This is a genomic window from Nocardia sp. NPDC006044, assembly GCF_042871115.1.
GTDB lineage: Bacteria > Actinomycetota > Actinomycetes > Mycobacteriales > Mycobacteriaceae > Nocardia.
The window spans coordinates 938,027-994,205 of the sequence record NZ_JBIAID010000002.1; the positions used below are offsets into that span (position 1 = coordinate 938,027).

The 56,179-nt window shown below is 67.8% G+C and carries 54 protein-coding genes and 1 riboswitch (2 of these 55 cut by a window edge); of the genes, 34 read left to right on the plus strand and 20 right to left on the minus strand.

Features of this window, described 5'->3' with window-relative positions; genetic code table 11:
- The 6 genes in view from ACFYO1_RS21860 to mnhG are tightly spaced (at most 46 nt apart) and all read left to right on the plus strand, a layout consistent with a single transcriptional unit that may run on beyond the window.
- A protein-coding gene (locus tag ACFYO1_RS21860) for a Na+/H+ antiporter subunit A (RefSeq protein WP_387233790.1) crosses the window boundary here: on the plus strand, positions 1-2,560 show its 3' portion. The gene continues 365 nt to the left of window position 1, outside the view; 2,560 of the gene's 2,925 nt are visible here — the last part of the coding sequence; its start codon lies off the left edge, out of view; it ends in the stop codon at positions 2,558-2,560.
- Positions 2,557-2,940 carry a Na(+)/H(+) antiporter subunit C gene (locus tag ACFYO1_RS21865; RefSeq protein WP_387233793.1) on the plus strand — a complete coding sequence of 128 codons (384 nt, stop codon included), beginning with the start codon at positions 2,557-2,559 and terminating at the stop codon, positions 2,938-2,940. The genes ACFYO1_RS21860 and ACFYO1_RS21865 overlap by 4 nt, the downstream gene beginning before the upstream one ends.
- Positions 2,937-4,550 carry a Na+/H+ antiporter subunit D gene (locus ACFYO1_RS21870; protein ID WP_387233795.1) on the plus strand — a complete coding sequence of 538 codons (1,614 nt, stop codon included), beginning with the start codon at positions 2,937-2,939 and terminating at the stop codon, positions 4,548-4,550. The genes ACFYO1_RS21865 and ACFYO1_RS21870 overlap by 4 nt, the downstream gene beginning before the upstream one ends.
- 5 nt (positions 4,551-4,555) lie before the next feature.
- Positions 4,556-5,101 (plus strand): Na+/H+ antiporter subunit E, encoded by a 546-nt coding sequence (locus tag ACFYO1_RS21875; protein ID WP_387235300.1) that lies wholly within the window; start codon positions 4,556-4,558, stop codon positions 5,099-5,101.
- A complete protein-coding gene (locus ACFYO1_RS21880; RefSeq protein WP_378718547.1) occupies positions 5,098-5,361 on the plus strand; it encodes a monovalent cation/H+ antiporter complex subunit F in 264 nt (87 codons plus the stop codon). Before ACFYO1_RS21875 ends, ACFYO1_RS21880 begins: the two co-directional genes overlap by 4 nt.
- 46 nt (positions 5,362-5,407) lie before the next feature.
- Positions 5,408-5,740, plus strand: a complete 333-nt coding sequence (mnhG, locus tag ACFYO1_RS21885) for a monovalent cation/H(+) antiporter subunit G (RefSeq protein WP_387233798.1) — start codon at positions 5,408-5,410, stop codon at positions 5,738-5,740.
- A gap of 3 nt (positions 5,741-5,743) precedes the next feature.
- On the opposite strand, the gene ACFYO1_RS21890 is transcribed toward mnhG, so the two are convergent.
- The 5 genes from ACFYO1_RS21890 to ACFYO1_RS21910 form a co-directional block, all read right to left on the minus strand.
- Positions 5,744-7,048 (minus strand): DUF5933 domain-containing protein, encoded by a 1,305-nt coding sequence (locus ACFYO1_RS21890; protein ID WP_387235303.1) that lies wholly within the window; start codon positions 7,046-7,048, stop codon positions 5,744-5,746.
- Positions 7,049-7,211: 163 nt separating this feature from the next.
- The gene (locus ACFYO1_RS21895) at positions 7,212-8,357 is read right to left on the minus strand and encodes a glutamate--cysteine ligase (RefSeq protein ID WP_150399987.1); all 1,146 of its coding nucleotides are present in this window, start codon (positions 8,355-8,357) and stop codon (positions 7,212-7,214) included.
- A 13-nt stretch (positions 8,358-8,370) separates the two neighbouring features.
- Entirely contained in the window at positions 8,371-9,057 is a 687-nt protein-coding gene (locus ACFYO1_RS21900) for a superoxide dismutase family protein (protein WP_378718542.1), read from the minus strand.
- Between the two features lie 160 nt (positions 9,058-9,217).
- Positions 9,218-9,793: a LytR C-terminal domain-containing protein gene (locus ACFYO1_RS21905; RefSeq protein WP_387233801.1), complete on the minus strand. Its 576-nt coding sequence runs from the start codon at positions 9,791-9,793 to the stop codon at positions 9,218-9,220.
- A gap of 19 nt (positions 9,794-9,812) precedes the next feature.
- The gene (locus tag ACFYO1_RS21910) at positions 9,813-10,157 is read right to left on the minus strand and encodes a DUF3263 domain-containing protein (RefSeq protein ID WP_357385121.1); all 345 of its coding nucleotides are present in this window, start codon (positions 10,155-10,157) and stop codon (positions 9,813-9,815) included.
- Positions 10,158-10,345: 188 nt separating this feature from the next.
- Between ACFYO1_RS21910 and ACFYO1_RS21915 the strand changes: the two genes are divergently transcribed.
- From ACFYO1_RS21915 to ACFYO1_RS21935, 5 genes are all read left to right on the plus strand, one after another.
- Positions 10,346-10,936 (plus strand): peptide deformylase, encoded by a 591-nt coding sequence (locus ACFYO1_RS21915; protein WP_387233805.1) that lies wholly within the window; start codon positions 10,346-10,348, stop codon positions 10,934-10,936.
- Positions 10,926-11,927, plus strand: a complete 1,002-nt coding sequence (locus tag ACFYO1_RS21920; protein ID WP_387233807.1) for a GNAT family N-acetyltransferase — start codon at positions 10,926-10,928, stop codon at positions 11,925-11,927. Before ACFYO1_RS21915 ends, ACFYO1_RS21920 begins: the two co-directional genes overlap by 11 nt.
- Positions 11,928-11,960: 33 nt before the next feature.
- Entirely contained in the window at positions 11,961-12,776 is an 816-nt protein-coding gene (locus tag ACFYO1_RS21925; RefSeq protein WP_387233810.1) for an exodeoxyribonuclease III, read from the plus strand.
- Positions 12,777-12,898: 122 nt separating this feature from the next.
- Entirely contained in the window at positions 12,899-13,312 is a 414-nt protein-coding gene (locus ACFYO1_RS21930; RefSeq protein WP_387233813.1) for a hypothetical protein, read from the plus strand.
- 158 nt (positions 13,313-13,470) lie between these two features.
- Positions 13,471-14,889, plus strand: a complete 1,419-nt coding sequence (locus ACFYO1_RS21935; RefSeq protein ID WP_387233816.1) for an Abi family protein — start codon at positions 13,471-13,473, stop codon at positions 14,887-14,889.
- Positions 14,890-14,961: 72 nt separating this feature from the next.
- Here the strand turns inward: ACFYO1_RS21935 and ACFYO1_RS21940 are convergent, their stop codons facing one another.
- The gene (locus ACFYO1_RS21940) at positions 14,962-15,924 is read right to left on the minus strand and encodes an oxygenase MpaB family protein (protein WP_387233819.1); all 963 of its coding nucleotides are present in this window, start codon (positions 15,922-15,924) and stop codon (positions 14,962-14,964) included.
- A 94-nt stretch (positions 15,925-16,018) separates the two neighbouring features.
- The gene (locus ACFYO1_RS21945) at positions 16,019-17,941 is read right to left on the minus strand and encodes an acyl-CoA dehydrogenase family protein (protein ID WP_387233821.1); all 1,923 of its coding nucleotides are present in this window, start codon (positions 17,939-17,941) and stop codon (positions 16,019-16,021) included.
- Between the two features lie 183 nt (positions 17,942-18,124).
- Between ACFYO1_RS21945 and ACFYO1_RS21950 the strand changes: the two genes are divergently transcribed.
- From ACFYO1_RS21950 to fahA, 3 genes are all read left to right on the plus strand, one after another.
- Complete coding sequence (locus ACFYO1_RS21950) at positions 18,125-18,751, plus strand: TetR/AcrR family transcriptional regulator (RefSeq protein ID WP_387233824.1); 627 nt, start codon at positions 18,125-18,127, stop codon at positions 18,749-18,751.
- A 178-nt stretch (positions 18,752-18,929) separates the two neighbouring features.
- The gene (locus ACFYO1_RS21955; RefSeq protein WP_364724273.1) at positions 18,930-20,126 is read left to right on the plus strand and encodes a cupin domain-containing protein; all 1,197 of its coding nucleotides are present in this window, start codon (positions 18,930-18,932) and stop codon (positions 20,124-20,126) included.
- Complete coding sequence (gene fahA / locus ACFYO1_RS21960; protein WP_387233827.1) at positions 20,096-21,304, plus strand: fumarylacetoacetase; 1,209 nt, start codon at positions 20,096-20,098, stop codon at positions 21,302-21,304. Before ACFYO1_RS21955 ends, fahA begins: the two co-directional genes overlap by 31 nt.
- 66 nt (positions 21,305-21,370) lie before the next feature.
- Here fahA and ACFYO1_RS21965 read toward each other — a convergent pair whose 3' ends face one another.
- On the minus strand, positions 21,371-22,060 hold the full coding sequence (locus ACFYO1_RS21965; RefSeq protein WP_387233830.1) for a TetR/AcrR family transcriptional regulator: 690 nt from the start codon (positions 22,058-22,060) through the stop codon (positions 21,371-21,373).
- 98 nt (positions 22,061-22,158) lie between these two features.
- On the opposite strand from ACFYO1_RS21965, the gene ACFYO1_RS21970 reads away from it, so the two are divergent.
- From ACFYO1_RS21970 to thiC, 3 genes are all read left to right on the plus strand, one after another.
- Positions 22,159-23,562 carry a lipase family protein gene (locus ACFYO1_RS21970; RefSeq protein ID WP_387233832.1) on the plus strand — a complete coding sequence of 468 codons (1,404 nt, stop codon included), beginning with the start codon at positions 22,159-22,161 and terminating at the stop codon, positions 23,560-23,562.
- Positions 23,563-23,689: 127 nt separating this feature from the next.
- Complete coding sequence (locus tag ACFYO1_RS21975; RefSeq protein ID WP_387233835.1) at positions 23,690-24,166, plus strand: VOC family protein; 477 nt, start codon at positions 23,690-23,692, stop codon at positions 24,164-24,166.
- 66 nt (positions 24,167-24,232) lie between these two features.
- Positions 24,233-24,342: riboswitch (TPP riboswitch) on the plus strand.
- Positions 24,334-25,983, plus strand: coding sequence for a phosphomethylpyrimidine synthase ThiC (thiC, locus tag ACFYO1_RS21980; RefSeq protein ID WP_387233838.1), 1,650 nt, complete (start codon positions 24,334-24,336; stop codon positions 25,981-25,983). It overlaps the preceding riboswitch by 9 nt.
- Positions 25,984-26,049: 66 nt before the next feature.
- Here thiC and ACFYO1_RS21985 read toward each other — a convergent pair whose 3' ends face one another.
- The 4 genes from ACFYO1_RS21985 to ACFYO1_RS22000 form a co-directional block, all read right to left on the minus strand.
- The gene (locus tag ACFYO1_RS21985) at positions 26,050-26,916 is read right to left on the minus strand and encodes a hypothetical protein (protein ID WP_387233841.1); all 867 of its coding nucleotides are present in this window, start codon (positions 26,914-26,916) and stop codon (positions 26,050-26,052) included.
- 113 nt (positions 26,917-27,029) lie between these two features.
- A complete protein-coding gene (locus tag ACFYO1_RS21990) occupies positions 27,030-28,469 on the minus strand; it encodes a short-chain fatty acid transporter (protein ID WP_387233844.1) in 1,440 nt (479 codons plus the stop codon).
- 90 nt (positions 28,470-28,559) lie between these two features.
- On the minus strand, positions 28,560-29,513 hold the full coding sequence (locus tag ACFYO1_RS21995; protein ID WP_387233846.1) for a pyridoxal-phosphate dependent enzyme: 954 nt from the start codon (positions 29,511-29,513) through the stop codon (positions 28,560-28,562).
- 56 nt (positions 29,514-29,569) lie between these two features.
- Positions 29,570-30,148 carry a carboxymuconolactone decarboxylase family protein gene (locus ACFYO1_RS22000; protein ID WP_387233849.1) on the minus strand — a complete coding sequence of 193 codons (579 nt, stop codon included), beginning with the start codon at positions 30,146-30,148 and terminating at the stop codon, positions 29,570-29,572.
- Positions 30,149-30,219: 71 nt separating this feature from the next.
- On the opposite strand from ACFYO1_RS22000, the gene ACFYO1_RS22005 reads away from it, so the two are divergent.
- From ACFYO1_RS22005 to ACFYO1_RS22015, 3 genes are all read left to right on the plus strand, one after another.
- Entirely contained in the window at positions 30,220-33,198 is a 2,979-nt protein-coding gene (locus ACFYO1_RS22005) for a tetratricopeptide repeat protein (RefSeq protein ID WP_387233852.1), read from the plus strand.
- 176 nt (positions 33,199-33,374) lie between these two features.
- Positions 33,375-33,722, plus strand: a complete 348-nt coding sequence (locus tag ACFYO1_RS22010; RefSeq protein ID WP_387233855.1) for a DoxX family protein — start codon at positions 33,375-33,377, stop codon at positions 33,720-33,722.
- 39 nt (positions 33,723-33,761) lie between these two features.
- Positions 33,762-34,928: an FAD-dependent monooxygenase gene (locus ACFYO1_RS22015; protein ID WP_387233858.1), complete on the plus strand. Its 1,167-nt coding sequence runs from the start codon at positions 33,762-33,764 to the stop codon at positions 34,926-34,928.
- On the opposite strand, the gene ACFYO1_RS22020 is transcribed toward ACFYO1_RS22015, so the two are convergent.
- A complete protein-coding gene (locus tag ACFYO1_RS22020; protein ID WP_387233861.1) occupies positions 34,874-35,311 on the minus strand; it encodes a VOC family protein in 438 nt (145 codons plus the stop codon). The two genes, ACFYO1_RS22015 and ACFYO1_RS22020, sit on opposite strands and share 55 nt — an antisense overlap.
- Positions 35,312-35,874: 563 nt before the next feature.
- Between ACFYO1_RS22020 and ACFYO1_RS22025 the strand changes: the two genes are divergently transcribed.
- The 3 genes from ACFYO1_RS22025 to ACFYO1_RS22035 all read left to right on the plus strand — a co-directional run bounded on the left by ACFYO1_RS22025 (position 35,875) and on the right by ACFYO1_RS22035 (position 37,402).
- On the plus strand, positions 35,875-36,537 hold the full coding sequence (locus ACFYO1_RS22025; RefSeq protein WP_387233864.1) for a dioxygenase: 663 nt from the start codon (positions 35,875-35,877) through the stop codon (positions 36,535-36,537).
- A gap of 130 nt (positions 36,538-36,667) precedes the next feature.
- Complete coding sequence (locus ACFYO1_RS22030) at positions 36,668-37,060, plus strand: hypothetical protein (protein ID WP_387233867.1); 393 nt, start codon at positions 36,668-36,670, stop codon at positions 37,058-37,060.
- A gap of 111 nt (positions 37,061-37,171) precedes the next feature.
- Positions 37,172-37,402, plus strand: coding sequence for a DUF2510 domain-containing protein (locus ACFYO1_RS22035; RefSeq protein ID WP_387233870.1), 231 nt, complete (start codon positions 37,172-37,174; stop codon positions 37,400-37,402).
- A gap of 62 nt (positions 37,403-37,464) precedes the next feature.
- Here ACFYO1_RS22035 and ACFYO1_RS22040 read toward each other — a convergent pair whose 3' ends face one another.
- On the minus strand, positions 37,465-37,872 hold the full coding sequence (locus tag ACFYO1_RS22040) for a VOC family protein (protein ID WP_387233873.1): 408 nt from the start codon (positions 37,870-37,872) through the stop codon (positions 37,465-37,467).
- Between the two features lie 55 nt (positions 37,873-37,927).
- On the opposite strand from ACFYO1_RS22040, the gene ACFYO1_RS22045 reads away from it, so the two are divergent.
- Entirely contained in the window at positions 37,928-38,380 is a 453-nt protein-coding gene (locus ACFYO1_RS22045) for a MarR family winged helix-turn-helix transcriptional regulator (RefSeq protein ID WP_387233876.1), read from the plus strand.
- A 12-nt stretch (positions 38,381-38,392) separates the two neighbouring features.
- Here ACFYO1_RS22045 and ACFYO1_RS22050 read toward each other — a convergent pair whose 3' ends face one another.
- On the minus strand, positions 38,393-39,931 hold the full coding sequence (locus ACFYO1_RS22050; RefSeq protein ID WP_387233879.1) for an MFS transporter: 1,539 nt from the start codon (positions 39,929-39,931) through the stop codon (positions 38,393-38,395).
- Positions 39,932-40,037: 106 nt separating this feature from the next.
- A complete protein-coding gene (locus tag ACFYO1_RS22055) occupies positions 40,038-40,595 on the minus strand; it encodes a TetR/AcrR family transcriptional regulator (RefSeq protein ID WP_387233882.1) in 558 nt (185 codons plus the stop codon).
- A gap of 39 nt (positions 40,596-40,634) precedes the next feature.
- Between ACFYO1_RS22055 and ACFYO1_RS22060 the strand changes: the two genes are divergently transcribed.
- Entirely contained in the window at positions 40,635-41,879 is a 1,245-nt protein-coding gene (locus ACFYO1_RS22060; protein WP_387233885.1) for a KasA/KasB family beta-ketoacyl-ACP synthase, read from the plus strand.
- Positions 41,880-42,353: 474 nt separating this feature from the next.
- Here ACFYO1_RS22060 and ACFYO1_RS22065 read toward each other — a convergent pair whose 3' ends face one another.
- Entirely contained in the window at positions 42,354-43,001 is a 648-nt protein-coding gene (locus ACFYO1_RS22065; protein WP_387233888.1) for a TetR/AcrR family transcriptional regulator, read from the minus strand.
- An 85-nt stretch (positions 43,002-43,086) separates the two neighbouring features.
- Between ACFYO1_RS22065 and ACFYO1_RS22070 the strand changes: the two genes are divergently transcribed.
- The 3 genes from ACFYO1_RS22070 (at position 43,087) to ACFYO1_RS22080 (ending at position 46,131) form a co-directional block, all read left to right on the plus strand.
- Positions 43,087-44,172, plus strand: coding sequence for an epoxide hydrolase family protein (locus ACFYO1_RS22070; RefSeq protein ID WP_387233891.1), 1,086 nt, complete (start codon positions 43,087-43,089; stop codon positions 44,170-44,172).
- A gap of 86 nt (positions 44,173-44,258) precedes the next feature.
- The gene (locus ACFYO1_RS22075; protein WP_387233894.1) at positions 44,259-45,395 is read left to right on the plus strand and encodes an epoxide hydrolase family protein; all 1,137 of its coding nucleotides are present in this window, start codon (positions 44,259-44,261) and stop codon (positions 45,393-45,395) included.
- A gap of 112 nt (positions 45,396-45,507) precedes the next feature.
- A complete protein-coding gene (locus ACFYO1_RS22080; RefSeq protein WP_387233897.1) occupies positions 45,508-46,131 on the plus strand; it encodes an NAD(P)-dependent oxidoreductase in 624 nt (207 codons plus the stop codon).
- Positions 46,132-46,202: 71 nt separating this feature from the next.
- Here ACFYO1_RS22080 and ACFYO1_RS22085 read toward each other — a convergent pair whose 3' ends face one another.
- Positions 46,203-47,342, minus strand: a complete 1,140-nt coding sequence (locus ACFYO1_RS22085) for a GTP-binding protein (RefSeq protein WP_387233900.1) — start codon at positions 47,340-47,342, stop codon at positions 46,203-46,205.
- Positions 47,343-47,433: 91 nt separating this feature from the next.
- Here ACFYO1_RS22085 and thiD point away from each other — a divergent pair, with 91 nt between their 5' ends.
- The gene (thiD, locus tag ACFYO1_RS22090) at positions 47,434-48,279 is read left to right on the plus strand and encodes a bifunctional hydroxymethylpyrimidine kinase/phosphomethylpyrimidine kinase (protein ID WP_387233903.1); all 846 of its coding nucleotides are present in this window, start codon (positions 47,434-47,436) and stop codon (positions 48,277-48,279) included.
- Positions 48,280-48,475: 196 nt separating this feature from the next.
- Here thiD and ACFYO1_RS22095 read toward each other — a convergent pair whose 3' ends face one another.
- Positions 48,476-49,198, minus strand: a complete 723-nt coding sequence (locus ACFYO1_RS22095; RefSeq protein WP_387233906.1) for a TetR/AcrR family transcriptional regulator — start codon at positions 49,196-49,198, stop codon at positions 48,476-48,478.
- A 141-nt stretch (positions 49,199-49,339) separates the two neighbouring features.
- On the opposite strand from ACFYO1_RS22095, the gene ACFYO1_RS22100 reads away from it, so the two are divergent.
- Together ACFYO1_RS22100 and ACFYO1_RS22105 are read left to right on the plus strand one after the other, a co-directional pair.
- Positions 49,340-50,929 (plus strand): flavin-containing monooxygenase, encoded by a 1,590-nt coding sequence (locus ACFYO1_RS22100; protein WP_387233909.1) that lies wholly within the window; start codon positions 49,340-49,342, stop codon positions 50,927-50,929.
- Positions 50,926-51,774: an SDR family NAD(P)-dependent oxidoreductase gene (locus ACFYO1_RS22105; RefSeq protein ID WP_387233911.1), complete on the plus strand. Its 849-nt coding sequence runs from the start codon at positions 50,926-50,928 to the stop codon at positions 51,772-51,774. The genes ACFYO1_RS22100 and ACFYO1_RS22105 overlap by 4 nt, the downstream gene beginning before the upstream one ends.
- A 2-nt stretch (positions 51,775-51,776) precedes the next feature.
- Here ACFYO1_RS22105 and ACFYO1_RS22110 read toward each other — a convergent pair whose 3' ends face one another.
- A complete protein-coding gene (locus ACFYO1_RS22110; RefSeq protein WP_387233914.1) occupies positions 51,777-52,814 on the minus strand; it encodes an Lrp/AsnC family transcriptional regulator in 1,038 nt (345 codons plus the stop codon).
- A gap of 106 nt (positions 52,815-52,920) precedes the next feature.
- Between ACFYO1_RS22110 and ACFYO1_RS22115 the strand changes: the two genes are divergently transcribed.
- The 3 genes from ACFYO1_RS22115 to ACFYO1_RS22125 all read left to right on the plus strand — a co-directional run.
- Positions 52,921-54,438, plus strand: a complete 1,518-nt coding sequence (locus ACFYO1_RS22115) for an MFS transporter (RefSeq protein WP_387233917.1) — start codon at positions 52,921-52,923, stop codon at positions 54,436-54,438.
- 138 nt (positions 54,439-54,576) lie between these two features.
- Positions 54,577-55,881 carry a glycosyltransferase gene (locus ACFYO1_RS22120; RefSeq protein WP_387233919.1) on the plus strand — a complete coding sequence of 435 codons (1,305 nt, stop codon included), beginning with the start codon at positions 54,577-54,579 and terminating at the stop codon, positions 55,879-55,881.
- Positions 55,878-56,179, plus strand: partial view of a glycosyltransferase family 39 protein gene (locus ACFYO1_RS22125; RefSeq protein ID WP_387233922.1) — the start only. Its footprint extends 1,735 nt past the window's final position; the window shows 302 of its 2,037 coding nt (coding positions 1-302); it begins with the start codon at positions 55,878-55,880; its stop codon lies beyond the right edge, outside the window. The genes ACFYO1_RS22120 and ACFYO1_RS22125 overlap by 4 nt, the downstream gene beginning before the upstream one ends.

Below are 56,179 nucleotides of genomic sequence, written 5' to 3' on the forward strand. Positions count from 1 at the left end.
CATGCTGTTGCTCTTCGTTTTCTGGGAGGTGACGACAGTCCTGTCGTTCCTGCTCGTCGGGCACAACGCCGAGCAGGCGAACAGCCGGCGCGCGGCCATCCAGGCGCTGCTGGTGACCGCCGCGGGCGGGCTGGCGATGCTGGTCGGCCTGATCATCCTCGGCGAGACCAACCACAGCTACCTGCTCTCCGACCTGCTGGCCCGCGCGCAGCCGCCGAGCGGGCTCGCGGTGAACGTGGCGGTGGTGCTGATCCTGGTCGGCGCGCTGAGCAAGTCCGCCGTGGTGCCGCTGCACTTCTGGCTGCCCGGCGCGATGGCGGCGCCGACCCCGGTCAGCGCGTATCTGCACGCCGCGGCCATGGTGAAGGCCGGTGTGTACCTGATCGCGCGGCTGGCGCCGGTGTTCGCGGAGAATCCGGTCTGGCATCCACTCGTGCTCACCCTCGGCGTGGCGTCGATGCTGCTGGCCGGGTTGCGCGCGCTCGAGGTGGTCGATCTGAAGCTGGTGCTCGCCTTCGGCACGGTGAGCCAGCTGGGCTTTCTGGTCGTGCTGGTCGGCATCGGCACACCGGACGCGGCGCTGGCCGGGGTGGCGATGATCGTGGCGCACGCGTTGTTCAAGGCGTGCCTGTTCATGGTGGTCGGGATCGTCGATCACGGCGCGGGCACCCGGGATCTGCGGCGACTATCCGGGCTCGGCCGCCGCGCGCCGGTGCTGTGCGGCATCGCGATCCTGGCCGCGCTGAGCATGGCCGGGCTTCCGCCGCTGGTCGGGTTCCTCGGCAAGGAGAGCGCGCTCGGCGCCATCCTGGACGCGGACACCCTGAACGGGCCCGCGCGGGTGGCGCTCGCGGTCGGCGTGGTGTTCGGGTCGATGCTCACCGTCGGGTACAGCATTCGCTTCGTCTGGGGCGCGTTCGCGGACAAACCGGGCCTCGCGCGGCCGGCCGCACACGGTGCGCATCGGGTTCGCCGCGTCTCCGACTACGCCGAAAGTCCCGGCCCGGTCATGGAATTCGGCGACGAGCACGCGTCCGAGGACCGCGGCTGGCATGCGCCGGGGAGGTTGTTCCTGGCCGCGCCCGCGATCCTCGCGGTGGCCGGCCTGGCCGCGGGATTGGCGGCGCCGGGGACCGATCGCCTGCTGAGCCCTTACGCCGAAACGTTTTCCGAAGATCTGCTCTCTTCTCTTGCGCTTTGGCACGGCTTTACCGTCCCGCTGGCGCTGACGGTCCTGATCATCGCGGGCGGCATCGCGCTGTTCCAGCTGCGCGATCGCCTCCGGGATCCGGCCCGGCCGCGCCTCGGCAACGCCGACCGGGCCTACGACGCGACCCTGCGCGGCATGGACCGGCTTTCGCTGCGGATGACCGGCGCGGTGCAGCGCGGGTCGCTGCCGCTGAGCCAGGCGACCATCCTCGGCACGCTGATCATCCTGCCGACCGCGCTGCTCGCCCTCGGCACCCGCACCGGAGTCCAACTGCGCCTGTGGGATTCGCCGTTGCAGGCGGTGATCGGCGCGATCATGGTGGCGATGGCGCTCGGTGCGACGGTGCTGCGCAACCGGCTGGCCAGCGTGCTCGTCGTCGGCGTCACCGGTTACGGCTGCGGCGTGATCTTCGCGCTGCACGGCGCGCCCGACCTGGCGTTGACCCAATTCCTGGTCGAGACCCTGACGCTGGTGATCTTCGTGCTGGTGCTGCGGGCCTTCCCGGCGGAGATCGAGGCCGGCCGCGCGACCCCGTTCAAGGCCCGCCGGGCGGTGCTGGCCGCGCTGGTCGGCGCGGCCGTCACGGTACTCGGCGCGTTCGCCGTCGCCGCCCGCACCGCCGAACCGATCTGGCGCCGGATCCCCGATGCCGCTTATCAATTCGGCGGCGGCAAGAACGCGGTCAACGTGCTGCTGGTCGACGTCCGCGCCTGGGACACCCTCGGCGAGATCTCGGTGCTGGTGGTCGCCGCGACCGGCGTCGCCTCGCTGGTGTTCCGCAGCCGCCGCTTCGGCAGCGCGCCGCGCGCGGCGGATTCGCCCCACTACGATCCGGACCTGGTGAGCTGGCTGCCCGCCGGACGCCTGGTCGATCGCGCGGACCGCTCGATGGTCATGCAGATCACCACCCGGCTGGTGTTCCCGACCATCATGGTGCTGTCGGTGTATTTCTTCTTCTCCGGGCACAACGCGCCGGGCGGCGGTTTCGCCGGCGGGCTCACCGCCGGACTCGCGCTGACCCTGCGCTATCTCGCCGGCGGCCGGTACGAACTCGGCGAGGCGCTGCCGGTCGACGCGGGCCATCTGCTCGGCGCCGGGCTGGCCCTGGCCGCCGGAACCGCCGTCGGCTCACTGTTTTTCGGCGTCCCGCCGCTGTCCTCGGCCATCTTCGAGGTGACCCTGCCGCTGCTCGGCCACGTCAAGCTGGTGACCGCGCTGATCTTCGATCTCGGCGTCTATCTGATCGTCGTCGGCCTGGTGCTCGACGTCCTGCGCAGTCTCGGCGCACGCCTGGACAGCGAGCTGGCCACCAGCGAAACCGCCTCGACGACAGGAGGTTCCGCGCGATGACCGCCAACCTGACGCTGCTGATCGTGATCGGCATCCTGGTCGCGTGCGGGGTCTATCTGATCCTCGAGCGCGCGGTGTCGAAGATGCTGCTCGGCCTGATCCTGTTCGGCAACGCGGTGAACTTGCTGATCATCACCCTGGCCGGCCCGGACGGGCGCGCGCCGATCCAGGGCCAGACCGACACCACGCACCGCGACACCGCCGACCCGCTCGCCCAGGCCATGGTGCTCACCGCGATCGTGATCACCATGGGCCTCGCGGCCTTCGTGCTCGCTCTCGCCTATCGCTCCTTCACCCTCACCACCACCGACGATGTCGAGAACGACCAGGAAGACGTCGACGTCGCCCGCAGGCGCGAGCGAGAGGACCCGGAAGAGTGAACCTCTCCCCCGGCCTGCTGCCGGTCCTCATGCCGCTGCCCGTGCTGGTGCCGCTGCTCGCGGCCGCGGGCACCTTGATCTTCGGGCGCAGGCCGCGCACCCAGCGCACGTTCATGCTCGGCGCGCTCGCCGCGGTCGTCGTCATCTGCGGGCTGCTGCTGTTCCTGGCCGACCGCGACGGCACCACCGCGTTGCAGATCGGCAACTGGGAGACGCCGATCGGCATCACGCTGGTGGTGGACCGGCTGTCCGCGGCGATGCTGCTCGTCTCCTCGATCGTGCTGCTGGCCGTGGCGCTCTACGGTTCCGGGCAGAACATTCGCGACGGCGACGAACGCCAGCCGACCTCGATCTACCGGCCCACCTATCTGGTGCTGACCGGCGGCGTCGCGGCCGCGTTCCTGGCCGGTGACCTGTTCAACCTGTTCGTCGGCTTCGAGATCTTGCTCGCCGCCTCGTTCGTGTTGCTGACCGTCGGCGGCACCGAGGAGCGGATCCGCGCGGGGGTGTCGTACGTGATGGTCTCGATGCTGTCGTCGCTGATCTTCCTGACCGGCATCGGCATGACCTACGCGGCCACCGGCACGCTGAACCTGGCGCAGCTGGCCCAGCGGATCGGCGCGGTGCCGGAGGGCACCCGCACGGCCATCTACGCGGTCCTGCTGGTGGCGTTCGGCATCAAGGCCGCGGTGTTCCCGCTGTCGAACTGGCTGCCCGACTCCTACCCCACCGCGCCCGCGCCGGTGACCGCGGTGTTCGCCGGCCTGCTCACGAAAGTCGGTGTGTACGCGATCATCCGGACGCACTCGCTGCTGTTCCCCGGTGGCGAGTTCGATTCGATCCTGCTGGTCTGCGGTTTGCTCACCATGCTGGTCGGCATCTTCGGCGCGATCGCGCAGAGCGACATCCGGCGGCTGCTGTCGTTCACCCTGGTCAGCCACATCGGGTACATGATCTTCGGCGTCGGGCTGGCCAGCACCGCCGGGCTGGCCGGCGCGGTTTTCTATGTGGCACACCACATTCTGGTGCAGACCGCGTTGTTCCTGGTGGTCGGCCTGATCGAGCGGCAGGCGGGCTCGACCTCGCTGCGCCGGCTCGGTGGGCTGGCCACCGCGAGCCCGATACTGGCCGTGCTGTTCCTGATTCCCGCGCTGAATCTCGGTGGTATTCCGCCGTTTTCGGGGTTCATCGGCAAGGTCGCGCTGTTGCAGGCGGGGGTGGACGACGGCAGCGTGCTGGCCTGGACGCTGGTGGCGGGTTCGGTGCTCACCAGCCTGCTCACCCTGTACGCCGTCGCGCGGGTGTGGAGCAAGGCGTTCTGGCGGCCGCGGGTGGAGGCGCCGGAGGGGCATCTCACCGCCGCGAGAACGCCGTCGCTGATCGAGGATTCGACCGATGTGCTCTACGACGAGCGCACCCATCCGGGCCGGATGCCGGTGCTGATGGTCGGTTCTACGGCGGCGCTGGTCGCGGTCGGACTCAGCCTGACCGTGCTCGCCGGGCCGATCCTGCGCATCGCCGACCGCGCCGCCGATGACCTTCGCGATCCAGGCGTGTATATCACTGCGGTGCTGGGTGATTCGCCCGCCGAACCGGGAGCGCCACGATGAGCGGGATCAGTCGCGAGACGGCGGTGCGGGTCGGCGTGCTGAGCTGGCTCACCGTGGTGTGGATCGCGCTGTGGGGCGACCTCAGCATCGCCAATCTGCTGGCCGGACTGGCGGTCGGCGCGCTGATCATGGTGGCGCTGCCGCTGCCCCGGGTGCCGGTGAACGGGCGGCTGCATCCGCTGTCGATGCTCGAATTGGCCGTGGTGGCCTCGTATTACGCGATCGAGTCCAGCCTGCAGGTGGCCTGGTTCGCCGTCCGGCCCGCGCCGCCGCCGGTCTCCGGGGTGCTGCGCGTCTACCTGAGCACCAAGTCCGACATGGTGCTCGTGCTGTGCACCGACCTGTTGAACCTGATCCCGGGCACCATGGTGCTGGAGATCGATCGGCGGCGCTGCGTCGTCTACGTGCACGTGCTGGACGTGAGCAGCGACGCGGCGGTGGACAAGTTCTACCGGACGACCCGCCGCCTGGAGAAGCTGCTCATCTCGTCGTTCGAACGCCACTCCGAATGGCGCTCGACGCCATCGAGGCCACCGGAGGTGGAGACGTGACCGTCGTCGCCGTCATCGCCGGCGTGCTGCTGACCGCGGCCGCCGTGATCACCAGCTATCGCATCCTGGCCGGGCCGAGCACCCTGGACCGGATCGTCGGCATCGACTCGCTGATGGCCATCGCCGCCTCCGGGCTGGCCGTCTGGGCGGCCTACAGCCAGGACACCACGATCATCCCGGCGATCATCGCGCTGGCCCTGGTCGGCTTCCTGGGCTCGGCCGCCGTCACCCGGTTCCGCGTGAAGGACGAGCAGCGGTGACCCCGAACCCGCTGGGCCGACCGGCATTCCGTGACGGAGGCGACCGATGACCGTGTGGCAGTGGATCTCCGGCGCGCTCATCCTGTTCGGCGCCACCCTCGCGCTGACCGCCTCCATCGCGATCGTGCGCTTCCCCGACACCCTCACCCGCATGCACGCCGCCACCAAACCCCAGGTGATCGGCCTGATCCTGGTGCTGGACGGCGCCGGCATCGAACTACTCGGCCACGGCAACGTCTGGGCCCTCGTCCTGGTCGGCCTGTTCACCCTCCTGACCGCCCCCGTCATCGCCCACCTGATCAGCCGCACCGCCTACCGCGAACAAAGCCACCGCGACGGCCTGCTCACCGTCAACGAACTCGGCAACACCATCGACTGACGTTCAGTGCGCGGCGGTTTCGACCTCGCGCTGTGACGCCGCGGTCTGGCGGTGGCCGGCGAACCAGGTGGCGTGGAAGCCTGCGGCTAGGCCGGCGAGCAGCGCGAGTACGACCGTGCCTGCGAGGACGGGGTATTCGGCCATTTGCACCGGTAGGAAGCGGTAGGCGAGCAGTAGGACGGCGAGCACCAGCGTGCCGCAGGCGACCAGCCGGACGCGGAACCAGCCCCAGCCGCGTTCCGGGTCGCGCAGCGCCGACTCGACGGTCAGGCACAACACCGCGCCCGCGACCAGGTCGACGCCGTAGTGGTAGCCGAAGCCGAGGGTCGCGGCCACCGTGGCGAGCAGCCAGAACGCGCCGCCCCAGCGCGCCAGGCTCGGCGCGGGGCCACCGTCGGTATCGCGGCGGGTATGCAGGAACACCGACAACGCCCAAGCCGTGTGCATGGACGGCATGCAGTTGCGCGGCGTTGCGGAGTCGAACGGCATCGGCATCGGGTTGCGGTCCAGCGGTGGCACCACGCTCGGCCAATAGTTGCCCAGTTGCAGGCCGTGCCCGTCCGCGCCGAACGCGAACATCGGACCGACCACGGGGAAGATCACATAGACGATCGGGCCGACCAGCCCGAGCACCAGAAACGTGCGCACCAGATAGTGGCTCGGCCAGCGACCACTCGACACCACCCGGCGCAGCTGCCACACCGCCACCACGATCGCCGCGACCGGCAATTCGATGTAGACCCAGTGCAGCACCCCGTAGACGACCGGCCCGAGCACGTCGAGCACCCGGCCCATCACCCAGGACGGATCGCCCAGCGCGTGGTCGGCGAGCAGCACGTATTCGTCGAGCACCGTCGGCCTGCTCAGGATGGTGACATGCAGCCACACATCACCGACCTTGGTGGCGAGGATGAGCAGCGCGCCGAGCGCGGCGGCGTGCAGCGCGTTGCGGCGTTCGGTCCCGTCCCAGCGCAGCCAGGCGTAGGCCGCGAGGCCCGTGAGCACGATCACCGGACCGTTGCCGATCGCGAACGACGCACCGGCCAGCAGCCGGATCCCCGCCCAGACCACGTCGATGGCCACCGCCGCACTCAGCGCGATGATCCGCCGCCGGGTCGAAATGCCGACCAGCGCGAGGACCAGGCCGGCCCACGGCACCGACATCGACTTGGGTGTGCCCACGTAGTCCTGCCACAGACTGCCCAGCGGACCCTGGAACCCTTCGCGCATCGCCACGATCTGCAGCGCGATCAGCAGCACCGGCACCGCGGCGACGCCCGCCGCGACCCGGACCCGGGTCGGCGGCACGCGCAACCGAGGAGCGGCACTTCCTACTCTGGGTCCCGGGTCTTCGACAAGCACTCGACCATAGTAAACGGGGGGTGAACGCCATCCCACTGGCCGACTGAACACTTGGGGACGGCAGCCGGCGGGGTGGTGCGATACCGCGCGACCGCACCCGCCGAGACCGTTACTGCTCGAGCTCCTTGACCAGCGCGTCTACCACCGCGACCAGATCGCCCTGGGCCGCGGCGGCCACCTTGCGCTGCCGCTGGTATGACGCACCTCGCTCCGGTATCTCCGCGACGAAGGCCAATTCGTCCGCGCAGCCGAGCCGTTTCGCGGTCGGCTCCAACCGGTTCAGCAGATCGGTCACGTCGTCGGTGACCAGCCGCTCGTTGCTCTTGTCGTCCACGATGACGATCGCGTCCAGCCCGTAGCGGGCGGCCCGCCACTTGTTCTCCTGCACGTGCCACGGCGGCAGCGAGGGCAGCGTCTCGCCCTCCTCCAGCCTGCGGTCCAGGTCGACGATCAGGCAGTGGATCAGCGCGGCCATCGCGGCCAGCTCGGCGCGGGTGGACACCCCGTCACACACCCGGACTTCGATCGTCCCCCACTTCGGCGCCGGGCGGATGTCCCAGTGCATCCCGCCGAGCTGCTCGAACACCCCCGTCTTGAACTGGTCGTGCACGAAATGCTCGAAGCCACGCCAGTTTTCGAACTGGAACGGCAGACCGGCCGTGGGTAGCTGCTGGAACATCAGCGTCCGGTTGCTCGCGTAACCGGTATCCGAGCCGGCCCACATCGGCGAGGACGCCGATAGCGACAGCAGGTGCGGATAGTGGATCAGCAGTGCGTTCAGGATCGGAAAGACCTTGTCCCGATGCGAGACTCCGACGTGCACGTGCACGCCCCAGATCATCATCTGCCGGCCCCACCACTGGGTGCGCTCGATCAGCTCGTCGTAGTGCTCCGAGCGGGTCAGCTGCTGCGCCGACCACTGCGCGAACGGATGGGTGCCCGCGCAGAACAGGTCGACGCCGAGCGGGTCGGCGGCCCGCCGGACCGCGGTCATGGTGCCGTGCAGGTCCTCGACCGCGTCGCCGACGGTCTCGTGCACCCCCGTGACCAGCTCGACGGTATTGCGCAACAACTCCTTGGTCACCTGTGGGGTGCCGTCGTGCGCGTGTAGATCGCCCAGTGAATCGAACACCGCCGCAGCGGTATTCGATAGATCGCGGCTCACCTTGTCGACGAGTGCGATTTCCCACTCGATCCCTATGGTGGGCCGGGGCGATCCATGGAAGGGAACGTGTTCTCTGCCTGCCCCGGCCATATCGGCTCCTGCGCTACTGGATCACACCGCAGGCAACGCGGCCGCCCGCGTCGCCTGTCGCTAGCGTCGTATCGTCCGGGCCGGCAACGCCGTCGGCTCGGAGGTACCGGTTCGGGATGTTGCCGAAATTGTCGGCATCGGCGTGGATCATCAACGCCTTGTTCTTCAGATCGTCGAGGGTCACCGCGTCGGTGGTGGTGACCAGTTTGGCCGAGCCGTCCGAGCGGACCTCGAGCGAGGTCAGGTCGCCACTGGCCGGGTGCGTGTTGGCGCTGCCGACCTGCAGATGGCCACCGGCGGAAAGGAAGTCGCCGGACGGGCCGCCGGTCGGCGCGACCGAGTTGGCCTCGCACTTGCCGATCGAGTGCACGTGCAGGCCGTGGAAGCCGGGCCGCAGGCCGTGCGCCTCGACGGTGAACTGCAGGTGGTTGCCGTCCTTGACGATGTTGGCGGTGGCGACCGAGGCGCCCGCGGCGTCCTTCAGGTCGACCTTCACACCCGCGTTCGACTCCGCGCTGCCGGTCTCCTTGCCGGATTCGCTGGCCGGCGGGGCGGCCGCGCCGCTCCACACGGGCGGGGTCGTTCCCTTGACGTCACTCGACTCCTGGCTGTTGGTGCAGCCTGCGAGGCCGAGGACCGCGACCGCGAGCACCGGGGTCACAGTCCGCCAGGACGGGCGACGAGTTGTGGACGGGGCCATCGGGGAACTCCTTTATGAGTACCGAGTTTCAAAAGCTTACGAGTAAAGCTGGGTGGACAGGTTCGTTACCGGACAAGATGATGCCACGTCCGCCGTGTCGCGCCGTGACAGGCCCGTTCAGCGGCAGGTCGCCAGTTGACCCGGCCGCGGTCGCCAGTTGTCAGTTACCCGTCACGATGACGGTTACACCGGGCGAGGACTCGCCCAATCCACTCGACTTCGATTCCGCGGTGATGCCGAGCTCCTGCGCGATGGCCTGCCCGGCCTCCTTGTCGCCCGGCGAATTGCCGTAGTACACCGTCGTTTTCGGGATATTGACGCCGGGGTAGTTGCCCGTCTCCACGACATTCCAGCCTTCGGCGGTGAGCTGATTCGCGGTCTTGCCGGCCAGCCCGGCGATCATGCTGTTGTTCAGCACGCGCACCGGAACCGCCTTGGCGGCGGCCGCCGAACCGGTGGTGGTGGCCGGCGGGGTGGTGGTCGTCGTGGACGGCGCGGCGGAGCTGGACGGCACGGCGTCCGAGGTCTTCGCGACGGTGGTGCTCGCGGGCACCTGCGGCGCGGCGGTGGCGGTGGTCGAGGTGGCCGATTCCGACGGTCCGGAGCTCGACGAATCGGCATCGGACTTCGACAGCGACATCGCTCCGAGGCCACCGAATACGATGGCCAGTGCGATCAACACCATCGCCAACGCTCGCAATGGCGGCCCACCGGAGGTGGGATTCGGGTAGCTCACCTAGTCGAGCCTAGCCCGGTCATACCTGGAAACCGAGCCGTCGCGCGGCCCTGGCTTTTTGCCTGCTCGCCCGTAACCGGCGCAACCGCTTGACCAGCATGGGGTCGGCGGCGAGCGCCTCCTGCCGATCCACCACGGCGTTGAGCACCTGGTAGTACCGAGTGGGCGACATGCCGAACAGCTCCCGGATGGCTTCTTCCTTGGCCCCCGCGTACTTCCACCACTGGCGTTCGAAGGCCAGGATGTCGTGTTCGCGACGGCTCAATCCGTCACCGTCGCCGGTCGTTTCCGCTGCCGTGACATCGTCGCTCGCGGAAGGGTCGCCCTGGATCGCGGAAAAATTCCGTGCCGCTGCGCCGTCCATCTTGCTCCCTCGCCGAGTTACCACCAGACGAAAAATGGTGCTTGTACGTCGCGGATCATTCAACCACGAGACCGCGGGATCGCCGGGGCTACGGCGCGGCGTGTTCCCTACCTGCCGGTAGGCGTGTCGCGGGAAAGTTGCCGCCCCCGCACGGCCGGCGACCGGACGGCGCGGCAATAATTGGTCCCATGGCTATCCTCCCGATCGTGATCGTCGGCGACCCGGTTCTGCACAACCCGACCGAACAGGTCACCCAGTCACCGGAGGAATTGGCCGAGCTCATCGCGGACATGTACGACACGCTCGACGCCGCCCACGGTGTCGGCCTCGCGGCCAACCAGGTGGGAGTGCCGCTGCGGCTGTTCGTCTACGACTGCCCGGACGTCGCCCCCGACGGCACCGCCACCCGTCGCCGCGGCGCGGTGATCAACCCCGTGCTGGAGACCTCGGCCATCCCCGAGACGATGCCGGACCCGGACGACGACGAAGAGGGTTGCCTGTCGGTGCCCGGCGAGCAGTATCCGACCGGCCGGGCCGAGTGGGCCAAGGTCACCGGCACCGACGAGCACGGCAAGCCGGTGGAGCTCGAGGGCAAGGACTTCTTCGCCCGGATGTTGCAGCACGAGGTCGGGCATCTGGACGGGTTCCTCTACGTCGACGTGCTGATCGGGCGCAACGCCCGCGCGGCGAAGAAGGCGATCAAGCGCAACGGCTGGGGCACACCGGGACTCAGCTGGATCCCCGGCACGGTCGCGGACCCGTTCGGCCATGACGACTGACGGAGCCGACAGCGGCGCGTCCATTCCGCTCGGCCGCCGGGTAGTCCTGCGTTATCGACTGCCCGCGGGTTACCCCCAACCGCTCACCGACGTGATCGGCGAATTGCTCTCGCTGGACCCGCCGACCGTGCGCGGGGCTGACGGACAGGTCGTCTCGGTGACGCCGGACCGGGTGGTCGCGCTGAAAGCGGTGGGGCCCAGGCCGATTCGGACCAGGGAGATCCGGTCGCTGGAGGCGGCCGCGGCGGACGCCTGGCCCGGTATCGAGCACACCTGGATCGACGGGTGGCTGGTACGGGCCGGGCACGGGTACACCGGCCGCGCCAATTCCGCTGTGCCGCTGGGCGGTTCCGACGGGCCCGCGGTGGTGACACCGGACGCGATCCACCGCATCGGCGAGTGGTACACCGCGCGCGGGCTGCCGCTGCTGCTCGCGCTGCCCGACCGGCTGGCACCCATCCCGCCGGGCTGGGACAGCTGGCGGGAGACCGTCGTGCTGGCCATCGATATCGAGAATTTCGTGCTCCCGCAAGGACCTTCGATGGTGCGCGTCGCGGCCGCGCCGGACCGCGCCTGGCTGGAATTGAATCGCTACGAAGGGGAACCGCCTACCCCGCAACGACCTTCGTCGCGGGAACCGGATGTCGAGGTGCTGACCGCCGTGCGCTCCGGTGAGCTGGGGTTCGCCTCGCTCGGGGTGCCGACGCCGATCGCGATCGGGCGCGGCGCGGTCACCACCGCGCCGGACGGGCGGCGCTGGGTCGGTCTCACCTGCGTGGCGGTCGGCGCGGAGCATCGGCGCAAGGGGCTCGGTTCACTGGTGTGCGCGGAGTTGATCCGATGGGGTCACGGGCGCGGCGCGACACACGCGTACCTTCAGGTCGAGGCCGGAAACAGTGGCGCGCTGGCGCTGTATCGCGAACTGGGTTTCGTCGAGCACCACATGTACCGGTACGCGTCCCAGCCCCACGGGTCCGCCGGCCTCCGGTAAAACGGAGTCATAGCCCAACGAAGGAAGGCAGCTGTGCGCCTCGCCACCTGGAACGTCAATTCGATCCGCTCCCGGCTCGACCGGGTCGCGGAATTTCTGGATCGCCAGGATATCGACGTGCTGGCCTTCCAGGAGACGAAGTGCCGGGACGACCAGTTCCCGTTCGAGCGGTTCGACGAACTCGGTTACGAGGTCGCCCATCTCGGCATCAACCAGTGGAACGGGGTCGCCATCGCGTCCCGGGTCGGACTGAAGGATGTGGAGTTCGCCTTCCCCGGCCAGCCCGGCTTCGACAAGGAGGCCGGCGAGTCGCTGATCAGCGCGCCGGTCGTCGAGTCCCGCGCGCTCGGCGCGACCTGCGGCGGGGTCCGGGTCTGGAGCCTGTACGTGCCCAACGGCCGGGCGCTGGACGATCCGCACTACGCGTACAAGCTGGAATGGCTTGCCGCCCTGCGCGATAACGGCGCCCGATGGCTCGCCGAGGACCCCGCGGCGAAGATCGCCCTGGTCGGTGACTGGAACATCGCGCCCACCGACGACGACGTCTGGTCCGTCGATTTCTTCGAAAACAAAACCCACACTTCCCAACCCGAGCGCGACGCCTTCCAGTCCTTCCTCGACACCGGCTTCGCCGACGTCATGCGCCCCTTCGCCCCCGGCCCCGGCGTCTACACCTACTGGGACTACACCCAACTCCGCTTCCCCCGCAAAGAGGGCATGCGCATCGACTTCATCCTCGCCTCCCCCGCCCTGTCCACCACCGCCACCGACGCCGTAGTCGACCGCGAAGAACGAAAAGGCAAGGGCGCCAGCGACCACGCCCCGGTAATCGCCGACTTCGCCCTCTAGGCGGGCAGCGGCCGATTTCTGCATCGGACGCGGAGACGACTATCTTTGACTTTGCTCTAGCGCCTTGTTATCGTCCATTCGTGGGTCGTCCATAAAGTGCAGAGTGAAGCCAGGAGATGGCCATGGAGCATGAGCTCGTTGTCGACAATGAAGTGTTCGAAGCTCTCGTAGCAGCAAGACGAGGCTTCGAAAGCCCCAATGACGTGCTCCGACGTCTGCTTCTAGACAGCAGCCGCAGCCAGGGAGCCGCTAAAGGCGTGACGAAGCAGGGAGAGCCGCGCACCGGCCAACTGGCGGCGCTACTGGAGCGGGGTTTGATCGAAAGTGGAGATGAGCTTAGCCATGAACGAGTCCGCCGCGGCCAAGTCTTTGTAGCCGAAGTCCTCGAAGACGGACTGCTCCGGACCACCGAGGGCGTCTACGAGGCGCCGTCTCCAGCACTGAAAGCACTGGTCGGATCAGATATCAACGGTTGGAAGAACTGGATACACACCAGGTCCGGCAAGACGCTGAGCCAACTACGAGACTTGCTCTAGTCTTTTAGACTTTACCCAACGGCAGATAAGAGATAAAGAGAACCGACCGCCCCTCCCTGGTGCGGGAGCGGACGATCGGCCATGTCCATCAACCTTACCAAAGGTGCTTCGATGAGTAACCCGCAACGCGCGTGTCCTCGATCTCGCCGGGGCCACCGATGACGTCCTACGACAAGCCGTTCAAGACCCACGCGCAGCAGTTGGACCTGCTGCGCGAGCGCGGCATGCACATCGCCGACGAGGCGACAGCCCTGCGAGCGCTGCGAAATATCGGCTACTACCGGTTGAGCGGCTACTGGTACATCTACCGCGTCTCGACGAAGTTCGTGTGTGCACTCGGAGCGGAACCAGATATCGAGGTAGGTGACCAGTTCAAGCCGGGAACCACTTTTGATCGGGTCTTGGATCTCTATGACTTCGACCGACGCCTCCGATTGCATGTCCTGGACGCGATCGACCGCGTCGAAGTGGCTCTGCGGGTGCGGCTCGGCTACACGCTCGGCGCAGGCGACGCATTCGCCCACCTCGACCGTGCGGCACTGGATGAGGCGTTCACCCAGTTCGACAGCCGGAATCCCATTGCAAGCCAAGCGCTTTGGCTTTCCAGCGAGCACGCTAAATGGCTGACGAATGTCCGCCGGGACGAAGATAGATCGAAACACGAGTTCGTCAAACACTTCAAGGCGAAATACGGTATGCCGCTACCGGTCTGGGTTGTCACTGAACTTCTGACCTTCGGCAGCGCGGCAACGTTGCTGGCCGGCATGAAACAACCGCAGAAGAACATAATCGCAGCTGGGTTCGGGATTTTCGACGAGCATTGCGACGGTGACGGCGCAGCGCTGACCAAGTGGATCGCCAATCTCGTCTACTTGCGTAATACGTGCGCCCACCATGGTCGCCTGTGGAATCACAATGTCGTCGACCAACTCGGCAGACTCGAGGGAACCCCCGATCTCATCCACGCGAGTGGAGTACACCAACGATCGCGGATATATGCGTCGCTCGCTGTCCTCGCCTATCTCACCAGCCAACTCGACCCGGAGTCGACCTGGCGCACCGACACCGCCGCGATGATCGAGTCCGGTCTCGCCGCCATAGATGAGTCACCCGATCGGATAGGTTGCCCGCCGTTGTGGAACCGAGAACCCATATGGGCCGCGGACTACCGGCCTCCAGCAGATCCGTTGCCCGTCGAGCACCGCGAAATTCTGAGACGGTTCGAGTGCGTCGGCACGGCCGACGCAGGCTTGATCATTGATGCGAGTTCGAACGCCAAGCGTCGCGCCAGCGCAGTGCGGTATAGCCGGGGACGCAGTGAACTGCTCGGCTTACCGGTCGGAAACACCTACCGGTTCCCGGTCTTTCAATTCGACACTATGTGTGCACGGATAAATCCTCTCGTGGCCTACGCCAACACCGCGCTCGAGGCCAAAGACAACCCATGGGGCGCGGCGAAATGGTGGAGTACGTCGAATATCGACATGGACAGCGCCACACCGATGGATTCGCTGCAGGCCGGAACCCTTACGCGACAGATGATCGATAACTGCGTTTCCCACCGGAACTTCGAGTGATAGTCCCACCCGAGTCGACCCCTGCACCTTCCACCACCGACGCCGTAGTCGACCGCCTTTGTGGTCGAGCGCTCAGCTGGCTGAGGCGTTCGGGCGGGTGGTGCGGCCGTAGCGTTCGCGTGCTTCCTGCGGGGTGACGGTTGTCGGGTTTTGTGGGGTGCCTGCGGCCAGATGCTCGTGGTAGAGGCGAGCGGTCATGGGGCCGAGGAAGTTTCCGAGGATGGCTTGTTTGGCGTGTTCGTTGCCGAGGGCCTTGATCGCCATGCGCATCGGGGTGCGGTAGGCGCGGTCGATGAGGGCGGGGTGGTCGAAACCGCCGGTGGTGCGCATCCATCGAGGGAGGGTCGCGATGGCGGCGGGGGCTACCAGGCGGCTGCCGGACCAGAGTTTGAAGCCGCGGTCGAAAGGGGTGTGCAGGAGGTAGTGCATGCCCCGGTGGGCTCGTTCGGAGGTGCAGAGTTTGGGGCGCATGGTGGCGAAATAGTCACGGACCTCGGCGCGCGACGCGGGGACGTCCGCGGGCTTGCAGGTTTGCAGTTCGGCGGCGATCACGCACTCGGCCCAGTAGCGCTGTTCCTCGGCGGGGGTGAGCGGGCCGGGGCCGTAGACCTCGTAGCACTTGAGCACCGAGTGCCAGCCGGTGACGTGGATCCACAGTTGCGAGTCGGGATTGTTTGCGCTGTAGCGCTTTCCGCTGATCGGCTCGATGCCGGTGGCTTGCGCGTGCACCTTCATCAGGTGCTCGGACGCCTCGATCGCCATGCGGCTGTCGGCGACCGCCGCGATGAGAAAGTAGGCGAAGGTGTGGTCGAGCCGTCCGCGCGGGTCGGTATAGATGCCCTGCACGTCGGCGACCGCGGCGGTAAGCGCGGGATCGAAGTGCTCGAGCACGACCGAGCGCTGGAAGCCGATCACGGCGGTGGCGTGGGTCCATACCTTCCAGGTCGGCGAATCGGGACCGAAGAAGCCGTAGTCGACCTCACGGATGGTCCGTGCCGGTGCGTCGAATTGCGGACGCGCGGACTGCGTTGTCATCGTCTTGCTCCTTTGCACGACGGACGGTTGGGTCTACACCGACGCATTCATACATCAGTGTAGCGTTTGTAATAACCGCAGGTAAGCGATGCTTTTACGGGTTCATCTCGTAGGTGCCGGCGAGAGATCGGGCCTGGTTGAAGACCTGCTCGAAGCGGAGGCGGTCGGCGACGGGGCGGCGGATGAGGTCCAGGGCGCGGGTTTGCTGTGCCTTGGTCGCGGCGGGCTTGGTGTGCAGGGTCAGGGCGTTCTTGGCGAACTCGCGGACGAAGTTGTCGAAGATCTGGTCGAGCACAGCGGGGCTGGTGCCTTCGATCTCGGCTTGTTCGAGGACGAGTTGCGCGTAGGGCAGGGCGGTGAACAGCTCGCCGAGGGCGAAGAGGAAGTCGACGTCGCGCTGTTGCGCGGCGGTGGGCGGGGCTGCGGCGAGCAAGGTTTGGAAGGCGAGCGCCTGCTCCAGGAACACCGCGACATTCGGTACGTGGGTGAACTTTTCGAAGACCGCGCGCCAGTCGGCGAAGCGGATGCGGCCGAGGCCGCTGCTCGGCCCCTGCCGGAACAGGAACTCGTCGTCGGCGGCGTCGCGCCGGGTGGGCACCGGAGCGTATGCGGCACCGGCGAATTCGGCGCGCAGCTTCGGCACCGCCGCCCCGGCCCGCGGCGCGAGCCGGCGACTCGACCAGCTGAGCGCGCCGGAGACCGCGCGTACCGTGCCCTTCGGCGCGGAGCCCGCACCGGGCAGGAATTGCAGCGCGGCCAGCCCGGCATCGGCGGGATGGAACATGAAGTTGGCCATGAACTTCAGCGACAGCGCCATGTTCACGTGCACCGTGCCCTCGAGCCGCGGCAGCCCGAACAACCCGAGCATCGCCATCGGAAAGTACATGTCCTTCTCGAAACCCCGGGCCGCGATCACGTCCGCGAGATCCTCGATGATCCGCTGCCCCTGCCGGGTGACGGTCATCTTCTCGATCGCGTTGAACAGCAGGTAGCGCCGGTCCTGCGGGGACGCGGACCGCATGTAGTCGATGGCCCGCTCGCTGTAGAGCTTCATCGCCATCAACCGCGCGTACGAGTCGGTCATCAGCGCCTGCACCTGCGGGAACTCGGTCACCCGGTGCCCGAACAGGATTCGGTTCTCCGCGTGCGTGATGGCCTCGTAGTAGGCGTGTTCACACGCGCCGACGGCACCGAACCCGAGGTTGAACTTGCCGACATTGACGGTGTTCATCGCCGCGTGAAAGGCCGCCTCGCCGCGATGCAGGATGTCTTCCTCGGCCACCGGGTATCCGTCGAGATCGAAAGCGGCCACGTACATCTGGCCGTCGACGACATTGCCGCGCAGGTGGTAGTTCTCGTGCTTGCTGTCCGCGAGGAAGAACAGATAGCCCTCATAATCCTGTTGCGTCGGTTTGCTGTCCAACGCCTTGGCGCTGTCGATGATCGGCTTGTCCGAGCGCCGCCCGAACACCGAAACCAGCGCGGCCTGGTTGCCGTTGCCGATGTAGTGCTTGCCGCCGGTGGCCCGATAGCCGCCGCCCGGCTGCGGTTCGACCATCATGTCGGTCGAGTAGACGTCGGCGCCGTGATCCTTCTCGGACAGGCCGAAGGCGAAGATCTCGCCGGAATCCAGCAGCGCGGCCGCCCGCCGCTTGGCCGCGGCGTTGTCGCTCTGCCAGATCGGCCCGAGGCCGAGGATGCTGACCTGCCAGACATACCAGTACTGCATGGAGTAGAAGCCGAGGATCTTGCTCATCATCGCGATCCGGCCGGTGTCCCAGCGCTTGTTCGGATCACCGTCGGCCTCGGCGGCGGGGGTGAGGAAGGTCGCGAAGACGCCCTCGCGCTTCACGAAATCGAGGAACTCGGTGTACCAGACCCGATCCCGATCCTCCTGCTTGAGCACCGCCTTGCCGCGTGTCTCGAACCAGTCGACAGTCGCGCGCAGCAGCCGCCGGGTCTCGCTGTCGAACTCGGCAAACTCGCAGGTCTTCGGGTTGAACAGGGTTTCGGTCATCGCTGACTCCTCGGCCGTGACTTCGCGCTCGCGCCTGCGGACAGGTCGCTCGACAAGGGCAGTCCGCCGTTTCCGGCCGACTTCATGCACGACTGTAGCATTAACCTTCGCTAATGTAGGAAGTCGATCTACAGGCGTCGGACCAGCGAGAACCGCGCAACCCGCGCTGCTATGTTGGTGCCCATGGGTAGCGATTCGGCCGTACAGCCGCGACAACGGGCGCCGCACCTCGGCCCGGAGCGCCGCCGCCCGCAGGTGCTGGACACCGCGCTGGCCATCGCGGTCGAACACGGCATCGCGGCGGTCACCATGGCCGCCATCGCGGAGCGGATGAACGTGACCAGGCCGGTCGTCTACGCCTGCTTCGCCGATCGGGTCGAACTGATCGAGGCGCTGATCCAGCGCGAGGAGAGCTACCTGGTCGACGACCTGCTCGGAGTGATGCGCCGCCGCGACGTCGACGCGGGCGAGACCGTGTTCATCGAGGGCTTCCGGGCCCTGCTGGAGAAGGCGACCGCCCGCCCCGACGCGTGGCGCCTGCTGTACGGCAATCCCGATCCGGCCGTTGCGGATTCGTTCGGCCGCGGCCGCGCCCTGGCCATCGAACGGTGCAGCACACTGCTGCGGCCGACGCTGCGCGCCTGGGGCACCGAGGACCCCGAACGCAAGCTGCCGGTGCTCGTCGAGCTGTGGGTTTCCGCGGGTGAGGGCGCGGTGCGCACCCTGCTCGCGGACGAGGGCGACTGGACCGCGGCCGATCTCGGTGCCTTCGTCGGCGCGGCGGTGTACCGCGCGCTGCGGCACGCCTGACGCCGTCCTGACAAATAGTCGGCTACTTGCCGAACAGCTAGTCGAAATGCCTCCCGATGCCGCGATGTTCCGGCAGAATTCGCCCCGTCGGGGGTGGATTCCGCCACTGCGCCCGACCGGCCATCACTACGATGGTGACCAGTTGAACCAGGCCACAAGCCAGGCAGGAGGTGCGGTCATGGCGTTCTATCGACAGGTAGGAGCGGTGCCGCCGAAACGGCATACACAACATCGGGACGAGCAGGGACAGCTCTACTACGAGGAGCTGATGGGCGAGGAGGGCTTCTCCGGCGATTCGTCGCTGCTCTACCACCGCGGGCTGCCGCCCGCGATCGTCGACTCGACGGTGTGGGAACTGCCCGACCAGACCACTACCCCGAATCATCCACTGCGGCATCGGCATCTGCGGTTGCCCGAGCTGTTCCCGGACGACACCCCAGCCCGCACCGACGCGGTGACCGGACGACGCCTGATCCTCGGCAATGCCGATGTGCGCATCTCCTACGTCGTGGCCAAGGGCGCGTCCCCGCTGTACCGCAACGCGATCGGCGACGAGCTGGTCTACGTGGAATCCGGTGCGGCCGTGCTCGAAACGGTCTTCGGCCCGGTGCCCGCGCGCCAGGGCGACCAGGTGCTCATCCCGCGCGCGACCACCCACCGCTGGCTGCCTACCGGCCAGGAACCGTTGCGCGCGTACGTGATCGAGGCGTCCAGCCACATCACCCCGCCGAAGCGCTACCTGTCGAAGTTCGGCCAGCTGCTCGAGCACGCGCCGTACTGCGAACGCGACCTGCACGGCCCGGCCGAGACGCTGACCGCGACCGGCACCGACGTGGAGGTGCTGGTCAAGCACCGGCCCGGCGGCAAGGTCGTCGGCACCCGGTTGCTGTACGCCACACACCCGTTCGACGTGGTCGGCTGGGACGGTTGCCTGTACCCGATCACCTTCAACATCAGCGACTTCGAACCGATCACCGGCCGCATCCATCAGCCGCCGCCGGCCCATCAAGCCTTCGAGGGGACCAACTTCGTGGTCTGCAATTTCGTGCCGCGCAAGGTCGACTACCACCCGCTGTCGATCCCGGTGCCGTACTACCACTCCAACGTCGACTCCGACGAGATCATGTTCTACTGCGGCGGAAACTACGAGGCGCGCAAGGGATCCGGGATCGCGCAGGGCTCGGTGTCGGTGCACCCGGGCGGCTACGCGCACGGCCCGCAGCCGGGCGCCTACGAGCGCAGCATCGGACTCGACTACTTCGACGAGCTGGCCGTCATGGTCGACACGTTCCGCCCGCTGGAACTCGGCGAGGGCGCCCTCGCCTGCGAGGATCCGGCCTACGCATGGACCTGGTCCGGCCGGGGGCCCGCGTGAGGACTCGCATCGAAGTACCCGGCGATTCACTGTTCGGTGCGGACAACCTGCCCTACGGCGTGTTCGCTCCCGAAGGCCAGAACTACCGTGTCGGAACCCGATTGGGTGACTCCGTCATCGATCTCGCGACCGCACTGGGCGATCCGGAGTTCGGCGCATCGAGCCTGGCCGCGCTCATGGCGCAGGGCCCGCGGCGCTGGCGCGAGGTGCGCGAACGCGTCCGCGAGCTGGTCGACAGCGAGATCGACAGTGCCGCAATACATCCCCTCACCGAGGTGCGGCTCGGCCTGCCGGTGCCGATCGGCGACTACGTCGACGTCTACGCCAGCCTCGACCACGCGACGAACCTCGGCCGCCTGTTCCGCCCGGACAGCGAACCGCTGCTGCCGAATTGGCGGCACCTGCCGGTCGGGTACCACGGCCGAGCCGGCACCGTGGTGGTGTCCGGCACCGAGGTGATCCGCCCCAACGGTCAACGCCGGACCGATTCGGGCACACCGGATTTCGGTCCCTCGCGGCGACTCGACATCGAGGCCGAGCTCGGCTTCCTGGTCGGTGTCGGCTCCGAGCTCGGCGATCCGGTGGAAACCGGCGAGTTCGCCGAGCGGGTGTTCGGGGTCGCGCTGGTCAACGACTGGTCCGCCCGCGACATCCAGGCCTGGGAGTATCAGCCGCTCGGCCCGTTCCTCGGCAAGTCCTTCGCGACGTCGATCTCGCCGTGGGTCACGCCGCTGGCCGCGCTGGAATCCGCGCGGGTGCCCACCCCCGAGCAGCACCCGCAGCCGCTGCCCTATCTGCAAGAAAAGGAGCCGTGGGGGCTCGACATCGAACTGACGGTGGCCTGGAACGGCGAGGCGGTCTCATACCCGCCGTTCTCCCGGATGTACTGGTCACCGGCGCAGATGCTGGCCCATCTCACCGCGAACGGCGCGAGCACCCGCACCGGCGACCTCTACGCGTCCGGCACCATCTCCGGGCCGGACCCCGACCAGCGCGGCTCGTTCATCGAACTGTCCTGGGGCGGAAGCGAACCCATCCTGGTGAACGGTCAGAAGCGCACGTTCCTGGAGGACGGCGACGAGGTGGTCATCACCGCGTCCGCGCCCGGCCCGGACGCCCAGCGCATCGGTCTCGGCGAGGTCCGCGGCCGGATCCGCCCCGCGCGTCCGCGCGGATAACCGGACCGCACAGCGACGCGAGCCGGGTCGGATCGATCGGCCCGGCTCGCGTCGTCCGCGCTGAATCTACTGTCCCGCAACGACTCCCCGGCCGGCGTACACCACCGCGATGAACCCGGTCAGATCCTCGATGAGCGTGTCCACGCCGTCCGGCGTGCCACCGTCGTCGTGATGGTGCAGCCAGTCCGCGACCAGTTCGAACATGCCGCCGATGGTGGCCAGCGCCAAGGCCAGCCGGGCCCGCTGCACGCGCGGATCACCGTCCGGCTCCCCGGACCACTCCCGATCCAGGAATGCCGCCGACCAGCGCCGGTTGCTGCGCCGGATCCGCTCGACCGTCGGCGAAATACCGCCCGCCTCACCGAAAGTCACCTTCGCCAGGCGCGGGTCGTCGGCGATGGCGTGCACGAACGCGGCGAGCACCGGCTCGGCCCGCTCCGGCCAGGACAACTCGGCGGCCGCGACGGCGCCGGCGATCACCCGTTGCTGGATCTGCGCGGTGAGCTGCTGGAGCAGCGCGATGTAGCACGCTTCCTTGCTCTCGAAATGGTCGTAGAAACCCTTGGTTCCGACATAGGCGCGCTGACAGATCTGCTCGATCGATGTGCCCGAATAGCTGTGCTCGGCAAACAGTTCGGTGGCCGCGTCGAGCAGTTGATTACGCCGCTGTGCGCTGCGCTGCTCGGCGTCGAGTCCACGGATCCGGCGGCGGGCCTGCCCCTCGGCAGGCCGCGCGGCGGATTTGCTGCGGGTCATACCCTCGACCATAGCTCGATGACTTCTAGAAAGAGTTCTTGTTAGTAACACGGCCACGTGCTGTAATCGCTGTCACCTTGATGAGGAAGGACGCATACGTGTCAGTGATCAACGGTGATCCGGCCGCTAACCCGCGGACCGGTCTACGTTCGGTGGCCGTGTTGGTGACCATGGCGTTCGCCATGGCCACCGTCCTGCTGACCGGTGCGGTCGCCCCCGCGCCCGCCGCGGCAGTGCCACTCCCGCACGACGACTCGTTCTATCAGCCTCCCGAAGGGTTCGCCGACCAGGCGCCCGGCGCGATTCTGCGCTCGCGGGAGGTGCGCCTGGCGGTCCTGACCGTGCTGCCGCTGAATGTGCGCTCCTGGCAGCTGCTCTACCGCACCACTGATCTCAACGACCAGCCCACGGTCGCCGTCACCACGGTCATCCTGCCCGCGGGCGCCGACCCGAATCGTTCCCGTCCGCTGGTCTCACTCCAGTTCTATTACGACAGCGCCAGCAACGACTGCTCGCCGTCGTATGTGCTGCAACAGGGTTCGGGCCTGGCCGGCCTGGAGGGCATCCACTCGCAAAGCGAACTGATCGCGATCGCCGCATTGATCAGCCAAGGCTGGGCGATCTCGGTGCCGGACTACGAGGGACTCGACGGTCACCTCACGGTGCCGAAGGAACCCGGCTACATGACCCTCGACGGCATCCGCGCCGCCGAGGGCTTCCAGCCGCTCGGCCTGGACGGGGCGAATACCCCGGTCGCCATGTGGGGCTTCTCCGGTGGCGGCATGGGTTCGGGCTGGGCGGCGGAGATGCAGCCGACCTACGCGCCGGAACTCAACGTCAAGGGCATCGCCATGGGCTCGCCCACCTCGGACGTGGTGTCGCTGCTGCACGTCAACGGGTCGATGTTCTCCTCGCTGATCGGCATCGGTATTTCGTCGCTGCGCAAGGCCTATCCGAAGTTCAAGGAGGCGGCCGATCGGTATCTGACGCCCGAGGGCCGGGCGCTGATGGACCGGACCGAGCGGCAGTGCCTGCCGCGCAACGCGCTCACCCAGATGTTCGTCGATTACGGGCGAATGCTGACCATCCCGATTCCCGACTTCCTCCAGGTGCCGGAGATCAAGGAGACCTTCGAGCAAACGGTGCTCGGCCGCAATATCCCCACCGCACCGATCTTCTTGTACCAGGGCGTCTTCGACGAGGCGGTCCCGGTATGGACAAATGACCGGCTGAACCAGCAGTGGTGTGCCGGCGGCGCGTCCGTGGTCTACACCCGCGATCATCTCAGCGAGCATCTGAGCCTGCCGTCGCTCGGCATGGCCGGCACGCTCAACTGGATGAAGGGCAGGCTGGCGCCGAACGCGCCCGATCAGGTCGGCTGCCGCACCGACAATGTGGTGTCCATGCTGGCCGATTTCAACGCCTTGCTGACCCAGATCGAGATCAACCTGAACGCCACCTTCGGCGCGCTCGGGTTCCCGATCGGCCCGCGCGAGCGTTAGTTCTCACCACTGGCCTGGCCCTCGACCGGAATTCGGTCGGGGGCCAGACTTTTCGTTCGCACAGCGATGACTTCCCGGCGCCCGCCTCGTCTGCACAGGTATACCGACACCGGCCAGGAGGATCACCATGCAAAAGATCGTCACCAACCTGTGGTTCGACACCCAGGCGGAGGAAGCCGCCGAGTTCTATTGCTCGCTGTTCGCCGACTCCAAGATCACCGACGTGCAGTACCACAGCGAGGCGACCAACCGGCCGACGGATCTGGCCATCACCGTCGACTTCGAACTCAACGGCCAGAAGTTCACCGCGATCAACGGCGGCGGCGAATACCACTACACCCATGCCATGTCGCTATTGGTCAACTGTGACGGACAGGACGAGGTCGACCGGCTGTGGACCGCGTTGCTCGCCGATGGCGGACAGGAGATCGAATGCGGTTGGCTGAACGACAAATACGGCGTGCCGTGGCAGATCTGGCCGGCCGAGGCGACCGAGCTGGTCACCGGCGACGACCGGGAGGCGGTGAACCGCGCGATGCGCGCGATGTTCGGGATGAAGAAGATCGTGCTGCAACAGATGCGCGACGCCTACAACGGCAAGTGACGTCGGTCTTCCGCCGATCATGGGGCGGACTCCCAGGGAAGGCAGGTAGTCTCGGGCTGGAAAATTTCACACGCCAACGGGGGCTCGCACCAGCGGGCTGAGAGGACGGCTAGGGCCGTCGACCGTATGAACCTGACCGGGTAATGCCGGCGTAGGGAGGAACGATCATGGCTACTGCTGCGTCCACAGACGGATCCGAGATCATCGACACCGTCACCACCGGACCCATCGAGGGCAGTGTCAAGCATTACACCGAGGTAGACGGGCTGCGCATACCGGTCCGCCGGGTCAACCTGACGAACGGCGAGCATTTCGACGTCTACGACACCTCGGGCCCATACACCGACGACACCGCTCAGATCGACCTGGAGTCGGGCCTGCCGAAATTGCGTGATACCTGGGCCAAGCCCGAGGTAGAAGGCCCGCCGACCCAGCTTGCCTGGGCGCGGCAGGGCATCATCACGCCCGAGATGCGCTTCATCGCCGCGCGCGAAGGGGTGACGCCCGAGCTGGTGCGCGACGAGGTGGCCCGCGGTCGCGCGGTGATTCCCGCCAATCACAAGCATCCGGAGCTGGAGCCGACCATCATCGGCAAGAAGTTCCTGGTGAAGATCAACGCGAACATCGGCAACTCGGCCGTCTCCTCCTCGATCGCCGAGGAGGTGGAGAAGATGGTGTGGGCCACCCGCTGGGGCGCGGACACCATCATGGACCTGTCCACCGGCAAGAACATTCACGAGACCCGCGAGTGGATCCTGCGCAACTCCCCCGTCCCGGTCGGCACCGTGCCGATCTACCAGGCGCTGGAGAAGGTGAACGGCGATCCGACCAAGCTCACCTGGGAGATCTACCGCGACACGGTGATCGAGCAGTGCGAGCAGGGCGTGGACTACATGACCGTGCACGCGGGTGTGCTGCTGCGTTACGTGCCGCTGACCGCCAAGCGGGTCACCGGGATCGTCTCGCGCGGCGGATCCATCATGGCCGCTTGGTGTCTGGCACATCATCAGGAGTCGTTCCTGTACACCCACTTCGCCGAGCTGTGCGAGATCCTGGCGAAGTACGACGTGACCTTCTCCCTCGGCGACGGCCTGCGGCCGGGGTCGATCGCCGACGCCAACGACGAGGCGCAGTTCGCCGAGCTGCGCACGCTCGGCGAGCTGACGAAGATCGCCAAATCCTTTGGCGTGCAGGTGATGATCGAGGGTCCCGGGCACGTGCCGATGCACAAGATCGTGGAGAACGTGCGGCTCGAGGAGGAGCTGTGCGAAGAGGCGCCGTTCTACACCCTCGGCCCGCTCGCCACCGATATCGCGCCCGCCTACGACCACATCACCTCGGCGATCGGCGCCGCGATCATCGCGCAGGCGGGCACCGCCATGCTCTGCTACGTCACCCCGAAAGAGCACCTCGGGCTGCCCAACCGGGACGACGTCAAGGTCGGCGTGATCACCTACAAGATCGCCGCGCACGCCGCCGACCTGGCCAAGGGGCACCCGCACGCGCAGGACCGGGACAACGAATTGTCCAAGGCCCGTTTCGAATTCCGCTGGCGCGACCAGTTCGCGCTGTCGCTGGATCCGGACACAGCGCGGGAGTACCACGACGAGACCATGCCCGCCGAGCCGGCCAAGACCGCGCACTTCTGCTCGATGTGCGGGCCGAAGTTCTGCTCGATGCGCATCTCCGCGGACGTGCGCGAGTACGCGGAGCGCAACCAGCTGACCGATGTCGAGGCGATCGAGGCCGGGATGGCGGAGAAGTCCGCCGAGTTCGCCGACAGCGGCAGCGCGGTGTACCTGCCGATCGTCACGTAGTTCCGGATTCGACTGTCCGGCAACGCCTCCGGTTCCCGCACCCCCTGCGTGCGGGAACCGGCCGGCTCAGTCCCGGCGCATGATCTCGAGCAGCGACTCGAAGTGCTCGGCCGGGACGACTTCCATCGACTCGCCGCCGCCCTGAATGGTGGCGGCGATATCGATGGCGATTCGGTTGCGCCACCAGTAGATGGAGCGGCTGACCGGCCGGGACCGGAGCTCGCCCGCGACCAGGAGTTCGGCGAGCAGGCTGGTTCCCGCGAAAACCGTTGGGCCGGTGATCGGATGGACCAGCAGGTGGGTGTGCCCCGGAATGACCAGCAACGCGCCCCACGGACCGACGACCGGATAGTCATCCAGCCAGCGCACGTGCGCGGTGACGAAATCCGATGCCCCGTAGAGCATTTGAATATCCACATCGTCCATGCCGTCGATATCGGCGGTCATCAGGTCGAGCCCGCCTTCGGCCCGGGTATTGCGCTCGGCGATCGCGAACAGATCCGATTCTCTTGCGCCCCAACGTTGTGCGTTGGCGTAGGTCACCGGCGCCATGATGTCGCCGAAGTCGATCAGCACCCGCTGCAACAGTCCCGGCGCCACCAATCGGCGCACGTCGTTGATCAATCCCTTCGTGCGCGCCGAACACAACCGGGTCCGCAGCATCGACCGCACCGACTCCAGTCGCGATATGTCGAGATGCCCGGCGACCAGATCCGTGATCTGCGCATCCAGCCGATCCTCTACGATCGTCGACCACAGCTGGCGCGGCGCCCGAGCAACCCGCCGCTCCAACCGCGTACACGGCAACACCACCCGGCCACCCCCGCGCCCGGCGAACACGAACTCGCCGCCCGCCTCCTCACACCCATATCCGTGCCGCACCGCGACCTCGTTGACCAGCAACTTCAACAACCCCGAGGACGACTCCCGCATGACCCCTCGCTCCCCGTCGGCTACCTGTCGACCTCCATTCTATCGAACATACGTTCGAGAATGCGGCGGAAGTTTCGAACCCGCCCCAGCCGGCGAAGTGAGCGCTGACGCGGTCACGGCCCGGCGGGCAGGATCGGTGGGGCGTAGTCGAACGTCATGCCCAGCAAGCGGACGAGGAGCAGGACCACCGGCAGGTGAATCATGAACTGCAGGAAGGTGAATCCGATGAGGTCGCGTGCCCGTAATCGCAGGACCGCCAAGAGGGGCACCATGAAGAACGGGTTGATCAGGTTCGGCAGCGCCTCGGCCACATTGTAAATCTGTACCGTCCAACCGAGATTCATCCCGACATCGGTGGACGACTGCATGACGAACGGGGCCTCGACCAGCCATTTTCCGCCTCCCGACGGAATGAAGATGCCCAGCGCCACCGTATAGAGGGCGATCACGACGGCGAAGTTCCCGCCGCCGCCGATGGTGGTGAAGGCCGCTGCCAGGTGTTCGGAAAGCGTATGGCCGCCGCGCCCTTTCGCTTTGGCGAGCACGGCGGCTATCGCGGCGTAGAGCGGGTACTGGACGAGAATCCCGGCTGTGACGGGTACCGCGAGCGACACGGCCTGGAGGAACTTCTTCGGCGTCCCGTGCAATGCCAGTCCGAGCATCAGGGATACGAACAGATAGCAGTTGAGGCTGCTGAGAACCGTGAGCACCGGTTTGCCGGCCAATTGGGAGATCAGCCAGCCTGCGGTCAGGAGCAGGGCCAGGATCGGCAGAACGCGGCTGTACTCCAGCCATTCGCCCGGAGTGGAGCGGGGCTCGATCTCGGCCGGCTCGTCGTCCAGATCGATGCGCAGTTGCTGTGCCGTCTCGATCGCCGCTCCCTTGGGCGCGGAGAAGTAGGCGATCGCGACGGTGAGCACCATGAGGAGCGCGCACATGAACAGCGACTGCCAGGTGAAGATGGTGTGCCCGAAGTCGAGCACACCGGTGATCTTCAGCAGCGCGGGCGGCAGGGAGGTGGCCGTAGCCTGGAGCTGCGCCGCCGAGGAGGAGATGCCCAGCGCCCAGACCGAGCCTATTCCCATGAATGCCGCGGCGCCGAGCGCACGGTAGTCGACCCGAAGGCCGGACCGGCGCGCGATGGCGCGGGCCAGCAGGCCACCGAATACCAGACTCAGCGCCCAGTTCAGGATGGACACCGACATCGACAGCAGCGCGACGAAACTCACGGCACCGGCCGCGGTGCGCGGTAGGGCGGCCAGCCGGTCGATGAGCCGGGTGACCGGTGGTGAGGTGGCGAGGACGTATCCGGTCAGCACCACCATCGCCATCTGCAGCGTGAACGTCGTCAGATCCCAGAAGCCGTCACCGAACGCGTCGACCACGGCCTTCGGCGACGAACCGTTGACCAATGCCGCGGCGGCCACGAGGACCAGCCCGGCGAGCGCGACGACATAGGCGTCCGGAAACCACTTCTCCGTCCACCGGGCGAGCGCCTGCGCGACCCGCGCGAGCCCCCTCTCGGAGTCGGTTTCTACCGCTGTAGTCGCCATCCTGGTGTTCCTTCGTTCTCCACACAATCCGGGCGTCACTATGACACGCCGCCGCGCGGGAGCTACCGGATGCGCCGGAATCGGCCCTGGTCAGCGAATGAGATCGGTGGGATCGGTATTCGCCCCGCACAGCACGATCCCGATTCGTTCTCCGGGCCGAGGCCGGTAGGCGCCGGCCAGCAGGGCGGCCAGCGCGGTGGCCGAACCGTGCTCGATGGCGAGGCGATGGTGCCGCCACACCTGCAGGCGGGCGTCGATGATCGCGTCGTCGCGCACCACGACCGAGCAAGCGTCTGCGGTCTTGGCCCAGGCGAGAGCGGCGGGCGAGACCCGGTGCGCGCCGAGCGAATCGGCGGCTACGGAATCGATCTCGACGTCCCGCACGGTGTCCGCGGCGAGCGCGGCATGCAGCGCCTGGCTACCCTCCGGCTCGACCCCGACCACCCGGATGCTCAGCTTCTCCGCGACGGCGGCGATTCCGGAGAACATGCCGCCTGCGCCGACCGCGCAGACCACGGTGTCCAGGTCGGGCCGCAGTGCGGCGAGCTCCAGCAGGATCGTGCCGGCGCCGGCCGAGGTCAGCACCTCGTCGTAGACATAGGCCTCGATGGCGCCCGTGTCCTCCTGGAATCGCCGTGCCGCGTGCTGGGCTTCGGCCCTGGTCGCGCCCGTCACCCGCACCTCGGCACCCAGCTCACGCAACCGCCGCGCCGTCGCCGGAGCTGCCGACCGGCTCAGGAACGCCGTCGCGGGCACGCCGAATCGCTTAGCGGCCCAGGCGAATCCGATTGCCGCGTTGCCCTCGGTGGCCGAGACGAGGCCCGCGCGCGGCAGGCGATCGGACTCCAGCAGCGCGGCCACCAGGTTCACCGCGCCCCGTGCCTTGAACGAGCCGCTGTGCTGCAAGAATTCGAGGGCCAGGCTGATGCCGCCGCTCGGCGCGAGCTCCGCGTCGGCGTCGATCACGGTGAGAGGCCGGACGATTCCCGCTATCCGCCGGGAGGCCGCGGTGACGTCATCGAATACCGGGGTCCGCGCACCCATCACCCCGAACTCCTCCTCGCACCCCCGCGACGAAGTCTGCGGGCCGAGCGAGGATATCAGCGCTCGAAGTCGATGCCTCCGCCCCGCTCGGTGTGCCGGACCAGCGGCCAGTCGATCGGCACGCGCCCGGCCAGCGACAGGTAGGAGTCGAACACCGCGAGCGCGATCTCGGCCACAACATCGATGAACTCGGCGTCCGACAGTGCGGCGCGGGCCGCGGCCACCTCCTCGTCGGTCACCGCTCCCCGGCGGCGGACCAGGGCCGCCGCCCAGGCCAGCACCTGGGCCTGCTTCGGATCCGCCGCCGAGCCGGAGCGAGCGTCGGTCATCGCCTGCTCGCTCAATCCGCCTACCCGCGCGGCGAGGAAACTGTGTGCCGACAGCAGGTAGTCGCAGCTGTGTTCCTGCGCCAGCAGCAGGCCGAGGCGAGTCCGGGTATCGGAGTCCAGAGCGCTTTCCGTGCACAGGGAATCGGCGAGCGCGAGATAGCCACGCATCGCGGCCGGACTGTTGGCCAGCGTCTTGGCGATATTCGGCGTGATGCCGAACAGACGCTGAGCGGTGTCGAACAGCGTTCGGGTGACGCCGGTGGCGGCCTCCGGCTCGAGCAGCGGCAGCGGCGGTAGCTCGGTCATGAGGCCAGCATGATCGTGCGGGTTGATACTTTTGCGATGCGCCCGCGATGGGTGTTGTATGTGACACGACAATGGATCTACGTTTTTCGATTCTCGGGCCGGTCGAGATCAGTATCGACGGTCAGGTCGCGACCCTCGCGCCGCGCCACCGCGGGGTACTGGCGTACCTGCTGCTCAACGCCGATCGCGTCTGCGCGATCGAACGCCTCATCGAGGCGGTCTGGGGCCTCGATGAACCCGATACCGCCCGCGCCCAGATCCATGCCTCGCTCACCTCGATCCGGCGGGTGCTGCGCGCGGCCGAGGCCACCCACACCATCCAGACCCGCGCGGCCGGCTACGTCGCGCATCCGGGCTCGAATCAGTTCGATCTCACCGAATTCACCGTGCACCTCGCCGCCGCGGAACACGCGGCCGACCCCCTCGACGCGGTCGCGGAATTGCGGGCGGGACTGGCACTCTGGCGCGGTGACGCGCTGGGCGATCTGACCGCCGCCTACGTCGTCAATGCCCGTGCCCGGCTGCATGAGCAGCGGCTGGCCGCCATCGAGCGGCTGATGGACCTGGAATTGTCGCTGGGCCGGCACCGGCAATTGCTGGATGAGCTCATCGCCAAGGTCGCCGAGAATCCGTTGCGGGAGCGGCTCACCGGCCAATTGGTGCTGGCGCTGTACCGCGCCGACCGGCAACGCGACGCGTTGGCCGCGGCACGCACGCTGCGCACCGCCCTCGTCGAAGAGCACGGGCTGGATCCGGGATCGGCGTTCAGCGAGCTGGAACAGGCCGTGCTGCGTGGCGATCCCGAACTGCTGCTACCCGCGAAAACCAGGCCCCAGGAACCGCACCCAACCTTGGCGGATCCGGCTCCGCAACCGGAACCGACGCCACCACCGGACGCGCCCGCGCCCCCGCACCTGATATCGGCCTCCACTCCACCGGAGGCGCCGGCGGCCAGTGCGAACTTCCTGCCCTACGACATTCCCGATTTCACGGGTCGCGCGGCCGAGTTGGACCGGCTGGGCAAACTCGATGAGCGGGAACCGGGCGGAATCGTCGCCATCGACGGCATGGCCGGAGTGGGCAAGACCGCGTTGGCGATCCATTCCGCGCATCGCCTCGCCGCGCGTTACCCCGACGGGCAGCTGTTCATCGACCTGCAGGCCTACGCGGCCGAACGCGCCGCCGTCACCCCGGCCGCCGCGCTGGAAATACTCCTGCGGCAGCTGGGCGTACCCGCGGATCGCATCCCGCTCGACGAGGGCGATCGCAGCGCGCTGTGGCGCAGCGAACTGACCGGCCGGCGGATCGTCGCCGTCCTCGACAACGCCGCCGACGCCGACCACGTGCGCCCACTGCTGCCCGCCACCACCGGCAGCGTGTTCCTGATCACCAGCCGCCGGAGAATGATCGATCTCGATGGCGTGCACGCGGTGTCGATGCCGGTACTTCCGGCGGGCGATGCCGTCGGGCTGTTCGAACGGATCGTCGGCGCACGCGCCACCGCCGAGCCGGTGGCCGCGCTGGATGTGTTGCAGCTGTGCGGATTCCTCCCGCTGGCGGTGCGGATCGCCGCGGCGCGACTACTGCACCGTCCGCAATGGAGTGTCGGCTACATGGCGGAACGACTGCGCGACGAACGGCGGCGGCTGGTCGAGCTGGCCACCGCCGAACGCGGGGTGGCCGCGGCTTTCGCACTGTCCTACGGGCAGCTCGCCCCGGCGCATCAGCGCCTGTTCCGGCTGCTGGGCCTGCATCCCGGCCGCGACATCGACCCCGCCGCCGCAGCCGCGCTCGCCGATTTCCCGCACGCCGACCACGCCGAACTGCTGCTCGAGGAGCTGCTGGACGTGCACGTCGTCACGCAGCACGAACCCGGGCGCTACCTGCTGCACGATCTACTGCGCGCGCACGCGACCGCCATGGTGGCGGTCGACGAGTCCGATACCGCACGGGAGGCCGCACTGTCGCGGCTGTCCGACCACTACCTGCACACCGCCCGGACCGCAGTGGATCTGCTGTTCCCGCACAGCGCGACCGACCGCCGGGCGCTGCCGCCCGCCGCGGGCCCGATCACCGCTGTCGACGGTCCCGGCACCGCAGCGCGATGGTTGCACGCCGAACGGGCCAATCTCATGGCGGTGATCGGGCACGCGGCGGATCACGATCGGCCCGGATTCGTGCGCGATGCGGCGGTGACGCTGCGCCCATACCTCGACGGATACTTCCACCACACCGACGCGGCCCGGCTGCACGCGGTCGCGCTGGTGGCCGGGCGCCGGCTGGGTGATCGCTCCGGCGAGGCGCGGGCGCTGGCCGACCTCGGCTGGACGCACTGGCGGCGAGGCGAATACGCCGACGCGACAAGATATTCGGAGCATGCGCTGACGGTGGCCCGGGCGAACGGGGACCGCTTCGAAGAGGCACGCGCGCTCAACACCCTCGGCAATGTCCGCTGGCGGCAACGCGACACCGACGCGGCTCGCGAATACTTCCGCAGCGCGCTGTGGATAACCCGGGAGATCGGAAACCGCGGTGGCGAGGCACACGTTCTGGGGAATCTCGCGTTGGTCCTCGGCGAGGACCGCGGCACCGAGGCCCGCGAACATCTCGAACGCGCATTGGATCTGCATCGTCAGGTCGGCAACGCGCGCGGCGAGGCGCTGGTGCTGAACAAACTCGGCACGCTGTACCGCTGGTGTGGACGACCGGACCAGGCCCGCGAACACCACCGCCGGGCGCTCGAGCTGTATCGCTCGCTCGGCACCCATGGCGACGAGGCCGCCGCGTGGAACGGGCTCGGGCATACCGCCCGTGCCGGTGGCGATGCGGCACAGGCGATCTCCGAGCATGCCACCGCACTCGAACGCGCGGTACAGACGGGCAATCTGCCCGAAGAGGCCGACGCACACGAGGGGCTGGCCCGCGCGCATCTGCTGTGCGGACAGCTGGACCAAGCCCGCGAGCACGCCGAATCGGCATTGCGGAAGTATCAGGCGCTCGGCCTTCCGGAGGCGGAGAGCGTGCGGGATCTGCTGACCGAACTGTCCTGAGCCGAATCGCGTCACCGACCCCATCGCGAACGCATCGGCGAAGTATCGATCCGTCGCGGGACGCTTTCGCAGTGCGAATCGCGAACCGAATCCCCGCCGATCCGGCGAACCCACGGTCGCGCCACACCGGAACTCAATTCCCGGACCAGGGAATTGCGCAGCTATCAGGAGAGAAAATGCATACCGCCTACGTCATCGTCACCATTGTCGCCGCCGCCTGGGTCGGGTTCTCGGCGTTCTCGCTGCTGCGGCGAGCGAAGTTCGTGACCGATCCGCTGGTGGAATACGGTGTGCCGCAGAGCTGGTGGACCATGCTGGGCCTGCTCAAGGCCGCCGGGGCGATCGGACTGATCGTCGGCCTGTTCATCCCGCTGATCGGTGTCGCCGCCGCGATCGGACTGATCCTCTACTTCGCGGGTGCGGTGATCACCATCCTGCGCGCACGCTCGTACAAGACGCTCGCCTTCCCGCTGCTGTACCTCATCCCGGTCGCGGTGGCGCTGGGCTTGGGCGCCGCGGCCTGAACGGAATCCGACACGGCCGGGAAATGGAAAGGTAACGACATGCCGAAGGCAGTCATAGTCGGCGGCGGGATCGGCGGTCTCGCGACCGCCATCGCATTCACGCTGCGCGGCTGGGAGATCGAGGTGCTGGAGCGCTCGACTCGGATCGAGGAGGTCGGCGCCGGAATATCGCTGTGGCCCAACGCACTTCGCGCCTTGGCTGCGCTCGGTCTGGACGAGACCGTGCGCGGCCGGGCCCGGGAGGAGGATTCGGCCGGGATTCGCGACCGCAAGGGACGCTGGCTTTCCCGGACCGACACCGAGGCCATACGCGTGCACTACGGCAGTCCGGTCATGATGCATCGTGCCGATCTCCTGGATATCCTGCGCCGCGCCGTCCCGGAAGGCGCGGTGCGCACGGGTATTTCGGTGACCGCCGTGCAACCCGACGGCACCGTCGTACATTCGGCGGGAACCTCGGCCGGGGATGTGGTGGTGGGCGCGGACGGCATCCACAGCGTGGTCCGGCGCGCGGTCTGTGGCGCGATCGAGCCTCGCTACAGCGGATACACCGCGTGGCGAACGGTCATCACGCCCACCGAGCCGGTCGGTGAAATGGGCGAAAGCTGGGGCAGCGGACAGCGTTTCGGCTACAGCACGCTGCCCGACGGCCGGGTCTACTGCTTCGCCACGGCTGATATGGCGGCGGGAACTCCGGGCGGTGGACTGGACGAACTGCGTGCCCGGTTCGGCTCCTGGCACGACCCCATTCCCGCCCTGCTGGCCGCGGTGGGCGAAACGGCGATCCTGAAGCACGATCTCTATGACCTACCACCTCTGAAAACCTTTGTGGCGGGCCGGATCGCGCTGCTCGGTGATGCCGCGCACGCCATGACCCCGAACCTGGGGCAGGGTGCCTGCCAGGCGCTGGAGGACGCGGTGGTGCTGGCGCACGTCGCCACCCGGGGCGGCGACCTGACGGACTACGACAGCCAGCGCAGGCCCCGAACCCAGATGATCGTCAAACGCTCCCGGCTGATCGGCGCCGTCGGTCAGCTCTCCTCGCCCATGGCCGTACTGGCGCGCAACGCGCTACTGCGGCTGACCCCGTCCTCGACGCAGTTCAAATCATTAGCCCCGGTCCTTGACTGGGAGTCGCCTCGCGGCGGCGATCAGCGGAGTTCCTCGACCAGTCCGATGAGGACGCCCTCGGGGCCGCGGACGTAGGCGTACCGGCAATAGTCTTCGTAGCGCGCCACCTTGCCCACGAGTTCGCCGCCGTGGGCGCGCAGGCGGTCGACGACGTCATCGACGTCGTCGACGGCGAAGGTCAGGCGGGGGATGCCCGGGGTGTTCACCGCCGCCTTCGGCGCGGCGTCGGTGGTCGTCGGCGAGCGGAACGTCGAGAGCTCGATCCGGCCGAGGCCGTCCGGAGTCCGCACGACGGCCATGTCCGCCAGGACGCCGTCCAGCGCGAGGAGGTCGTCGGCCCATTGGCCACCGACCGTTGCCTCACCCTCCAGTTCCAGGCCCAGTTCGATGAAGAACGCGACAGCGGCCGCGAGGTCCTCGACCACGATGCCGACATGGTCCATCCGGCGGATCGTCATGATGTTTCTCCTCAGGTTCGTAGGGGTCCATTCCGGCCCGGTCAGTGGTTCGGCCACGCACACGTGACTGCTTGTACTCCGGGGACGGAGCCGTCCGGGCTTTCTCGACATCTGCGGTGCGGGAATTTCCAGAATTCTTTCCGGACCCGTTCGTCGCGGCAACGAATCGGTCGGCGAACAATTTCGGCAGCGTCGGCGCTTTCCGGCAGTCAGCACTGGGGAGCCATTGGGGACTCACCGCCGCGAGTAGCACCGGGACCACGAATTGTCTTATGGCACTGGGTATTACGGCCACGATGCGCAGACGGGCCGGCCGCGCGACAGGCCCGGACCGTTGCCCGCCCCCAATGCGCGACATATCGTGTTGTTCACATTCGAACTTGAAATGCATTCGCCGACAAGGTGTTTGATCTCTGAGCAGCACGTACGCCCGGCTGTTCAGGTGACGTGGCGCGACACCTATTCGTCGGCCGCGAAGGTGTTCATTACCGCCTGCGCTAGCGCATCGCGAATGCCGGATGTGAACTCCAGCCCGTTATGTTCCCACGAGGAGATCAAAAGCCATGACTACCAACGACTCCCTGGACGACGAGATCCCCCAGGCGATCACCCGCAAACGCCTGCTGCAACTCGGCTTGCTGGCCGTACCCGCCGCCGCTGCACTGACCGCCGGCGCCGCGACCAGCACCGGCAGCCCCGGCGAAGCCCAGCAGGCCGTGCCGGAAGACCTCGAGCCGACCCCGGCCTGCCACGACGGCGACGCCCCCACCATCGCCCAGACCGAAGGCCCCTACTTCAAGCCGAACTCGCCCCTGACCAGCGACCTGGTGATACCCGGCGCGCCGGGCACCCGATTGACAGTCAGCGGCTACGTGTTCACCCGTTCCTGCCGTCCGGTCGCCCAGGCCCTGCTGGACTTCTGGCAGGCAGACAACGACGGCGCCTACGACAACACCGGCTACAAGTGGCGGGGACATCAGTTCACCGACGCGAATGGGCGATTCAACCTGTCGACCATCGTGCCCGGCCTGTACCCGGGCCGCACCCGGCATATCCACGTCAAGGTGCAGGCCCCCAATCAGCGAATCCTCACCACCCAGCTGTATTTCCCCGGCGAACCACGCAACAACACCGATTCCATCTTCGACCGCCGGTTGCTGATGACCGTGCGTACCGTGCCCGCAGGAAAGGAAGGGACCTACGACTTCATCCTGAATTTCCGCTGATCGGCATCCTCGACATCGAAAGGTGCATGCCCATCTGGAATCTCGTCGGCAACGAATGCGCAGGTGTACGGCGTCACGGTCGCCCGGATCGGACACAGTGACGCACAACCCGACGAGAAGGATGACATCCATGCGGAGATTTGCCGGCGTGCTTGCCCTTTCGAGTGCCATGGCGGCATTCGTCGCGCCTGCCGCCCATGCCGCCGACGGCGACGCGAACGTCGCGGTGTTCAAGGTTCTGCACAAGGACGGTTCGGTCATCGCCGCGTATGACTGCACCGCGGGCGACAGCGCGACGATCACCGTCAAGGTGACCTACAAGGCCTCCGGTGCCACCGGCAGCGGAACCGCCGAAAATTTGGAATGCACCGGCAAGCCGACGTTCGTCACCATCAAGACAGATCTGGGCGCGGGCGACCACGGCGACAAGGTCAGCAGCGACATCAGCATCGAGGCCGAAGGGCCGCTACCCGCCATCGGCGAATCGTTCGCCGTAGTCCAGGCCGACGGATCCGCCGACTGACCGAGCGGCTCGGGTCGTTCGTCGAAGCGGGCGTCGAGTTCCCTATCTGGGTTCGACGCCCGCTTCTGCCACGCCGACGTTTCATCGCGAATCCCGGTGAATACTGTTCAGATGGGAGCACTCAGCATCTGGCACATCCTCATCCTGCTCGTTCTCCTTGCGATCATGGGAGGGATCGGCGGCGTCGTATTTCTCGCCACCAGGTCCGGTTCGCGGCCGCGGCCGGGGCAACAACCGACCGGGACCATCGCGCCGGGCTGGTACCCGGACAACGCGAACCCGGCCCTGCTGCGGTGGTTCGACGGGTATCAGTGGACCGCGCAAACCCAGCCGCGCCAATAGGTCTCGGCAGGTACGGTCGCCGGCCGACCTTCGGCGACGCCTGCGCGTCGATCGAAAACCGTTCAGTAGGACTGGAGTTCGATCAGCGTGCCGTCTGGGTCGCGGAGGTGGGCGGTGCGGAGGCCGGGGCCCCAGTCGGGACGGTCGGCCGGGGCGGCGACCGAGGTTGCGCCGTGGCGGAGGCAGAGGGTGTGGGCCGTGTCCACGTCTTCCACTCGGCAGACGAACATGACCGCGTCCTGGGCGGGGGTGGATTGGCTTGGCAGGGACGCGGTTCCGGCCACCTGGGCCATGGTGGCGCGGTCGAAGAGGGTCAGGGCTGCCTGGTCGTCCACGTCCCAGTTGGCGTAGGGGCCTTCGGGGGTGCCCTTGATCAGGTCGGCGCCGATTAGGCCGGGGAGAACGGCGGCGTAGAAGGTGAAGCATTCGGCAAAGCGGGTGACGAGCAGCCTCGGGTGCAAAGCGTCCACAGGGTCTCCAATAGTAGGTTCAGCCCTACTATAGGTCTAGTCCTACAATATAGCCATGGACTCTGGAATCGCACTGCCGCCCAGCTTGCTCGAGCTGGATATCTATCTGTTGTCGCGGGTGGGCAAGGTTGCGCGGGGTCGGTTCGCGGATCGGCTGGCCGAGCGGGGGCTTCGGCTGTGGCACATGTCGATCCTCGCGGCGTTGGCCGACTTCGGGGCGCACGCACAGCGCGAGCTCGCCGAGCGGCTCACCATTCACCCGAGCGACGTGGCGAAGATGGTCGACGAGCTGGCGGCGGCGGGGCAGGTCGAGCGCGCGCGGGACGAGGCGGATCGACGGCGGATGACCGTGCGGATCACCCGCGCCGGGCGAGCGGCGCTGACCGCCCTGGGCAAGGAGGCAGGCCAGGTCGGCGACGACATCCTCGCTCCGCTGAACGCGCGGGAACGCGCCCAGCTGTCCGGGTTGATGCGCCGCGTATTCGACCACGCGCTGCCCGCAACTTGAGCACACCTGCGCTCAGTGCGCGCCGGTAACCCGAAAACCCTTGGGCACCAACCACACCGCGACAACAGCAACCACCGCGACAATCGCCGCCGAAACATAGGCGGTAGCGGTGAGCGCTACGTCGAACGCGTGCCGGGCCGCCTCGAGCACTTGTTCACGCGGCGCATCGTCCAGGCGGCTCGCCACTTCCACGGCGCCGCCGATGGATTCCCTTGCCTCATCGAGTCTTTCGCCGCGCAATGGCAGATCGATCATGTTCTCGGTGAAGATCCGACCGTGAATGCTGCCCAGCAGCGCGACACCCAACCCCATGCCGAGTTCGTAATTGGTTTCCGACACCGCGCCGGCCTGCCCGGCCCGTTCGGGCGCAACCGCGGAAACCAGCACGGCGGCCGCCGCGGTGATCGCCAGTCCGTCGCCCAGCCCGAACGACGCAAGCACCAGTGCGACAACGGGATACGTGGTCGGCTCGGGACTCAGCGCCAGCCCGAGGAAGCCGAGGGCCAGCGCGCCGAGCCCGATGGCGAGCACGGACCGAACCCCTATGTGCTGCATCAACCACGGCGTCGTCAGCGACGCGACCAGCAGCGTCAACGCCGACGGCAAGGTGCGCAGGCCCGCCTCCGACGGCGAGTAACCGTGCACGTACTGCAACCACAGCGAGATCAGGAACAGGGCGGCGCCGATCGCGAGCATGGCGAGCAGGGTGGCGAGCGCGGCGGCAGCGAACGCGCCGTTGCGGAACAACCGCACGTCGAGCAGCGGATCGGCGGCAGCGAGCTGGCGGCGCGCGAACCAGATGAGCAGCAGCACACCGAGAATCAGGACGACCCAGTCCACCGGGCCGGGCGTGCCCTTGGCGACATGCTTGATGCCCCAAGCCAAACCGACGATACCGGCAATCGACAGCCCGGCGGCCGGCCAGTCGAGCGAACCGGATTGCGGCGCACGGTATTCCGGCAGCAACCAGGCACCGACGACCACGGTGAGCAGCACGACCGGCACATTCAACCAGAAGGCCGAAGCCCAGCCGAAGTGCTCCACCATCACCCCGCCGACGATCGGGCCGATGGTCGCGCCGGCGCCGGCCACCGCGGCCCAGATGCCGATGGCGAGCGTACGTTCCCGCGCATCGGTGAAAATGTTCCGGATCAGCGACAACGTCGACGGCATCACCATCGCGCCGCCGATGGCGAGCAGCACCCGGCCCGCAATCAACTGCCAGGCGCTCTGCGATGTCGCCGCCACCACCGAGGCCAGTCCGAACAGCACGAACCCCGTCAGGAACAGCAGTTTCCGGCCGACCCGGTCGCCCACCGCACCCGTGGTGATCAGCAAACCGCCGAGCACCAAGCCGTACACGTCGATGATCCACAGCTGTTCGAGCTGCCCCACCTGCAGATCGGCGATCAGCGACGGCAGCGCGACATTCAGGATGGTCGCATCCATCGCGACCAGCAGCAGGCTGGCGCACAGCACCGCGAGCATCACCCAGCGCACGCCGCCCACCGTCGGTACGTCGCCGTTCGTCTCCGGTCCACTCGCCGCCATGCCGCCTCCTCACTCGCCCCAGCCCAGCATCCACCGCCCTCCAGCAAACACCAAGTAACCGCGCCGCCGCTTGCCTTCCCGGCAGATCGAACCAGTCGCGGAACGACTACCGGAGGGCCTGGTCGATCAGCAGTCGGGCAGCTCGGTCGGTCCGCTCGACGTCGCCGGTGATCAGGCGATCCTGAAGGATCCCGCGCAACCCGGAAACAAGCAGTGTCGCTACGAGTTCCGGATCGTCGACGGACGGCAGGCCGCGCAGTCCGTCGGCCAGCGAGTCGACAAACGCCGCGATGGCCGTCTCGGCGTAAGCGGCGTACGGACTGTCCGCGGCACACGCGGCACCCAGCACCTGCAGCATGACCCGGACGCTGGTCCGGCCGTCGCCCGCGGTGTTCGCCCTCCAGAACCCCCACAGCCGCGCGCGCAACTCGGCGGCGTCGGAGACCTCCGAGAACAACGCGGCAAGGTCCGGCCGCTGGGTCGCCAAGGCTTGGACCAGCAACTCTTCCTTGGTGGTGAAGTAATAGATCAGCATCCGCGAGCTGGTGCCGAGCTCAGCCGCGAGCGGGCGCAGGGACAGCTCGGCGAGGCCGTGGTCGGCGATATAGCGCACCACGGCGGCGAGCAGTTCGGCACGTTTGCCGTGGTCTGAGGGGCGGGCCATGAGTTGACTGTAGCGAGTGCTACAGGTATCCATGTCATCGTGACTGTAACAATCGCTTCAGAAACTCGGGATGCCGTGGTCGTCACCGGCTACGCGGCCACCACCTGCCTGGCCGACGACATGGATACGACCTGGTCGGAGCTGCTGATCGGGCACACCGGCATCGGCGCGCTGACCGAGGACTTCGTCGCCGAATACGACCTGCCGGTGCGGATCGGCGGGAAGCTGAAGTCACCTCCGGGCCAGCAACTGACCAGGATCGAACAGCGCCGCCTGTCCTATGTCGAACAGCTGGCGCTGGTGCTCGGGCGCGCGGTCTGGCGCCACGCGGGTGCCCCGGAACTGGACGGCGAGCGGCTCGCGGTCGCCATCGGCACCGGACTCGGCGGCGGCGACGCATTGATCGACGCGGTCGACGCGATGCGGGCCGGCGGCTACCGGAAGGTGTCGCCGCTGTCGGTGCCGATGGTGATGCCGAACGGCCCCGCCGCCACCGTCGGGCTGGAAATCGGTGCCAAGGCAGGGATTTACACGCCGGTGTCGGCGTGCTCGTCCGGCTCCGAGGCGATCGCGCAGGCCTGGCGGCTGATCGGCACCGGCGAGGCCGACGTGGTGGTGGCCGGCGGCGTCGAGGGTCACATCGACGCGGTGCCCATCGCGAGTTTCGCCATGATGCGGGCGATGAGCACGCGCAACGACGAACCGGAGCGGGCGTCGCGGCCCTTCGACCGGGATCGGGACGGATTCGTGTTCGGCGAGGCGGGCGCGCTGATGGTGCTGGAATCGGAGCGGCACGCGCGGGCTCGCGGCGCCGAGATCCACGGCCGGGTGCTCGGTGCGGGGATCACCTCCGACGCCTATCACATCGTCGCCTCGGAACCGGCGGGCACCGGCGCGGCGCGAGCCATGCGCAAGGCGATACGCGCTGCGGGACTGGAAGTCTCAGACATCCAGCATGTCAACGCGCACGCGACCGCCACCTCGATCGGCGATGCGTCGGAGGCCAACGCGATCGCCGCCGTGACGCCGGACGCCTCGATCTACGCGCCCAAATCCGCACTGGGACACTCGATCGGCGCGGTAGGCGCGCTCGAATCCCTCATCACCATGCTGACCCTGCGCGACCAAACCATCCCGCCCACACTGAATCTCGACAACCGCGACCCAGAGATCGATCTCGACATCGTCAGCGGCGCACCCCGCCGGCAGCACATCGATTACGCACTGAACAACTCGTTCGGCTTCGGCGGCCACAACGTAGCCCTCGCCTTCGGCCGAGTCTGAGCTCGGTCTCGGAGTCGGCGCGCCAGGCCACCCGGTGGAAACTGTTCCGACCGAACCGGTTTGCCCCCGCCTACGCGGGTATGACGGAGGCGCGAGCCCATTGGCTGCAATTGCTCGCACCCGGTGACGACTGGGCGCTCTCACCCCCGAAGCGCGCCAGACGTACCGCAGGTCGGCGGGGCGGGACCCAAGTGCTGCCAAGCTCCCCCACCCTGCCGACCCCGCGGGTTCGCGTCCGGCGTTCACGGGCGGGTGGAGATTTGCTGGACGGACCAGCCGTTGCCGTCAGGGTCGGTGAAGAAGACGAAGCCGACGTTGTCGAGGGGGTGGGGCGTGGGGGTCGGGTTTTCGCCGAGGATTTGTACGTCGGTTACCTCTACTCCGCGAGACGCCAACTCGGCGTGGGCTTTTCGAATGTCAGGGACCACTAGTTGCAGGTCGCGGCGGGAGAACTCACCGGTCGCCGGCGGCGGCTCATTGCCGCCGCTCCCAGCGCCAGGCGAACTCGCCCGCCACGGGCGGGGGGCCGGGCAGATCACCGTCCACGGACAGGCCGTCCACCAGCATGGCCAGCACCCGGCGGCGCAGCTGTGCGGTGCGATCGGGGTCGGGCATGGCGATGGCCGCGCAGGATTCCAGGATGAGGCCGAGGTCCTCCGCGGTGACGCCGGGGCGCAGCCGCCCGCTGGCCTGCGCGCGGCGCACCAGCTCATCGTTCACCTCGGCCGAGTGCAGGACATCGGGCAGGATCGACTCGTCCGGGGTGAAAGTGCCGGCGAGGTGCACGGTCAGCGAGTGCACGTCGGCGTCGACGACCCGCTCCAGGAAGCCGACGAGCCCCTGCCAGCCGTCCGAATCTTCCAGCGCCGCATCGGCTTCGGTGTTGTAGCGACGCAGCCCTTCGTAGCAGAGCGTGCGTAACAAGACTTCCTTGCTCGGGTAGCGGCGGTACAACGCGCTGATCCCCACCCCCGCCCGCTCGGCGACGGCGGCGATCGGCGCGTTGGCGTCGGCCAGAAACACGGTGCGCGCGGCGTCCAGGATGAGCCTGTCATTGCGGGCCGCCTGCGCCTTGCGGCCGGGCAAGCCCTTCTGAGCTGGGGTATCGGGTTCTTTCGGCATGACTTCAGAATAGCACTTGAAACGGAATGATCCGTTCTGTTATTGTTCAAACAGAACGAAGCATTCCGTTTCACAAGGAGTTCAGATGAGCACGATCACCCCCTTCCGCATCGACGTCCCCCAGGCCGACCTCGACGATCTGCAGGCGCGGCTGGCCCGCACCCGCTGGGCCGATCAGATCCCCGGCTCGGGCGACACCTACGGGGTGAGCGTCGACCGGGTCCGCCACCTGGTGGATTACTGGCGCGACGGTTTCGACTGGCGCAAGGTCGAGCAGACGCTGAACACCTACCCGCAGTTCACCACCGAGATCGACGGGCAGCGGATCCACTTCCTGCACGTGCGGTCGACGCAGGACAACGCGTTCCCGCTGATCCTGACCCACGGCTGGCCGGGCACCTTCGTCGAGTTCCTCGGCGTCATCGAGCCGCTCACCGCGGCCGGATACGACCTGGTGATCCCCTCGGTGCCGGGTTACGGATTCTCCGGCCCGACAACGGAATCCGGGTGGCACGACACCAGGATCGCCAAGGCCTGGGCCGAGCTGATGCGCAGGCTCGGATACGACAAGTACGGCGCGGTCGGCAACGACGGCGGCGCGCAGATCTCCCCCGAACTCGGCCGCGTCGATCCGGAACACGTTGTCGCCGTACAGGTGTCGCAGATCTACTCGTTCCCGACCGGCGATCCGGCCGAAATGGCCGACCTCACCGAGGACGAGGCGGCGTCCCTGGCGACGCTCGATTGGTTCGTCAAGAACAAGATGGGCTTCAACATCCTGCAGTCCCAGCAGCCGCAGACGCTGGCGCACGCGCTGATGGATTCGCCGGCCGGGCTGGTCGGCTGGAACGGCCAGCTGCTCGGCCCGGATCTCGACGACGACTTCGTGCTGACCAATATCGCGATCCATTGGCTCACCGGCACAGCGGGTTCCGCGATCCGGCACTACTTCGAGAAGGCCAAGGCCGACCAGCCGACCGGCCCGATCGCGGTGCCGCTGGCGCTGTCCGGTTCGAACGGCGACTTCCACGGCATCCGCCGCTTCGCCGAGCGGGACCACAGCAACATCGTCTCCTGGCGGACCCACGACGTGTACACCCACTACCTGCACCACGTCGCCCCCGAGCTGATGTCCGGCGAGATCACCGAATTCTTCGCCCAGTACCGCTGAGCGTCCACCTTCATTCCGCGGCCCACACCCCGCCGGTGTGGGCCGCGGGTCAACCGCACAAGCATTCCGTTTCCGAGGAGAACACCATGAGCACCATCAAGCCCTTCCAGATCGACGTCCCCCAGGCCCGGCTCGACGACCTGGCCGACCGGCTGCGCCGCGCACTGTGGCCGAGCGAGCTGCCCGATGTCGGCGACTCGTACGGCGTGCCGGGCGATCGGGTCCGGACCCTCGCGCAGTACTGGCTGGAGAGCTTCGACTGGCGGGCGCTGGAGGCGAAACTGAACTCCTACCCGCAGTTCACCGCGGCGATCGACGGCGAGGAGATCCACTTCCTGCACATCACCTCGTCGCGGCCGGACGCCGTGCCGGCCATCCTTACCCACGGCTGGCCGGGCTCGATCCTGGAATACCTCGATGTCATCGCGCCGCTGACCGAACCGGACTCGGCCGACGCGCCCGCCTTCCACCTGGTCATCCCGTCGCTGCCGGGCTTCGGCTTCTCCGGCCCGACCCGCAGCACGGGCTGGAATCAAGTGCGCACCGCGAAGGCGTGGGTGGAGCTGATGGACCAGCTCGGCTACCAGCGCTATCTCAGCATCGGCAACGACGCGGGCTCGATGATCGCGCCGGAGATGGCCAAGCTCGCGCCGAACAAACTGATCGGAGTCCATGTGACGCAACTGTTCTCGTTCCCGTCCGGCGATCCGGCCGAGTTCGAGAACATGTCCGGGGAGGACATGGCGGCGCTGGGCCACCTGCAGTGGTTCCACGACAACAAGATGGCGTTCAACACCTTCCTCAGCCAGCAGCCGCAGACCCTGGCCTACGCGCTGACCGACTCACCGATCGGCCTGCTCGGCTGGAACGCGCAGCTGATGGGCGAGAGCCTGGACCACGACTTCGTCATCGGCAATGTGGCGATCTACTGGCTGACCGGCACCGCGAGCTCGTCCACCCGGTTCTACTACGAGGACGCGCACGCCACCGAGCAGTTGGCCGGGCCGACCACCGTGCCTACCGCGCTGGCCATGTTCGAGGGTGACTTCCAGTCGATCCGCCGCTTCGCCGAGCGCGACCACAAGAACATCGTCCGCTGGAACTCCTACGCCGCCGGCACCGCTCAGGGCGGCCCGAACGACGCGGCGGGGCACTACGCGGCGCATGAGGCGCCGGAGATTCTGGTCGGCGATATCCGCGAGTTCGTCGCCGGGCTCGGCTGATTCGAGACAGTCGCTTATGGCATCGAGACTCACGGCGATGGTTCGTCTCATTCCGCGCTGTTGTACTTGGTTCACCACAGCACAACAGGATTCAGCAGAGGAGCCAGACACCATGAAAATCGCAGTCTTCGGAGCCACCAGCACGGTCGGTCGCCTGGTTGTCGCGCAGGCCATCGAGGAGGGCCACGAGGTCACCGCGTTCACCCGGAGCGCGGCCGGCCTCGAGCAGCGGCACGAGCGGCTACACATCGTGGAAGGCGATGTGCTGGATACGAATTCGGTCGAGCGGGCGGTCGTCGGCCAGGACGCGGTGCTCGTCTCGCTCGGCGCGGGGCGCAAGGGGGTGATCCGGGCCGAGGGGACCCGCGCGGTGCTCGCGGCGATGGAACGGACCGGGGTGAAGCGGTTGATCGTGCAGACCACCCTCGGCGTCGGCGACAGCCGGGGCAACCTCAACTTCGTGTGGAAGTACCTGATGTTCGGCATGCTGCTGCGCCAGGCCTACGCCGACCACGTGCAGCAGGAGCTGTATGTCCGAGCCAGCGAACTGGATTGGACGATCGTGCGTCCGAGCGCGTTCACCGACGGCCCGCGCACCCGCGGTTTCCGGCGCGGCTTCCCGGCCGGCGAGCGCGGCCTGTCGCTGAAGATCTCCCGCGCCGACATCGCCGACTTCATGCTCGAACAGCTCAACGACCGGACCTACGTGCACCAGGCGCCGGGCATCTCCCACTGAGGCCCCGCGCCGTGCCTCGCGTTCGAGCCGGACCTATCGTGACCCACGCCCCCAGCGTGGGTCACGACCGTTCAGGCGTGCTCGTGCAACGCGCCCCAGGCCGGGAACGGGTCCGGGTAGCCGGCCCATTCGACCGGCCCCGCGGCGAACTCGGCATCGGTGAGCAACGCGTCGTCGAGCAACGCACGCACCTTGTCCCGATCCAGCTTGATCCCGATGAAGACGATCTCTTGTCCGGCAGGCACTTCCAGCGCCGACCACCACGCGGCAGGCTCGAAGACGAGGTTGGGCCCGGCTTGCGACCAGATGGCCGCCAGCGACGCCCGGCTGGCGATCCAGCAGAAACCCTTGCTGCGCAACAACCCTCGCAGTTCGCCGAGCGCCTCGGACAGCCGCTGCGGATGAAATGGCCGGTCCGCGGTGTAGGTGAGGCTGCGGATGCCGTACTCCTCGGTCTCCGGCGTGTGCCCGCCCGCCAGTTCTTCCTCCCAGCCCGCCGCCTCGGCGGCGACCACCGGGTTGTACAGACCGGTGCCGAGCACGTCGGCCAGGTCGACGACGCCATTGGTCGTGCGCAGCACCCGAGCACGCGGATTGAGTTTGCGCACAGTCGCTTCCACCGCTCCGGCCGCCGCCGCGCCGACCAGGTCGGTCTTGTTCACCAGCAGCACATCGGCGAATTCCACCTGATCCACCAGCAAGTCGGCGATGGTGCGCGCATCCCCCTCGCCCGCTTGCAGATTCCGCTCGGCCAGCGCCTGCCCCTTGGCCACCTCGGTCAGAAAGGTGGACGCGTCGACCACCGTCACCATGGTGTCCAGCCGCGCGATATCGCCGAGCTTGAACCCGTCCTCGAACTCCCAGTCGAAGGTCGCGGCCACCGGCATCGGCTCGGAGATGCCGGTCGACTCGATGACCAGCTGATCGAAGCGCCCCGCGCGGGCGAGCCGGCCCACCGCCTCGATGAGGTCCTCGCGCAGCGTGCAGCAGATGCAGCCGTTGGTCAGCTCGACCAGCTTCTCCTCGGTCCGGTCCAGGTGCCCCTGGCCCGCGACGAGCGCCGCATCGATATTCACCTCGCTCATGTCGTTGACGATGACCGCCACCCGGCGGCCCTCCCGATTGGCGAGGATGTGGTTGAGCAGCGTGGTCTTGCCCGCCCCCAGGAAGCCGGACAGCACGGTGACGGGAAGCAGGTCGGAGGTGGTCATGTCTTAATGATAATGGTTTTCATTTACCTCCGGCAATCCGGGTCGCCGGTTGCGCGTGGCGATGCGGGCGGACGGTCGTAGGGTTTGTCTCGTGAAGCTGTTGCCATTGACCCCCGACGGGCAGACTCCGGTCCGGGTGCTCACCATTGCCGGAACCGACTCGGGCGGCGGCGCCGGAATCCAGGCCGACACCCGCACCATGGCCCTGTGCGGGGTGCACGCCTGCGTGGCGGTCGCGGCGGTGACGGTGCAGAACTCGATGGGGGTCAGCGACTTCCACGAGATCCCGCCGGCCATCGTGGCCGGCCAGGTGCGCGTCGTGGCGACCGATATCGGCGTCGGCGCGGTCAAGACCGGCATGCTGGCCTCGACCGCCATCATCGAGGCGGTCGCGGACGTCTGCGGCGAGGTCGGCATCGGCCGCGACGGGCAGATCCCGCTGGTCGTCGATCCGGTCGCCGCCTCCATGCACGGCGACCCGCTGCTGCACGAGGAGGCCTTGGACGCCGTCCGGCACACGCTGATCCCGCTGGCCACGGTGGTCACGCCGAACCTGGACGAGGTCCGGCTGATCACCGGCATCGACGTCACCGACGACGCGTCGGCCCGGCAGGCCGCGCAGGCGCTGCACAAGCTCGGCCCGCAGTGGGCGATCGTGAAGGGCGGACACTTGCGCTCCTCCGAACACAGCACCGATCTGCTGTTCGACGGCGACAAGTTCCTGGAGTTCACCGCGCCGCGGATCGGCACCACCAACGACCACGGCGGCGGCGACACCCTGGCCGCGGCGATCGCGTGCGCACTGGCCAACGGATATTCGGTACCGGAGGCGGTGGAGTTCGCCAAGGACTGGACCTACCGCTGCCTGGCCGCCTCGTACGATCTCGGCGCGGGCCACGGTCCGGTTTCCCCGCTCTGGCGTCTGCACAGCGACTGAACCCGGAACTGGTTGATTCCCCAGTTCAAAAGCCCCTAAGGGGGCCGATTCTTGTCGGTGGGTGCTGAGACAATAGGGCTGTCGCAAACGCGGTAGGCCTCGATGAAGCGGCCGCGCCAGAACACCGTCGTTCGAGCGGATGCGACAACCGTTTCAGCGCCGGCCTCGCCTTTGCCGTGGCCGGCAGAGCAAGGCGCTACTCGCCGGAAAAGGCTAGGTGCAGTGGCAGATCAGTGTCGATGACAATGCCGTTGAGCCGGGCGTTGGCCGCGACGAGCGCGGCGATGGTTTCCGCGAGATAGGCGACGAACTTCTCGATCGGCATCGGCTGCGTCTTCAATCGGTTCGCGCCGAGCCACCAATCGGTGGCCGAGCCGACCGCGCCGAAGATCGAATAAATCACCAGCTCCACGCTGTCCACGTCGACCGCCGTGTCGGCCGCCAGTTCGGCGAACAGATCGGCGGCCCGCTTCGCCGACTGCCGGGCCGATTGCAGCGCGCGTTCGGAATCGTCGGACTGCTGCGCGAAATGACTGTGCAGCATGAAGCGGAAGACGTTCGGGTGCTCCGACACCACGAGCGCGTACTCCGCGGCACCGCGCCGGACGAGTTCCCGGGCCGAGTCGTTGGTCAGGTCCACGCCGGAGATCAACTGCTCCCACAGCATGTCCCGGACCCGGTCGACGATCGCGTTGTAGAGGTCGGCCTTGTCCTCGAAATGCCGGTACAGCTTGGGTTTCGCCCCGCCGGCCTCCTTGGCGATATCGCCCATGCTGACTTCCGGGCCGAACTTGTCCAGCGCGCGGAACGCCGCGTCGACGAACTCCGCACGCACCTTCAGCCGGTGCTCCCGCCAGCGCTCCGTGCGTGCGTCGACGCGTTTGCGCGGCACCTCGTCCAGTTTTCGCCCGCTGCGCATCACAATTCCGGATGCTACCTGCTACCACCGGTACCGATGACCGGGTCGGGGCGTTGACATCGGATGAGGCGTGGGACACACTCGGGAAACTACACGGAACCGGTGGTATTGGATATTTCGCACAGAAGGCCGGTGGGGACGATGACGTCCGCGATCCACACCCGAGTCCTGATCGTCGGGAGCGGCTTCTCCGGCCTCGGCATGGGCATCGCGCTCGACAAGGCAGGCCTGAGCGACTACCTCATCGTGGAGCAGGCCGGCGAGATCGGCGGCACCTGGCGCGACAACACCTACCCGGGCTGCGCCTGCGACATCCCGAGCCACCTGTATTCGTATTCCTTTGAGCCACGCTCGAATTGGCAACGGCTGTTCTCCGGGCAGCCGGAGATCCTCGACTATCTGAAGGAAGTCACCGAGAAGTACCGGCTGCGTCCGCACATCCGCTTCCGCCAGCACATGGCGCACGGCTACTGGGACGACAACGAGCGATGCTGGCACGCGTTCAGCTCGGACGGCCAGGAGTACGTCGCGCAGTTCCTCGTGTCCGCGGTGGGGGCGCTGCATATTCCGAGCATTCCGAAGTTCCGCGGCAGCGCGGATTTCACCGGCGCGGCGTTCCACTCGGCGCGCTGGGACCACGGGGCCGACCTGGCGGGCAAGCGCGTCGCCGTGATCGGAACCGGCGCCAGCGCAATCCAATTCGTGCCGGAGATCGTCGGCGAGGTGGGCCGGCTGACCGTGTTCCAGCGCACCGCGCCGTGGGTGATGCCGCGTGCGGATGTGGAGTTCTCGACGAGGTTTCGGCATGCGTTGCGCCGCATACCGGGCCTGCGCCTCGCGTTGCGCACCGGCCTCTATTGGGGCGCCGAGGCCGGTGGCTATGCGATGAACTGGCGGCCCGCATTGCTGAAGGTGCTGGAGCGGATCGGGCGGCGGCACATCGAGCGCCAGATCGCCGATCCGGTGCTGCGCGCGCGGGTTACGCCGGACTACCGAGCGGGCTGCAAGCGGCTGCTCGGCTCCGACACCTACTATCCGGCGCTCGCCGATCCGAAGACCGAGCTGGTCACCGAACGCATCGATCGGTTCACCGCGGACGGCATTGTCACCGCGGACGGCATCGAGCGCGAGTTCGATGTGATCATCTACGGCACCGGTTTCCAGGTCATCGACTCGTTCAAGAATCTGCCGATGGCCGGGCTGCGCGGTGTCGACCTGGCCGAGCGCTGGGACCGGGAAGGGGTGCAGGCGCATCGCGGGATCACCGTCGCCGACCTGCCCAACGCGTTCTTCCTGGTCGGCCCGAACACCGGCCTCGGGCACAACTCGATGATCTTCATGATCGAGGCGCAGATCCACTATGTGCTGCAAGCCATTCGGCAGGTGCGCGAGCAGGGCGCGCTCGCGCTGGTCCCGCGGCGGGCCGCGCAGGATCGATTCAACGCCCGGCTACAACGCGGACTGGCGCACTCGGTGTGGAACACCGGCGGCTGCCGGAGCTGGTACCTGGATGAGCACGGGAACAATCGCACGCTGTGGTCCGGGTTCACCTGGCAGTACTGGTTGCAGACCCGGCGGGTCGACCCCGCGGAGTACGAATTCTTCGGTCCCGCACCGAGTTCGCCGACTCGCCGCACCACCGTGCCGGAAGACCTTCCGGCCCAGACTTTTCCCACCGCCCTGACCAACGGCCGACCGAAGCCAGCCCGTAACCCCGAGGATGTTCAATGAAGAACTTCGATGACAAAGTCGCCGTGATCACCGGCGCGGGCTCCGGCATCGGCCGGGGACTGGCCCTGGAGCTCGCCAGACGCGGCGCCAAGCTGGCGCTGTCCGACATCAACACCGAGGCGGTCGCCGACACCGCGGGCCGCTGCGAAAAGCTCGGCGCGACAGCCATTCCGTACGAGCTGGACGTCGCGCACCGCGCGGCGGTGTACGCCCATGCCGCCGACGTGCGCGGCGAGTTCGGTCGAGTGAACCTGGTCTTCAACAACGCGGGCGTCGCGCTCGGGGCCGACGTCGAGGACATGGAGTGGGACGACTTCGACTGGCTGATGAACATCAACTTCTGGGGCGTCGCGCACGGCACCAAGGCGTTCCTGCCCGACCTCATCGCCTCCGGCGACGGGCACATCGTCAACATCTCCTCGGTGTTCGGCCTGGTCGGCGTGCCCTCCCAAAGCGCTTACAACGCGGCCAAATTCGCGGTGCGCGGGTTCACCGAGGCGCTGCGGCAGGAGATGCGGATCGCCCGGCATCCGGTCGGGGTCACCTGCGTGCATCCCGGCGGAGTGACCACGAATATCGCGGTGAGCGCCCGCGGCCTGCCCGACGACGTGGACCTGGAGACGTTGCGCCGTGGCTGGGACGCGCTCACCCTGACCAGTCCGGACGCGGCGGCGAAGATCATTCTGCACGGCGTGCAGAAGAACCGGGCGCGGGTGCTGATCGGTCCCGACGCCAGGGTCTTCGACCTGATCCCGCGCCTGCTCGGCCCGGCCTACGAGGATCTCGGCGTCCCGCTCTATCGGGCCGGGCGGCAGGCGGCGGCGCGGTTCGGTATCGCGCTGTAGGACTATCGCCGCCGGGCCGCGCGCGGCGGCACCGGCGGCGGTGGGTTCAGCCGGCCCGCGGTGGTGCGCGAACCGGCCTGCTTGAGTCGCTCGAGCACCGGGGTCAGCTCGAAGCTGTGCACACCGTCCAGGGTGGCCATCTTGGTGGTCACGTAGCGGTACAGGTCGTCGGCGGTGTCCGCGGTCAGCACGGCGAAGATGTTGAACGGCCCGGTAACCGCTGCGGCATAGGCGGTTTCGGCGTGCTCGGCGATCGCGCGGCCGACCGCGTCCAGCTGCGCCGGGGCGACGCGGAGCCAGAGGAAGGCGGTGAGGCCGGGTCCCAGTGCGGCGGGGGCGATGTCGAGGTCGAAGTAGAGGATGCCCGCCGCCTGCAGCGCGGCGATCCGGCGCGCCACCCGGCCGACGCTCATGCCGGTGGCGCGGGCCAGGACCGAGAACCCGGCGCGTCCGTCCCGGGCCAGCAGCTCGAGCAGCAGGTCGTCCTCGTCCCGCAGCTCCAGCTCGGCTTCGACGTAATCCGTTGTGGCCGTGCCGCTCTCGGCACCCCGGCGAGCCGCCTGCCGGCCTCGCCAGTCCACCGCGCCGGGTCCGACGAAGCGGTGCAGGATCATCGCGGCCGCGATGTCGTGTACCGGCGCGGTGCGTTGCAGCCGCTGCACCAGCAGGTCGTCGCGGTCCTGCGGGGTGCGCGGGTGCAGCGAGAAGTTCACCTCGGCGCCGGCCGCCGCGATGCTGACCCACGCGGCGTCGTCGCGGCGGGCCAGGGCCTCGGCCACCTGCCGCGCGCCGTCCGGGCGGCAGTGCACCCGGATGATCCAGTCGTTCTCGCCGAGCGCGCGGGAGTCGACCGCGCCGATCACCCGGACCACGCCGTCGCGGCGTAACCGCCGGTAGCGACGGGCGACGGTCTGTTCCGCGACACCCAGTTCGGCGGCAACCCGGTTGAACGCAACCCGTGGGTCCAGTTGCAGTGCCTGCACGATCTGCGTATCGATGCCGTCCAGGATGGAGTTTTTGCCTATACCAGTGGCGCTCACAAGGAGGAAATCTACGCCCGATGAGCAACCGGGCGACCTTACCGGTCGCGGCTCCGGATACTCGACGCCGTCTCCCGTCCACGAATTTCCAGAGAGGACAACGGCTTTGCGTAAATGGCTGCCGCTGCTGACGGTGTGTCTCGGCACCTTCATGCTGCTGATCGACGTCACCATCGTGAACGTCGCACTACCCGATATGCGCAACGACCTGGACGCGTCGTTCAGCTCGCTGCAATGGGTGGTCGACGGATATGCCTTGGCCATGGCCGCGCTCATGCTCGGGGCCGGCTCGATCGCCGACCTGGCCGGGCACCGGCGGACCTATCTGGCCGGTTTGGCCCTGTTCGCGGTGTCCTCGCTGGTCTGCGGGATCGCGCCGAACCCGACCGTGCTCATCGCGGCCAGGGTGGTGCAGGGCATCGGCGCGACGACCATGGCGTGCACCACCTTCGCGCTGCTGAACAACTCCTACAGCGGGCGGGATCAGGGCGCGGCGTACGGCGTCTGGGGTGCGGTCGCGGGCGCGTCCAGCGCGATCGGGCCGATCATCGGCGGTGTGCTCACCGATCTCGCGTCGTGGCGCTGGATCTTCTTCGTCAATCTGCCGGTCAGCGCGGTGGCGATAGCCCTGTGCGGGTGGGTGCTCGCCGAGGGGGAACGGCCGCACCGCGGGCGCGTCGACGTGGCGGGCATGGTGGCGTTCACCGTGAGCGCCGCCGCGGCGACCTACGCCCTGATCCGGGCGAACGAACACGGGTGGTCGAATGCGCTCACCTGGTGGTTGCTGCTGGTCGCCGCGGTGGCGCTGCTGGTGTTCCTGCTGGTCGAACGCACCTCGGCGCAGCCGATGCTCGATCTGGCGCTGCTGCGGGACCGCTCGTTCGCCGGCGTGCTCGTCGCGGCGGGGACGTTGTTCTTCGCCGCGTTCGGCGCGCTGATGTACACCCAGATCTGGATGCAGTCGGTGCTCGGGCTCACCGCGATCCAAGCCGGGGCGGTGGGACTTCCGTTGTCCGTCATGGCTTTCCTGGTGTCGGGCAGCATCGGGCGGTTCCTGCACGGCGAGCACCGCGGGCCGATCATCGCGGGCGGGCTGTTCGCGACCGGCGTCGGCGGCCTGGCCGGTGCGCTGCTCGTGCACGACGAAGCCGGTTGGGCCGCACTGATTCCCGGCTTTCTGGCGGTCGGGCTCGGCGTCGGACTGGCCACCGCGACACTGAGTTCGGCGGCGATGGCGGCGGTTCCGTGGCAGCGGGCCGGAATGGCCACGGGCGCGGTCAATACCGCGCAGCAGCTGAGCTTTGCGCTCGGAATCGCCACTCTGGGTTCGGTTTTCACCGCACGAGCGGCGGATGTGCTCGACCAGCGCGCGGTACCGGACGCGCAAGCCACGGCACGGGCGGTCGGCGGTGGTCAGTCCGCGATGCTGGTGCAGCAGGTTCCGGCCGAGGCGCGGTCCGCGCTGGCGGCGGCGGTGCGTGCGGCTGCCGCGGCGGGCGTCCAGGGCACGCTCGCGGTGAGCGGTGTCGTCGGTCTACTCGGTGGCGCGATCGTGCTGTCGCTGATGCGGCGGTCCAAGCCGGTGGCGGCTGTAGTCGATGCGGAGACGCAGGTACACGCCTGATTTGCCCGAATTCCGGTGCGGCCAAAGGAGTCGCTACGGCGGCACCCGCCGGGACCGATCGTCCCTGGTCGGGTGCCCCCAGGAACCTCACAGCTGAGGCCCAGCTCCGTAACAACCGGACCGTCGAGGGTGGTCTTCATGACCGAGACTGTGACCGTCGCGGCGGCGGAATTAGCCGAGACACCGGGTACGCCCGTGCTGGACGTGGTGATACCCGTCTACAACGAAGAGACCGACCTCGGCGTGTGCGTGCGCAGGTTGCACGCCTACCTGCGCCAGGGGTTCCCGTTTCCGGCGCGGATCACGGTAGCCGACAATGCCAGCACCGACGCCACCCTGCAGGTGGCCGAGCTGCTCGCGCAGGAGTTGGACGGCGTGCGGGTAGTGCACCTGGATGCCAAGGGGCGCGGGCGGGCGCTGCGGGCGGCATGGGAACGCTCCGACGCGCAGGTGGTCGCCTACATGGACGTGGACCTGTCCACCGACCTGAACGCGCTGCTCCCGCTGGTGGCGCCGCTGATCACCGGGCACTCCGATCTGGCGATCGGGACCCGGCTCAGCTCGTCGTCGCGGGTGGTGCGCGGACCGAAGCGCGAGATCATCTCCCGCTGCTACAACCTGCTGCTGAAAGCCTCGCTGCAAGCGCGCTTTTCGGATGCCCAGTGCGGATTCAAGGCCATGCGCAGCGAGGTGGCGCGGGAGCTGCTGCCGCTGGTGCGCGACGGTGAGTGGTTCTTCGACACCGAGCTGCTGGTGCTCGCCGAGCGGGCCGGGCTGCGTATCCACGAGGTGCCGGTGGACTGGATCGACGATCCGGACAGCCGGGTCGACATCGTCGACACCGCGCGCAAGGATCTGCTCGGCATCGGCCGGCTGACCCGCGCGCTGGCCACCGGGGCGTTGCCGCTGGAGGAACTGCGCCGGGCGGTCGGGCGCGAGCCGCTGGTGCCCGGGGTGCCGCTCGGGATGGTCGGGCAGCTGGTCCGGTTCGCCATCGTCGGCGTGCTGAGCACACTGGCTTATCTGCTGCTTTACGTGGTGCTGCAATCGTTTACGGACGCGCAGGTGGCCAACTTCCTGGCGCTGCTGGTGACCGCGGTGGCCAATACGGCGGCCAACCGGGCCTTCACCTTCGGCGTGCGCGGAACGACCGGCGCGGTGTCGCATCAGTTCCAAGGACTGGTGATCTTCGGCATCGGGCTGGCCTTGACCAGCGGCTCGCTGTTCACGTTGCATCACTGGGCGCCGGACGCGCCGGTGCATCTGGAGTTGCTGGTGCTGGTGCTGGCCAATCTGCTGGCGACGATTCTGCGGTTCGTCGGGTTGCGCTGGGTTTTCCGCAACACCCCGAATCCGGCCCGGCGCACGGCGATCTCCGTACAGTCCGATTCGACGGAAACAGCGGCGCCGGCGGCGCTCGATACCGAGGGAGCCGCTCGATGACCGCGACCCTGGCGCCGCCCACCGCGGCACCGGCGACACCCGAACCCGAACGCAAAAACCGTTGGGAATACCCGGCATTGGCGGTGCTGCTGCTCGGCACCGGCATCGCGTATCTGTGCAACCTCAGCTCGAACGGCTGGGCCAACGCGTTCTATTCCGCTGCGGTGCAAGCGGGTTCGGTGTCCTGGAAGGCCTTCTTCTTCGGCTCCTCGGACGCGGCGAACTCGATCACCGTGGACAAGCCGCCAGCCTCCCTGTGGCTGATGGAACTCTCGGTGCGGGCATTCGGGCTGAACAG

Excerpts from the sequence above, each read along its gene's own strand:
- ACFYO1_RS21895 (WP_150399987.1), bottom strand. The coding sequence starts at position 8,357 with ATGGCCGGGGCAGGCAGAGAACACGTTCCCTTCCATGGATCGCCCCGG.
- ACFYO1_RS21900 (WP_378718542.1), bottom strand. The coding sequence starts at position 9,057 with ATGGCCCCGTCCACAACTCGTCGCCCGTCCTGGCGGACTGTGACCCCG.
- ACFYO1_RS22100 (WP_387233909.1), top strand. The coding sequence starts at position 49,340 with ATGACGTCCGCGATCCACACCCGAGTCCTGATCGTCGGGAGCGGCTTC.
- ACFYO1_RS22005 (WP_387233852.1), top strand. The coding sequence starts at position 30,220 with ATGGATCTACGTTTTTCGATTCTCGGGCCGGTCGAGATCAGTATCGAC.
- ACFYO1_RS21920 (WP_387233807.1), top strand. The coding sequence starts at position 10,926 with ATGACGACTGACGGAGCCGACAGCGGCGCGTCCATTCCGCTCGGCCGC.
- ACFYO1_RS22010 (WP_387233855.1), top strand. The coding sequence starts at position 33,375 with ATGCATACCGCCTACGTCATCGTCACCATTGTCGCCGCCGCCTGGGTC.
- ACFYO1_RS22025 (WP_387233864.1), top strand. The coding sequence starts at position 35,875 with ATGACTACCAACGACTCCCTGGACGACGAGATCCCCCAGGCGATCACC.
- ACFYO1_RS22045 (WP_387233876.1), top strand. The coding sequence starts at position 37,928 with ATGGACTCTGGAATCGCACTGCCGCCCAGCTTGCTCGAGCTGGATATC.
- ACFYO1_RS22080 (WP_387233897.1), top strand. The coding sequence starts at position 45,508 with ATGAAAATCGCAGTCTTCGGAGCCACCAGCACGGTCGGTCGCCTGGTT.
- ACFYO1_RS22020 (WP_387233861.1), bottom strand. The coding sequence starts at position 35,311 with ATGACGATCCGCCGGATGGACCATGTCGGCATCGTGGTCGAGGACCTC.
- ACFYO1_RS22055 (WP_387233882.1), bottom strand. The coding sequence starts at position 40,595 with ATGGCCCGCCCCTCAGACCACGGCAAACGTGCCGAACTGCTCGCCGCC.
- ACFYO1_RS21915 (WP_387233805.1), top strand. The coding sequence starts at position 10,346 with ATGGCTATCCTCCCGATCGTGATCGTCGGCGACCCGGTTCTGCACAAC.
- ACFYO1_RS21965 (WP_387233830.1), bottom strand. The coding sequence starts at position 22,060 with ATGACCCGCAGCAAATCCGCCGCGCGGCCTGCCGAGGGGCAGGCCCGC.
- ACFYO1_RS21865 (WP_387233793.1), top strand. The coding sequence starts at position 2,557 with ATGACCGCCAACCTGACGCTGCTGATCGTGATCGGCATCCTGGTCGCG.
- ACFYO1_RS22000 (WP_387233849.1), bottom strand. The coding sequence starts at position 30,148 with ATGACCGAGCTACCGCCGCTGCCGCTGCTCGAGCCGGAGGCCGCCACC.
- fahA (WP_387233827.1), top strand. The coding sequence starts at position 20,096 with ATGGACCTGGTCCGGCCGGGGGCCCGCGTGAGGACTCGCATCGAAGTA.
- thiC (WP_387233838.1), top strand. The coding sequence starts at position 24,334 with ATGGCTACTGCTGCGTCCACAGACGGATCCGAGATCATCGACACCGTC.
- ACFYO1_RS22075 (WP_387233894.1), top strand. The coding sequence starts at position 44,259 with ATGAGCACCATCAAGCCCTTCCAGATCGACGTCCCCCAGGCCCGGCTC.
- ACFYO1_RS21935 (WP_387233816.1), top strand. The coding sequence starts at position 13,471 with ATGACGTCCTACGACAAGCCGTTCAAGACCCACGCGCAGCAGTTGGAC.
- ACFYO1_RS21950 (WP_387233824.1), top strand. The coding sequence starts at position 18,125 with ATGGGTAGCGATTCGGCCGTACAGCCGCGACAACGGGCGCCGCACCTC.
- ACFYO1_RS21945 (WP_387233821.1), bottom strand. The coding sequence starts at position 17,941 with ATGACCGAAACCCTGTTCAACCCGAAGACCTGCGAGTTTGCCGAGTTC.
- ACFYO1_RS22120 (WP_387233919.1), top strand. The coding sequence starts at position 54,577 with ATGACCGAGACTGTGACCGTCGCGGCGGCGGAATTAGCCGAGACACCG.
- ACFYO1_RS22065 (WP_387233888.1), bottom strand. The coding sequence starts at position 43,001 with ATGCCGAAAGAACCCGATACCCCAGCTCAGAAGGGCTTGCCCGGCCGC.
- ACFYO1_RS22095 (WP_387233906.1), bottom strand. The coding sequence starts at position 49,198 with ATGCGCAGCGGGCGAAAACTGGACGAGGTGCCGCGCAAACGCGTCGAC.
- ACFYO1_RS21930 (WP_387233813.1), top strand. The coding sequence starts at position 12,899 with ATGGAGCATGAGCTCGTTGTCGACAATGAAGTGTTCGAAGCTCTCGTA.
- ACFYO1_RS21940 (WP_387233819.1), bottom strand. The coding sequence starts at position 15,924 with ATGACAACGCAGTCCGCGCGTCCGCAATTCGACGCACCGGCACGGACC.
- ACFYO1_RS21985 (WP_387233841.1), bottom strand. The coding sequence starts at position 26,916 with ATGCGGGAGTCGTCCTCGGGGTTGTTGAAGTTGCTGGTCAACGAGGTC.
- ACFYO1_RS21910 (WP_357385121.1), bottom strand. The coding sequence starts at position 10,157 with ATGGACGGCGCAGCGGCACGGAATTTTTCCGCGATCCAGGGCGACCCT.
- ACFYO1_RS21955 (WP_364724273.1), top strand. The coding sequence starts at position 18,930 with ATGGCGTTCTATCGACAGGTAGGAGCGGTGCCGCCGAAACGGCATACA.
- ACFYO1_RS22085 (WP_387233900.1), bottom strand. The coding sequence starts at position 47,342 with ATGACCACCTCCGACCTGCTTCCCGTCACCGTGCTGTCCGGCTTCCTG.
- ACFYO1_RS21995 (WP_387233846.1), bottom strand. The coding sequence starts at position 29,513 with ATGGGTGCGCGGACCCCGGTATTCGATGACGTCACCGCGGCCTCCCGG.
- ACFYO1_RS22030 (WP_387233867.1), top strand. The coding sequence starts at position 36,668 with ATGCGGAGATTTGCCGGCGTGCTTGCCCTTTCGAGTGCCATGGCGGCA.
- ACFYO1_RS22035 (WP_387233870.1), top strand. The coding sequence starts at position 37,172 with ATGGGAGCACTCAGCATCTGGCACATCCTCATCCTGCTCGTTCTCCTT.
- ACFYO1_RS22050 (WP_387233879.1), bottom strand. The coding sequence starts at position 39,931 with ATGGCGGCGAGTGGACCGGAGACGAACGGCGACGTACCGACGGTGGGC.
- ACFYO1_RS22105 (WP_387233911.1), top strand. The coding sequence starts at position 50,926 with ATGAAGAACTTCGATGACAAAGTCGCCGTGATCACCGGCGCGGGCTCC.
- ACFYO1_RS22015 (WP_387233858.1), top strand. The coding sequence starts at position 33,762 with ATGCCGAAGGCAGTCATAGTCGGCGGCGGGATCGGCGGTCTCGCGACC.
- ACFYO1_RS21975 (WP_387233835.1), top strand. The coding sequence starts at position 23,690 with ATGCAAAAGATCGTCACCAACCTGTGGTTCGACACCCAGGCGGAGGAA.
- mnhG (WP_387233798.1), top strand. The coding sequence starts at position 5,408 with ATGACCGTGTGGCAGTGGATCTCCGGCGCGCTCATCCTGTTCGGCGCC.
- ACFYO1_RS22070 (WP_387233891.1), top strand. The coding sequence starts at position 43,087 with ATGAGCACGATCACCCCCTTCCGCATCGACGTCCCCCAGGCCGACCTC.
- ACFYO1_RS21990 (WP_387233844.1), bottom strand. The coding sequence starts at position 28,469 with ATGGCGACTACAGCGGTAGAAACCGACTCCGAGAGGGGGCTCGCGCGG.